The 57,671-nt window shown below is 72.9% G+C and carries 39 protein-coding genes, 1 tRNA gene, 1 pseudogene and 1 riboswitch (2 of these 42 only partly in view); of the genes and pseudogenes, 20 read left to right on the forward strand and 21 right to left on the reverse strand.

The features are described 5' to 3' along the window. Positions 1 to 472 carry the 3' end of a LacI family DNA-binding transcriptional regulator gene (locus ACIRU3_RS07240; protein ID WP_404052566.1) on the forward strand. 560 nt of this gene lie to the left of the window's left edge, so 472 of the gene's 1,032 nt are visible here — the last part of the coding sequence; its start codon lies off the left edge, out of view; it ends in the stop codon at positions 470 to 472. On the opposite strand, the gene ACIRU3_RS07245 is transcribed toward ACIRU3_RS07240, so the two are convergent. Then, positions 453 to 1,613 (reverse strand): Gfo/Idh/MocA family protein, encoded by a 1,161-nt coding sequence (locus tag ACIRU3_RS07245; protein ID WP_404052568.1) that lies wholly within the window; start codon positions 1,611 to 1,613, stop codon positions 453 to 455. The genes ACIRU3_RS07240 and ACIRU3_RS07245 overlap by 20 nt on opposite strands. 143 nt (positions 1,614 to 1,756) lie before the next feature. On the opposite strand from ACIRU3_RS07245, the gene ACIRU3_RS07250 reads away from it, so the two are divergent. Continuing rightward, the gene (locus ACIRU3_RS07250) at positions 1,757 to 2,761 is read left to right on the forward strand and encodes a LacI family DNA-binding transcriptional regulator (protein ID WP_404052571.1); all 1,005 of its coding nucleotides are present in this window, start codon (positions 1,757 to 1,759) and stop codon (positions 2,759 to 2,761) included. Here ACIRU3_RS07250 and ACIRU3_RS07255 read toward each other — a convergent pair. After that, positions 2,751 to 3,095, reverse strand: a complete 345-nt coding sequence (locus ACIRU3_RS07255; RefSeq protein WP_404052574.1) for a cupin domain-containing protein — start codon at positions 3,093 to 3,095, stop codon at positions 2,751 to 2,753. The genes ACIRU3_RS07250 and ACIRU3_RS07255 overlap by 11 nt on opposite strands. A 130-nt stretch (positions 3,096 to 3,225) precedes the next feature. Between ACIRU3_RS07255 and ACIRU3_RS07260 the strand changes: the two genes are divergently transcribed. From ACIRU3_RS07260 to ACIRU3_RS07270, 3 genes are all read left to right on the forward strand, one after another. Further along, positions 3,226 to 3,741 carry a hypothetical protein gene (locus ACIRU3_RS07260; protein ID WP_404052577.1) on the forward strand — a complete coding sequence of 172 codons (516 nt, stop codon included), beginning with the start codon at positions 3,226 to 3,228 and terminating at the stop codon, positions 3,739 to 3,741. A gap of 31 nt (positions 3,742 to 3,772) precedes the next feature. Next, the gene (locus ACIRU3_RS07265; RefSeq protein ID WP_404052580.1) at positions 3,773 to 4,654 is read left to right on the forward strand and encodes a dioxygenase; all 882 of its coding nucleotides are present in this window, start codon (positions 3,773 to 3,775) and stop codon (positions 4,652 to 4,654) included. 273 nt (positions 4,655 to 4,927) lie between these two features. Further along, the gene (locus ACIRU3_RS07270) at positions 4,928 to 6,130 is read left to right on the forward strand and encodes a serine hydrolase domain-containing protein (RefSeq protein WP_404052583.1); all 1,203 of its coding nucleotides are present in this window, start codon (positions 4,928 to 4,930) and stop codon (positions 6,128 to 6,130) included. Between the two features lie 106 nt (positions 6,131 to 6,236). Here ACIRU3_RS07270 and ACIRU3_RS07275 read toward each other — a convergent pair whose 3' ends face one another. Further along, positions 6,237 to 6,815 (reverse strand): TetR/AcrR family transcriptional regulator, encoded by a 579-nt coding sequence (locus ACIRU3_RS07275; protein ID WP_404052585.1) that lies wholly within the window; start codon positions 6,813 to 6,815, stop codon positions 6,237 to 6,239. Between the two features lie 216 nt (positions 6,816 to 7,031). On the opposite strand from ACIRU3_RS07275, the gene ACIRU3_RS07280 reads away from it, so the two are divergent. Then, entirely contained in the window at positions 7,032 to 8,459 is a 1,428-nt protein-coding gene (locus ACIRU3_RS07280; protein WP_404052588.1) for an MFS transporter, read from the forward strand. 45 nt (positions 8,460 to 8,504) lie between these two features. Continuing rightward, a tRNA-Pro gene (locus ACIRU3_RS07285) sits at positions 8,505 to 8,578 on the forward strand. Positions 8,579 to 8,659: 81 nt separating this feature from the next. Here ACIRU3_RS07285 and ACIRU3_RS07290 read toward each other — a convergent pair. The 8 genes from ACIRU3_RS07290 to ACIRU3_RS07325 form a co-directional block, all read right to left on the reverse strand. Beyond that, positions 8,660 to 11,452 (reverse strand): hypothetical protein, encoded by a 2,793-nt coding sequence (locus ACIRU3_RS07290; protein ID WP_404052591.1) that lies wholly within the window; start codon positions 11,450 to 11,452, stop codon positions 8,660 to 8,662. Further along, the gene (locus tag ACIRU3_RS07295; protein WP_404052594.1) at positions 11,449 to 19,485 is read right to left on the reverse strand and encodes a hypothetical protein; all 8,037 of its coding nucleotides are present in this window, start codon (positions 19,483 to 19,485) and stop codon (positions 11,449 to 11,451) included. Before ACIRU3_RS07295 ends, ACIRU3_RS07290 begins: the two co-directional genes overlap by 4 nt. Before the next feature lie 293 nt (positions 19,486 to 19,778). After that, on the reverse strand, positions 19,779 to 20,477 hold the full coding sequence (locus ACIRU3_RS07300; protein ID WP_404052597.1) for a GntR family transcriptional regulator: 699 nt from the start codon (positions 20,475 to 20,477) through the stop codon (positions 19,779 to 19,781). 6 nt (positions 20,478 to 20,483) lie between these two features. Beyond that, entirely contained in the window at positions 20,484 to 21,485 is a 1,002-nt protein-coding gene (locus ACIRU3_RS07305) for a proline racemase family protein (RefSeq protein WP_404052599.1), read from the reverse strand. A gap of 23 nt (positions 21,486 to 21,508) precedes the next feature. Further along, on the reverse strand, positions 21,509 to 22,405 hold the full coding sequence (locus ACIRU3_RS07310) for a dihydrodipicolinate synthase family protein (protein ID WP_404052602.1): 897 nt from the start codon (positions 22,403 to 22,405) through the stop codon (positions 21,509 to 21,511). An 85-nt stretch (positions 22,406 to 22,490) separates the two neighbouring features. Further along, a complete protein-coding gene (locus ACIRU3_RS07315; RefSeq protein ID WP_404052605.1) occupies positions 22,491 to 23,885 on the reverse strand; it encodes an FAD-dependent oxidoreductase in 1,395 nt (464 codons plus the stop codon). Then, positions 23,878 to 24,180 (reverse strand): (2Fe-2S)-binding protein, encoded by a 303-nt coding sequence (locus tag ACIRU3_RS07320; protein ID WP_404052607.1) that lies wholly within the window; start codon positions 24,178 to 24,180, stop codon positions 23,878 to 23,880. Before ACIRU3_RS07320 ends, ACIRU3_RS07315 begins: the two co-directional genes overlap by 8 nt. Then, a complete protein-coding gene (locus tag ACIRU3_RS07325) occupies positions 24,177 to 25,355 on the reverse strand; it encodes an NAD(P)/FAD-dependent oxidoreductase (protein WP_404052610.1) in 1,179 nt (392 codons plus the stop codon). The genes ACIRU3_RS07320 and ACIRU3_RS07325 overlap by 4 nt, the downstream gene beginning before the upstream one ends. A gap of 152 nt (positions 25,356 to 25,507) precedes the next feature. Between ACIRU3_RS07325 and ACIRU3_RS07330 the strand changes: the two genes are divergently transcribed. Next, on the forward strand, positions 25,508 to 25,630 hold the full coding sequence (locus ACIRU3_RS07330; RefSeq protein WP_404052613.1) for a putative leader peptide: 123 nt from the start codon (positions 25,508 to 25,510) through the stop codon (positions 25,628 to 25,630). Positions 25,631 to 25,712: 82 nt separating this feature from the next. Continuing rightward, a complete protein-coding gene (locus tag ACIRU3_RS07335) occupies positions 25,713 to 26,600 on the forward strand; it encodes a glutathione S-transferase C-terminal domain-containing protein (RefSeq protein WP_404052615.1) in 888 nt (295 codons plus the stop codon). A 79-nt stretch (positions 26,601 to 26,679) separates the two neighbouring features. Then, positions 26,680 to 26,790, forward strand: a riboswitch (SAM riboswitch). Positions 26,791 to 27,097: 307 nt separating this feature from the next. On the opposite strand, the gene ACIRU3_RS07340 is transcribed toward ACIRU3_RS07335, so the two are convergent. Beyond that, on the reverse strand, positions 27,098 to 27,706 hold the full coding sequence (locus ACIRU3_RS07340) for a hypothetical protein (protein WP_404052618.1): 609 nt from the start codon (positions 27,704 to 27,706) through the stop codon (positions 27,098 to 27,100). 257 nt (positions 27,707 to 27,963) lie between these two features. On the opposite strand from ACIRU3_RS07340, the gene ACIRU3_RS07345 reads away from it, so the two are divergent. Continuing rightward, positions 27,964 to 29,748, forward strand: coding sequence for a LuxR C-terminal-related transcriptional regulator (locus ACIRU3_RS07345; protein WP_404052621.1), 1,785 nt, complete (start codon positions 27,964 to 27,966; stop codon positions 29,746 to 29,748). A gap of 40 nt (positions 29,749 to 29,788) precedes the next feature. Here the strand turns inward: ACIRU3_RS07345 and ACIRU3_RS07350 are convergent, their stop codons facing one another. Then, the gene (locus ACIRU3_RS07350) at positions 29,789 to 32,401 is read right to left on the reverse strand and encodes a CHAT domain-containing protein (RefSeq protein WP_404052624.1); all 2,613 of its coding nucleotides are present in this window, start codon (positions 32,399 to 32,401) and stop codon (positions 29,789 to 29,791) included. A gap of 136 nt (positions 32,402 to 32,537) precedes the next feature. On the opposite strand from ACIRU3_RS07350, the gene ACIRU3_RS07355 reads away from it, so the two are divergent. Genes ACIRU3_RS07355 through ACIRU3_RS07365 form a run of 3 tightly spaced genes read left to right on the forward strand, consistent with a single transcriptional unit; the run spans position 32,538 to position 35,082 of the window. Then, positions 32,538 to 33,965: a S8/S53 family peptidase gene (locus tag ACIRU3_RS07355; RefSeq protein WP_404052627.1), complete on the forward strand. Its 1,428-nt coding sequence runs from the start codon at positions 32,538 to 32,540 to the stop codon at positions 33,963 to 33,965. Beyond that, positions 33,962 to 34,600 carry an RNA polymerase sigma factor gene (locus tag ACIRU3_RS07360; protein WP_404052630.1) on the forward strand — a complete coding sequence of 213 codons (639 nt, stop codon included), beginning with the start codon at positions 33,962 to 33,964 and terminating at the stop codon, positions 34,598 to 34,600. The genes ACIRU3_RS07355 and ACIRU3_RS07360 overlap by 4 nt, the downstream gene beginning before the upstream one ends. Before the next feature lie 5 nt (positions 34,601 to 34,605). Continuing rightward, the gene (locus ACIRU3_RS07365; protein WP_404052633.1) at positions 34,606 to 35,082 is read left to right on the forward strand and encodes a hypothetical protein; all 477 of its coding nucleotides are present in this window, start codon (positions 34,606 to 34,608) and stop codon (positions 35,080 to 35,082) included. Positions 35,083 to 35,248: 166 nt separating this feature from the next. Here ACIRU3_RS07365 and ACIRU3_RS07370 read toward each other — a convergent pair whose 3' ends face one another. Further along, positions 35,249 to 36,103 (reverse strand): N-formylglutamate amidohydrolase, encoded by an 855-nt coding sequence (locus tag ACIRU3_RS07370; protein ID WP_404052636.1) that lies wholly within the window; start codon positions 36,101 to 36,103, stop codon positions 35,249 to 35,251. Between the two features lie 270 nt (positions 36,104 to 36,373). Beyond that, on the reverse strand, positions 36,374 to 38,593 hold the full coding sequence (locus ACIRU3_RS07375) for an NADP-dependent isocitrate dehydrogenase (protein WP_404052639.1): 2,220 nt from the start codon (positions 38,591 to 38,593) through the stop codon (positions 36,374 to 36,376). A gap of 297 nt (positions 38,594 to 38,890) precedes the next feature. Here ACIRU3_RS07375 and ACIRU3_RS07380 point away from each other — a divergent pair, with 297 nt between their 5' ends. Then, positions 38,891 to 40,468 carry a M1 family metallopeptidase gene (locus ACIRU3_RS07380; RefSeq protein ID WP_404052642.1) on the forward strand — a complete coding sequence of 526 codons (1,578 nt, stop codon included), beginning with the start codon at positions 38,891 to 38,893 and terminating at the stop codon, positions 40,466 to 40,468. Positions 40,469 to 40,561: 93 nt separating this feature from the next. Here ACIRU3_RS07380 and ACIRU3_RS07385 read toward each other — a convergent pair whose 3' ends face one another. The 4 genes from ACIRU3_RS07385 to ACIRU3_RS07400 form a co-directional block, all read right to left on the reverse strand. After that, positions 40,562 to 41,653 (reverse strand): mechanosensitive ion channel family protein, encoded by a 1,092-nt coding sequence (locus ACIRU3_RS07385; protein ID WP_404052645.1) that lies wholly within the window; start codon positions 41,651 to 41,653, stop codon positions 40,562 to 40,564. A gap of 362 nt (positions 41,654 to 42,015) precedes the next feature. Next, on the reverse strand, positions 42,016 to 43,629 hold the full coding sequence (locus ACIRU3_RS07390; protein WP_404052648.1) for a phospholipase D-like domain-containing protein: 1,614 nt from the start codon (positions 43,627 to 43,629) through the stop codon (positions 42,016 to 42,018). An 86-nt stretch (positions 43,630 to 43,715) separates the two neighbouring features. Beyond that, the gene (locus tag ACIRU3_RS07395) at positions 43,716 to 45,248 is read right to left on the reverse strand and encodes an amino acid permease (RefSeq protein ID WP_404052651.1); all 1,533 of its coding nucleotides are present in this window, start codon (positions 45,246 to 45,248) and stop codon (positions 43,716 to 43,718) included. 26 nt (positions 45,249 to 45,274) lie between these two features. Continuing rightward, positions 45,275 to 46,276: a hypothetical protein gene (locus ACIRU3_RS07400; RefSeq protein WP_404052654.1), complete on the reverse strand. Its 1,002-nt coding sequence runs from the start codon at positions 46,274 to 46,276 to the stop codon at positions 45,275 to 45,277. 263 nt (positions 46,277 to 46,539) lie between these two features. Between ACIRU3_RS07400 and ACIRU3_RS07405 the strand changes: the two genes are divergently transcribed. The 3 genes and pseudogenes from ACIRU3_RS07405 to ACIRU3_RS07415 form a co-directional block, all read left to right on the forward strand. Continuing rightward, on the forward strand, positions 46,540 to 47,970 hold the full coding sequence (locus ACIRU3_RS07405) for an FGGY family carbohydrate kinase (RefSeq protein WP_404052657.1): 1,431 nt from the start codon (positions 46,540 to 46,542) through the stop codon (positions 47,968 to 47,970). Further along, a complete protein-coding gene (locus ACIRU3_RS07410; protein ID WP_404052660.1) occupies positions 47,967 to 49,370 on the forward strand; it encodes an FAD-dependent oxidoreductase in 1,404 nt (467 codons plus the stop codon). The genes ACIRU3_RS07405 and ACIRU3_RS07410 overlap by 4 nt, the downstream gene beginning before the upstream one ends. Next, positions 49,367 to 50,398: pseudogene (locus ACIRU3_RS07415) on the forward strand (NAD(P)/FAD-dependent oxidoreductase); the annotation flags it as partial. The gene ACIRU3_RS07410 and the pseudogene ACIRU3_RS07415, both read left to right, overlap by 4 nt. Positions 50,399 to 50,696: 298 nt before the next feature. Here ACIRU3_RS07415 and ACIRU3_RS07420 read toward each other — a convergent pair. Then, a complete protein-coding gene (locus ACIRU3_RS07420; RefSeq protein ID WP_404052663.1) occupies positions 50,697 to 51,461 on the reverse strand; it encodes a crotonase/enoyl-CoA hydratase family protein in 765 nt (254 codons plus the stop codon). 44 nt (positions 51,462 to 51,505) lie between these two features. After that, on the reverse strand, positions 51,506 to 52,489 hold the full coding sequence (locus ACIRU3_RS07425) for a YbhN family protein (RefSeq protein ID WP_404052666.1): 984 nt from the start codon (positions 52,487 to 52,489) through the stop codon (positions 51,506 to 51,508). 186 nt (positions 52,490 to 52,675) lie between these two features. Here ACIRU3_RS07425 and ACIRU3_RS07430 point away from each other — a divergent pair, with 186 nt between their 5' ends. The 3 genes from ACIRU3_RS07430 to ACIRU3_RS07440 form a co-directional block, all read left to right on the forward strand. Then, complete coding sequence (locus ACIRU3_RS07430) at positions 52,676 to 54,553, forward strand: ABC transporter ATP-binding protein (protein ID WP_404053201.1); 1,878 nt, start codon at positions 52,676 to 52,678, stop codon at positions 54,551 to 54,553. Between the two features lie 207 nt (positions 54,554 to 54,760). Further along, the gene (locus tag ACIRU3_RS07435) at positions 54,761 to 56,116 is read left to right on the forward strand and encodes a lectin (protein WP_404052669.1); all 1,356 of its coding nucleotides are present in this window, start codon (positions 54,761 to 54,763) and stop codon (positions 56,114 to 56,116) included. A gap of 37 nt (positions 56,117 to 56,153) precedes the next feature. Further along, a protein-coding gene (locus ACIRU3_RS07440) for an RICIN domain-containing protein (protein ID WP_404052672.1) crosses the window boundary here: on the forward strand, positions 56,154 to 57,671 show its 5' portion. 675 nt of this gene lie beyond the right edge of the window; 1,518 of the gene's 2,193 nt are visible here — the first part of the coding sequence; it begins with the start codon at positions 56,154 to 56,156; its stop codon lies off the right edge, out of view.

Raw genomic sequence — 57,671 nt, forward strand, 5'->3', positions numbered from 1 at the left:
CGTCCTCACCAGCCTCAGCAGCGGCTTCTTCCGCAACGAGGAGGAGCGCGAGATGGGCTTCCGCAGCGTGATGCGGACCCGGCACCCGCGGCGCACCCTGGTGGAGATCGCCGAGGGCCAGGGCCTGGACGCCACCCAGTACGACCTGGTCCGCGCCGCCCTGGAACGCGACCCGGAGATCCGGGCCGTGTACTCCATCGGCGGCGGCAACAACGCCACCCTGCGCGCCTTCGCCGACCTCGGCCGCGACTGCGCGGTGTTCGTCGCGCACGACCTCGACCACGACAACACCCGCCTGCTGCGCGAGCACCGGCTGTCCGCCGTCCTCCACCACGACCTGCGGCACGACCTGCGCGAGGCCTGTCACGAGGTGATGCGCCACCACGGCGCCCTGCCGCCCGCCGGACCGGTCCTGCCCTCGGCGATCCAGGTGGTGACCCCGTACAACATGCCTACGACGCCGGCAGGCTGACCCATGTCCCGTTCGCGGCCGACGCCACCATGGCGTCGAGCACGGCCGCGCTGTGCACCGCGTCGGCCGGCGTGGTGCCGCACGGCCTGCCCTCGGCGATCGAGCGCAGAAAGCGGTACGCCTCGATCACCTTCAGGTCGTCGTAGCCCATCGCGTTGGCGGCGCCCGGCTGGAACGCGCCGAACTCGCCGTCGCCCGGGCCGACATACACCGTGCTCACCGGCTGGTCCTGGTACGTCGTACCGCGGCTGACCGCCAGCTCGTTCATCCGGCGGAAGTCCCAGAACACCGCACCCCTGGTGCCGTGCACCTCGAAGCCGTAGCTGTTCTGCTCGCCGACCGAGACCCGGCACGCCTCCAGGACGCCGCGGGCGCCGGAGACGAAGCGCAGCAGGCAGCCGACGTAGTCCTCGTTCTCGACCGGACCCGGTGCGCCGCCGGAGGCGAGGGCGTGGCCCGCTGTGGCGCCCGTCGGGCGGGCCCGCTCCGGGACGAAGATCGCCGTGTCGGCGGTCAGGGAGGCGATCTCGCCGAGCAGGAATCGAGCCAGGTCGGCGCCGTGCGAGGCCAGGTCCCCGAGCACCCCGCTGCCACCGCGCTCACGCTCGTAACGCCAGGTCAGGGCGCCGTCCGGGTGGGCCGCATAGTCGCTGAACAGACGGATGCGGACATGGGTGACCGTGCCGATCTCCCCGGAGGCGATCAGGTCGCGGGCGGCCTCCACGGCGGGTGCGTTGCGGTAGTTGAAGCCGACCGTGCCCTGGACGCCGGCCCCCGCGACCGCGTCGGCCACCGCACGGGCGTCCGCCCCGGTCAGGCCCACCGGCTTCTCGATCCAGAGGTGCTTGCCCGCCTCGGCCATCGCCACGGCGATCTCCCGGTGCAGGAAGTTGGGCGCGGTGATGCTGACGGCCCGCACGCGCGGATCCGCGGCCACCTCGCGCCAGTCGCGGGTGGCGGAGGCGAACCCGAAACGTTCGGCGGCCTCCTCGGCCCGGCCCGGCACCTCCTCGGCGACCGCGACCAGCTCGGGCCGCAGGGGCAGCTGCGGATAGTGGTGCCGCACCCGGGCGTACGCCTGGGTGTGCACCCGCCCCATCCAGCCGAACCCGACGACGGCGACACCGAGCGCATCCACCATGACAGCCCCTCTTTGGACCGGTCCACATTCTGTCCGGGCCACCTTTGTACGGACATGCCGCGCCCGTCAACCCTTGGGCAAGGGACAACCGCACCGTGTCAACCCTTTGACAGCGCGATACGCCACATGGAACGGTCCATCCCATGAGACCGCCGACGATCCGCGATGTGGCCGAACGGGCCGGAGTGTCGAAGTCACTGGTCTCACTGGTGCTGCGCGGCTCGGGTCAGGTGCGCGCCGAGAAACGGGACGCGGTCCTGGAGGCCGTGCGCGAGCTGGGCTACCGGCCGAACGCCGCCGCGCGCAGCCTCAGCGAGCAGCGCACCCGCACCGTCGGCGTCCTCCTCGACGACCTGCGCAACCCCTGGTTCGTCGACCTCCTCGACGGCCTGAACTCGCTGCTGCACTCGGCCGGCCTGCACATGCTGCTCGCCGACGCCCGGCTGAACCGGCGGATGGGCCACGACCTGGCCGAACCCTTCCTGGACCTGGGCGCCGACGGCCTGGTGGTGGTCGGTACGGTCCCGGACGCGGGCGGACTCGGCGCGCTGGCCCGGCGGATGCCGGTGGTCGTGGCGGGCGCCCGCGAGCCGCAGCCGCCGGGCGTGGACGTCGTCGCCGGTGACGACGAGCACGGCGCCCGGCTGGCCACCGAACACCTGCTCGGCCTCGGCCACCGCCGGATCGCCCATCTGGCGGGCCGCGGCGCCGTCGGCGAGCTGCGGCGGCGCGGCTTCGAGGCGGCCATGCGCGCGCAGGGCGCCGAGCCGCTGGTCGAACCCGGCGACCTGACCGAGGAGGGCGGCTACCGGGGCACCGTACGCCTGCTCAGCCGCCCGGACCGGCCCACGGCGGTCTTCGCCGTCAACGACATGGCATCCGTCGGCGCACTCTCCGCGGCCGAGGAACTGGGCCTGCGCGTGCCGTACGACCTGTCGGTTGCCGGGTACGACAACACCAGCATCTCCCGGCTCCGGCATGTGTGGCTGACCACCGTCGACACCGCACCGCACGAGGTCGGCCGGCGCGCCGCCCGGTGCCTCCTGGACCGCTTCGAGCGCCCCGGAGGCGAGGAGCGCCTGCACCTGGCCGTACCTACCCTGGAGATCCGGGGCACGACGGCGCCACCGCCCGGCCTCACAGATTGATCGCGTACGCCTTGCGCAGCGTCTCGTGCACGGTCCACGTCGTACGGTCGCCCGCGCGCAGCACCGCCATGTCGCCGGGACCCACGCTGAGCGTCGGTCCGCCCTCGACCTCGATCGTCGCCGACCCGCTGATCACCACGAACAGTTCGTCCGCCTCGGTGTCGGTGACCACGCCCGGCGTGATCTGCCAGATCCCGCGGATCTGCCGGCCGTCCGTCGACTCCCAGACCACCTTCCCGGTGACCTCCGGATTCCCGGACAGGATCTGCTCCGGGTCGACGGGCTCGGGTTCGAGGTCGGCGTCGGGGATGTGAAGCGCGAAGCTGTGCGTCATGTGTCGACCCTAACCACCGTCCGCACCACGGGGCCGTCGACAGTGTGTGCGGCATCGGGCCTGGTGGGAGGACACTTCGTCGGGCCGGGCGGACTGGCGGTGGCGCGGGGCGCGGGTGATCGTGGAGAGCATGGCTGACTCCATGACGGCCGCCGCCGAGCCGCACCGGCAGCACGACCTGCGCGCGGCCGTCCTCTTCGGCGGGGTCTACGGCGCCGTCCTGGCCAGCTCCATGGTCGCCGCGCTCACCCGGTACGGCCACAGCTCCGCCGCCGACCGTCGCTACGACGCCCTATGGCTGCTGGTCACGGCATTCGCCTCCGCCCTGGCCCACGGCTACGCCCACTACATCGCCGAGCGCGGTCCGCACCGCCGCTGGGACGTCCTGCGCAGCCTCGTCGACGAATGGCCGCTGGTCACGGCCGTCCTGCCGACGGTCCTCCTGCTCATGGGTGCGGGCTGGGGCTGGTGGCCCCCGACCGGCGTCGAGTATCCGGTGTTCGCCCTGAACACCGCGATCCTCTTCGCCCTCGGCCTGGTCACCGCCCGCCGGTCGGCGCGCAGCTGGCCGGCCGCCGTCCTCATCGGCCTCGTGGACGCGGTGCTCGGCGTGATCGTGGTGGTGGCCAACGCGCTCATCAAGTAGGCGATCGGGCCCGGCTGGGCATGGAATCGGTATGACCACCGAAGACGCGGCAACCACAGCGGCCATCGACATCGTGACCCGCCAGGCCGTCGACAGCCTCCGTACCACCGCCGACCCCCGGCTGCGCGACCTGCTCACCGCCCTCGTCCGGCACCTGCACGCCTTCGCCCGCGAAACCCGGCTGACGCAAGGGGAGTGGGCGGATGCCGTCGGCTTCCTGACGGCCACGGGCGGGGCCTGCACGGACACCCGGCAGGAGTTCATCCTCCTCTCGGACGTCCTCGGCCTGTCCATGCTGGTCGAGACGGTGCACGGCCACAGCGCGCCCGGCACCACCGAGTCGACGGTGCTCGGCCCCTTCCACCTGACCGAGTCCCCGGCCCGGGAACTCGGCGACAGCATCGACCTGATGGGCGACGGTGAACCCTGCGTGGTCAGCGGCCGCGTCCGCTCCGCCGACGGCACCCCGCTGCCCGGCGCGGTCCTGGACGTCTGGCAGGCCGACGCGCACGGCTTCTACGACGTCCAGCGCCCGGACCTGCAACCACCCGGCAACGGACGCGGATCGTTCACGGCCGGCGCCGAGGGCGGCTTCTGGTTCCGCACCTGCGTGCCCAGCCCCTACCCGATCCCGACCGACGGCCCTGTTGGCACCCTCCTCAAGGCCTCCGGCCGCCACCCCTACCGCCCCGCCCACATCCACTTCATCGCGACGGCCGCCGGCCACGCCCCGGTCACCACCCACATCTTCGTGGCGGGCGACGCCCACCTCGACTCGGACGCCGTGTTCGCCGTGAAGGACAGCCTGGTCAAGGACTTCACACCGACCGACGACCCGTCCCTGGCCCGCGAGTTCGGCGTACCGAACCCCTTCCGGCACGCCCGCTTCGACGTCGTACTGGAGCGTTCGTGACGTTCGGCCTCGTCCGTCGTCCTGCCGCACGCCCATCGGCCGGCAGAGCACGACCGGGTGTCGTCCGCACATGATGACGGGCCGTCGCGTGTTCGGGTCCTGTGGCCCGAGGGACCGCCGATCGGAGGGCCCGGACCGGGTGACGAACCCGCGCCCTGGTGCGAGCGCGACGCGCAGGCGGCGAACCGGGGGCACGGACACCCGGTGGCGCGCGGCCGGCCGGGGGCTTCCCGGTCCGGTGGCGGGTATCCGGTACCCGCGCATAGTGGATACATGCGCCGCACCGGTACTGCCGCTCTGTGCATTGCCGCTCTCCTCGCCGTGGGCGGTCCCGCGGCGCCGGACGTGCCCGGCCGTGAGCAGTCGCAGTGCGCGGTCACCCGGGGTACCCCCACCGGCCAGGCACGGCAGGTCATCGACATCGTGCACCGGGCGCGCCGGGATCTAGGCCTGAAGGCCGCGCTGGTCCGGGTCACGGTGGACGGGCGGGACGTGGCCACCGTCGCGGACGGCACGTCGATGAGCGGAGTGCCGGCCACCCCGGCGATGCACTTCCGGTCGGGCTCCGTCGGCATCGCCTACCTGGGAACGGTGTTGCTGCAGCTCGTCGACGAGCACCGGGTGGCTCTGGACGACCCCGTCTCGCGGTGGCTCCCCGACCTGCCGCACGGCGACGGCATCACCCTGCGGATGCTGGGCGACTCGACCTCGGGCCTGCACGACTACGTCACGGACCCGGCCTTCGTGAAGCAGCTCTACGCGGACCCGTTCCAGCACTGGACACCGGACGAGCTGGTCGGCATCTCGCTCGGCCACCCCCTGCGGTACGAGCCCGGCACCGACTGGAGTTACTCGCACGCCAACTTCGTGCTCCTGGGCCGAGCCCTGGAGAAGATCACCGCAACCCCGCTGGACAAGCTGCTGCGGGAGCGCGTCTTGAACCCCCTGGGGCTCGGTGAGACCCGCAACGCCTTCACGCCCGAGATCCCGGCGCCCGTCCTGCACGCCTACGACGACGAACGCGGCCCCTACGAGGACGCCACCTACTGGGACCCGTCCTGGACCACCGCACCCGGCGCCGTGCTCACCACCGACATCTGCGACCTGGCCCGCTCCGCACAGGGCATCGGCTCGGGCCGACTGCTCTCCCGCGACTCCTACCGGGTACAGCTGAACCCCGGCACACCCGGCCTCGGCACCCCGACCGCGACCTGTCCCGCCACCGTGTGCCTGAAGCAGACCGAGGACTTCCACTACGGGGTGGGCGTCATCTACAAGTTCGGCTGGGTGCTGCAGAATCCGTCCTTCGCCGGCTTCGCCGCTGTACAGGCCTATCTGCCGGAGCGGCGGCTGGCCATCGCCGTGTCCACGACCGTCGGTCGGAGGGCGCCCGAGAGCAACACGGCCCAGACGGTCTCCGAGCGCATCGCCGCGGCCCTCACCCCCGACCACCCGATGACCGCCAAACCCGAGTGACCGGTACGCGCCTTCGGTGACCGGTCACCGGTGACCGGTGCACGGCTCCGGCGGCTCGCGCACGGGCTTCGGCGGCGGCACGGTCCCAGCCGCCGGTGTGCGCGTCTCAGCGGCCGGTACGCACCCCGTCCAGCGCGATCGACAGGACCCGGTCGCGCTGCACGTCGTCCTCGAACGCCGTCGCCGTGATGCCGGCGACCATGCGCAGCAGGTCACCGAAGTCCATGTCCGCCCGGGCCACGCCCGCCTTCTGGGCGCGCTCCAGCAGCGGTCCGCCGGCCGCGTACATCGACTCGCGGCAGGCCATGAAGATGTCCGACTCGTCGTTCAGGGCCTCCCGCACCGCGCGCTTGGTGACCATGTAGCCGGCGAACCGGTCCAGCCAGGTGGTCAGCGCCTCCCACGGCTCCCGGTCGGCCAGCTCCACGGCGGCCCGGCAGAGGGCGTTCACCTCGTCCGCGTAGACGGTCTCGAAGAGGTCCCGGCGGGTGGGGAAGTTGCGGTACAGGGTGCCGATGCCGACGCCCGCGCGGCGGGCGATGTCCTCCAGGGAGGCCTCCGCGCCGTGCTCGGCGAACGCCTCGCGGGCGGCCGTGAGCAGGGCGTCGTAGTTGCGGGCGGCGTCCTTTCGGTGCGGCCGGCGGGTCGCGACGATCTCGCTGACGGGGAACGACGTGGCCGTCACAGCTGCCTCCCGGGAGGGCATCGGTTGAACCGGAGGGTCACCTCCGTTACAGTGGAGGGGTACCTCCACTTTAGCAGTGCGGGGGCGGCTTCGCCGTGGACGGACGCATCCCGGCGCCGGCCTCCCGCATCCACGAGCACGGGCCCTGCGTGCGCACCGCCCGTCGCTCCCCAAGACACCCAACCCTCCGCGTTCCGATTCCGGAGAGGCTCCTTCATGCCCCGCAAGTCCAACCGCCTCACCTTCGCGGTCCTCGCGACCGGTGCCGGCGTCTTCGCCATGCTGCAGTCGCTGATCGCCCCGGCCCTGCCGACCGTCCAGCACGCGATGCACACCTCGCAGTCCACCGCAACCTGGGTGATGACGGCGTACCTGCTGTCCGCCTCGGTGTTCACCCCGATCCTCGGCCGGGTCGGCGACCTCGTCGGCAAGAAACGCACCCTCGTCGCGGTCCTGGTGGCCGTCCTCGCCGGCTGCCTCCTCGCCGCGCTGGCCCCGAGCATCGGCGTACTGATCGTCGCCCGCGTCGTACAGGGTGTCGGTGGCGCCCTCTTCCCGCTCTCCTTCGGCATCATCCGGGACGAGTTCGCCCCGTCCGAGGTGAGCGGCAGCATCAGCAACCTGTCCGCCGTGATCGCCGCGGGCGGCGGTGTCGGCATCGTGGCCGCCGGGCCCATCGTCTCCGCCCTCGACTACCGCTGGCTGTTCTGGATCCCGGTGGCCATCGTCGCCGCGACCGTGCTGATCGCCCTGCGCTACATCCCCGAGTCGCCCAACCGTGCCCAGGGGCACGTCAGTTGGCTGGGCGCCGCCCTGCTCTCCGCCTGGCTGGTGGCCCTCCTGTTGCCGCTGAGCCAGGCCGGTCGGTGGGGCTGGGGCTCGGCGAAGGTGCTCGGCCTGTTCGCCGCCGCCGTCCTGCTGCTCGCGTTGTGGCTGGCCACCGAGGCCCGCTCCCGCAGTCCCCTCATCGATTTGCGCGTGATGCGCCTCCCGGCGGTGTGGACGACCAACGCCGCGGCCCTGCTGTTCGGTGCCGGCATGTACGCGATCTGGTCCTTCCTGCCGGGCTTCGTCCAGACACCGTCCGCGGCCGGCTACGGCTTCGGCGCGAGCGTCACCGAGTCCGGCCTGCTCATGCTGCCCATGCTCGTCGCGATGTTCCTTTCCGGCGTCCTGTCCGGCCGGCTCGAACCCCGCGTCGGCGCCAAGGCGTTGCTCACCACGGGTGCCGCACTCGGCGCACTGGCCTGTGGCTTCCTGACCTTCTGGCATGACACGCAGTGGCAGATCGCCGTCGTCGCGGGCCTGTTCGGCCTCGGTATCGGACTGGCCTTCGCCTCGATGGCCAACCTGATCGTGGGCAGCGTCCCGCCCGAGCAGACGGGTGCGGCCACCGGCATGAACGCCAACATCCGCACCATCGGCGGTTCCATCGGTGCCGCGCTCACCAGTGTCCTGGTCACCGGCCACCTCCAGTCCTCCGGCCTGCCCCACGCCTCCGGCTACAGCCACGCCTGGGCCCTGCTGGCCCTCCTCTGCCTGGCCGCCACCGGTGCCGCCCTCCTCGTCCCGGTCCGCCGCACCAGCCGCACGGTGGGCTCCGTACGCACGGGGCCGACACCGGCACCCGCGCGCGTGCGGTAGGGTTGACCTGCGTGATCACGCGGAACACTTCGCGTGAGCCCGCAACGGGACGTGGCGCAGCTTGGTAGCGCACTTGACTGGGGGTCAAGGGGTCGCAGGTTCAAATCCTGTCGTCCCGACTTGCGAGACGCAGGTCACGGGTCGTGCGAGAGGTTCTCGCACGACCCTTTCCGTTGTTCGCCGATGGCGGCCGGATCACCTCAAGAGGCCGCCGCCTCGGTCACGCGGGCGGAGAACTCCGTGGCGGACCAGGCCGGCCGTTCGGCCGGGGGACGCAGGGCGGCGGAGACGAGCGAAGCGAGTCGTGGCCCGACGCCGTGTCCGGTGAGCAGCGGCGCCACCTGTTCATGGGCCCGGTGGTACGGCGGATCCTCGCCGGTGAGCAGCCAGTGGGTCACGGCCGCCAGGGAGTAGAGGTCGGACATATGGCTGCGCAGGCCGTCGCCGGCCCGGATCTCCGGCGCCACGTACGGCGAGGGGTTACGGGCGAAGAGCCGGGAGACCGAGGCGGTGGTCGTGCGGGGCACCCGCATCCATTCGAGCATCGACACCTTGTAGTAGGGCCCGTCGGCCGCGCCCGGGGGCGGTGTGCACAGGTATGCCGAGTCCGGTGAGAGATGGCGCAACACCACACCGCCGGCGTGGAGTTCGGTCACCGCGGAGGTCAGTGCGGCGACGATGCCGGCGGCCTCGGGGGCGGACAGCGGGGCGGGGACCCCTCGTACCGGACGGTCGTGCTCCCAGACGTAGGCCACCAGGAGGTGCGGTTCGACCTCATAGGTGTCCCTGGGCAGCACGACCGGCCGGAAGACGCGATCCGCCAGGACAGGGCTGGCCGCCAGCGACTTGGCCACCGCGTGAGTGCGCTCGCTCAGGACCCTGCGCAGATCCGCCGCCTCGGCCTTCGGCAGGGTGGTCATGTTCTCGCCGATGACCTTGAGGTAGTAGGGCAGTCCGTTCGCCTCGGCCCGGTACGCCTGCCAGCCGTCGCCGATGGCCCGGAGGGTTTCCAGCCGGAAGCCGGCGAGCACGGGTGGGGTGGCGATCTCGCCGACCAGACGTCGCAGACAGTCCTCGAACTCCGCCGGGCGGCCGCCGCCGGGGGCGATCGCCCGGACCTTTCCGACCAGAGTCTCGGGATCCTGGGCCACCAGGATCCCGGCGGCCTCCGACCCCGGGTCGGTGAGCGCCGGGACGCGCGGGACGACCAGCAGGCACGAGGTCCCACCGGGCCAGCCGATCTGCCGTTTCAGGGCGGGGGCGAGCTGCCGGAGCAGCGGGAGAGGGGAGTGGCTGGTGTACGCGCGGGTGACACCGGGTGCGGGCTGCCAGGTGTCGGCCGACGGATCGAGTCCGTCCGGGAGCCGCCAGTTCTTGCATTCGACGGCGATCAGCTGGTCACCGCGCAGGACGACGCAGTCGACGTCGGTGTCCCGGCCCCGCCGGTTCGCCCGGGCCGCGACGATCACGGCGTCGGACGGGTCGAGACCGGCTGCCAGGGCACGCGCGACCTTCCGCTCCTGCTCGGTCTGGTAGGGGCCGAGCTGGTACAGGCGCGCCCCGCGAGCGGAGGCGCCGGCGGGTACGGCCGCCGGGCTCGGCAGGGCAGCGCCGGAACGCGTGGCCGGACGGCCGGGATCCGGCCTTGGCGGAGCCGAGCGGGGCACCGCCGCGGCGGCCGCAAGATCGCCGTGCAGAGCCGTCAGGAGAGCGGATGCGGAGGGGCGCTGGGCCTCGTCGCCGAGCGAGCGTCGCAGAGCGCGCAGCCATGTCTCGGGGATCTCCGAGGAGAGGCGGGCGAGACCGGCCGACGGATGGTCGCCGGCGTCCGACCCCCGCAGCAGTGCGATCGTCACCGTGGCCCACGACCAGATGTCCGCCGCCCGGGGCGCCTTGCGTACCCGTCCCTGGTGGATCTCGGGTGCGACATGGACGCTCTGGACCGCCGACCGCAGGAGATCCGTGCCCCCGCGCCGGTCCCCGACCCGGGCGTAGACGGCACCGACCAGCGTGACCGTCCTGCCGTCCTCGTCGGGGAAGACCAGCTCCGGTCTGATCGACTGGTGCACGACGGCGCGGGCGTGCTGGTCGGCGAGAGTGCGCAGCAGTGCCAGCGAGTGCTGCAGTGCCTCGGCGGTCGTCAGCCCGGCGTGCAGACGGGCAGCCAGGTCGTCGCCCGGCGGAAGGGCCTGGGGGACGACGAGACGGGCGCCGTTCTCCACGGTGAACGGGGCGAGGACCGGCCCGTACGCCGACCGGTGGGCGACGTCGTGGTCGCGGCCGGCGCCGGGCACCGTGGCCGCGTCATTGGGCCTGACGACCAGCGCCACCCGCTGCTCGTGGCCCGCGGGGCCGGTGTGGACGCCCTCGTGCACGACCCAGGTGTCCTGGTAGGTGAGCACTCGGCCGCGCCGGTACCCGTTCTCGGGCCAGGGCTGGGGCAGCCGGGGGTGCAGACGGCCGCGCAAATCCTGCGGGGACGCCGTCCGACGGGCGGGGGCGAGCGCCGTCAGCCAGGTGTCGAGCGCGCTCAGCGGCACCAGGGCACATCCGCGGTCCAGTTCCACGGAGGTCACGTCCACATCGTCGTGGTGGACCACCACGCCCCGGGTCTCGGCCTGCCGTGCCAGCTTGCTGTAGAGGACGGACTGCTTGTGCCGGATCCGGGCGAAGGGGTTGGGCACCACGGTACGGACGGTGCCCAGTTCGTGGTGCCAGTGATAGGCGGCGAAGTGCCCGAGCACCTTGCCCCCGGCGGCAGGCAGCAGATGGACCACGACCGCGGTGCCGGGCAGCAGTACGACGGCGTCGTCCTCCGTCGGATACGAGTAGGCGGCCGGCTCGCCGGCCGGTGAGTGGTAGGGCAGGACGATCCGGCCGGCACGAGCGGGCAGGGCGGCGGCGAGCCGGGCAGGCCAGCCGGTAACGGCGGCCGGGGGCGGCGTCGGGCGCGGGCGGGGACCCGGTACCGGGCGGGGGGCGGGGCCGGTCATGTGCGGATCACTCTCTTGAGTTCGGCCGCCAGTTGCTCGGCATTGTCCAGGCGATGGGCGGGGACGCGACTCAGGCCCGCGCGCAGGACGCCTTCCAGGGCCAGCGACGTGTTCCGCCTGATGGCAAGGAAGTGGTTTTCCAACTCGGAGTGCTCGGTCGGGCCGAAGGGGTCCTGCTCGTCGTCCCTGCAGTGGCAGAACGGCCTCCGGTCGGGATGCACGAGTTCGAACAGGGTGGCCGCGAGGGAATAGGCGTCGTCCGAGGGGAGCACTCCTGTCGGCTCTTCCCCGAGGTCGTGGATCCCTTGCTCCGTGGGCGCGTAGCGCCGGTCGAAGGCGTGGTCCCGGAAGATCGGACTGACCTCGCCGCGGAGGTTGCCGCCGCCCCAGTCCAGCACGGTCACCCGGCCGTCGGGGGCCCGCAGGAGGTTCTCGGGTTTGAGGTCGCCATGGGTGAGGCTGCCCTCGCGGTAGGCACGGGCGACGACGCCGGCCGCGTCGGCCACCCACTCGACCGCGTCCTGCCATGCGTATCGGACCCGGTCGTGGTCCCGGATCGCCGCGTCGAGGGGCACGCCGTCCATCCACTCGAAGACGAACCAGCGGTCCTCCACCACTCCGCGTTCCCGCAGCAGCCGGGGAGCACCGCTGCTCACGCTCCGTTCGAGTGCCTCGAACCGGGCCCGCAACGCCCGGCACCGGTCCGGGTCGCCGTCCGGGTTGAGCAGCTTGGCCACGGCGGTACGGCCGTTCAGGACCACCTTGCGTGCGGCGGCGAAGTCGTCGACCGTCTGCTGCCCCAGCTGGTCCCCCAGCTCGAAGCCGACTCTGCGCAGGGCCTCGGCCGGATCCTCGGCCGCCTCGGGCTCCGGCGCGACGGCGGCCGGGACGGGCACGGCACTCGCGCGCGCCTGGGCCTTGAGCAGCCTGCGCGCGTGCCGTTCCTTCAGCCACAGGTAGATCAGTCTGTTCGACCAGCCCCAGTCGCTGTGGCCGTCCCGTCGGATGAGACCGAGTTCCTTGATCCGGTCGAGGCCGCGGTCGACCTCCGGGTCTACCGCGGGCATGTCGACCGCGTCACCGTCGATCCTGGTCAGCTCGTCGTCCTGGGTCGTCTCGTTCTCCAGCAGATAGGCGACGGCCCGTTCCACGCCGGGCTCGCTCTGCAGGTCCGCGATCGGCCGGAGGACCTCGGGGTTCTCCACGAGCGCGTGTGCGGCGACCTCGACATCCTCGGGTGTGATGATCGAGGCCTTGCGGTGCACCAGCTGCGTCGCCAACTGCTCACCCATGCAGTGCACATGGTAGGGGTAGCCGCCCGTGTATTCGACGAGGAGCTCCATCGCGGCCTTCTGCAGGTGGACGCTGTCGTCGAATCCCAGCCGGACGATCCGCACGGCCTGGTCGGGCTCCATGAATCCGACCGGGAACCGCGTGATCTCGTCGGTCAGGTTGCTCTGATGCGGTACCAGCCTCTCCTTGAGGCTCTCGAAGCTGCAGGACCCCAGCGTCAGGAGCAGGAGCGGCGTGCGGTGGTCGGTGATCATGCCCCGTAGCTCGTCGCCCAGGTCCCTGACCGACTGCCCGGAGGCGCTGACCCGGTCGAGCAGCCTCTGGAACTCGTCGATCATCAGGAGCAGACACCAGTCGTCCAAGCCCTCGATGCTGATGTCTCTCAGCCACTCGGAGAACGCATAGCCCGTGGTGGGCAGGGGCTCGGTGACATGGACCCGCGTCGCACGGACCTCCTTCAGCCGCCTGACGATCTCCTTGGCGAACCACTCCCACAGGGGCGGGGCCTGCCCCGGAATCCACTGTTCTCCGTTGAGGTCCACGGCGAGGATCCCGGGCAGCGGCCACTCGGCCGGGTTCTCGGGAAGCGGATGGGCCGCGAGGGACCGTGCCAGGGTGGTCTTGCCCACCTGGCGCGGACCGTGCAGGAACCGGACGGGGGCGACCCGGCGACCGGTGTAGTGCTGGCGCAGCATCCGGAGTTCGGCATCGCGGGGCACCCTGACCCGTCCGTCCGCCGGACTGGTGGGCGCGAAGGCATGCCGGCCCAGTTCGTCCTCGGACCTGCTCTCCACCGGATAGGCCGTCTTCAGGTTCTCCGCCTCGGCCTCCCCGGGCCGGTAGAGCAGGAAGTCCAGCTCCACGCGGTCGACCTGGCGCAGTTCGTCCACCCGGAACACGACCTGCTGGCTGCAGCCGTGGACCAGGTCCACCTTGGCGAGCGGGGAGCCGTTCCAGCCGATGTGTATGTACCCCCCGTCCTCCCGCGGTTCCACCGTCAGGCGGGCGTGCAGCGGCCCCTCGCCATGGCACCACAGCTCCGCCTCGGTGACCAGGAACGCCTCGTCGACGCGGCGCGGCAGCAGCCGTCGGGCGGACTCCTCCCAGAGCCGGTAGGTGACCCTGCTGACGCGCTGCACCATCTCCCGGAGCGAGGGATCGCCCACACGCCGGCACAGGCCGAGGGCCTGGTTGCGCAGATCCATCAGACGCGCCCGGCCCTCGTCGCTGTCGATGTCCTGGGCGAGCTGGTGGTACCAGACGTCGATGAGCTGGTCGACGGTCACTTCGTCCTGGCTGCCGAAGGCGACGGCGCGCAGTGACTCGGCCACCCGCTCCAGCCGGTGCACCGACTCCAGTTGGGCATCGACCATGTCGACCGCCTCGAGGGAGACCACCTCCGCGTTCAGGTCCAGCAGCAGGCTTTCGTGAGCGACCTCGTCACCGCGGAGGATCTCCAGTTCCCGGGTGCGCATCGGCAGGCCCAGGTCCTGCTTCGTGGACAGGGCCGCACGGTGCACGGAGGGGTCGCCGCTGCTGCGGGCCGCCTGGATCCACTCCTCCACGGCCGTGGCCAGATTCGGCCGGCCGGGCCGCACCGACAGTTCCTGGACCACCTCCTGGTAGCAGTGCGCGGCCTGGTCGCTCTCGCCGTCCTGCCAGAGCATGCGGGCGTAGAGCCACCGCGCGTCCGGCGAGATGATCCGTCGCTGCTCCAGCAGGGCGCGCATGAGCTGGAGCCGGCGGTGCGAGGGACGGTCCCGCCGCAGTTCCTCGGAGCGGGCGTTCGCCACCCTGCCGAGCAGGGCGCCCCGGATCTGTTTCGCGACCAGCGTGAGATGGTCCGGGCGGCGGGCTCCCAGCGCCGTGTGCACGATCTCGTTGACGGGCGGTGTCGGACGCATGAGGCATCGGTAGGCCTCCTCGACGAGGCCGCTGTCGCCCGCGTCCTGGCCGAGGAGCAGGGCCACCGCCGCGAACAGCCGGCCGAGGCCGGCCGGTCGGTCGGTGGCCACGGAGAGCAGGGTTCCCGCGGCGGCGCCCGGATCGTCGAGATGGTGGAGCTCCAGCCCCGCCTGGGCCAGCGGCAGTTCGGTCCGGCCGAGTCCGAGATCCTGGGCGCGCATCCGCCCGATCTCCGCGATCGCCTCGGCGGCGCCTCCGGAGGCATGGGCCACCGCCACCCGGGGCCGGATGAAGGAACTGCTGAACAGGAAGCCGTCGATGAGCTGGCGGGCCAGGTCCAGTTCGTCGGTCCGGACCAGGGCCAGCACGAGGTTGGCGGCAATCACCTCGTTGCGCGGCTGGGCCTCGAAAGCCGTACGCAGGTCCCGTGCCGCATCGTGCCGGCGATCCTCCTGCGCCGCCGCCAGACCCTCGGCGAAGGGAGCGGCCGCGGCAGCGGTCATCCGCTCCAGATCGACCTGGGTGAGGGACCGGGGAGCCGGCCGGATGTACCGCTCCGCCTCACCGGCCAGACCCTCGATCAGCCGGCCGTACCCCGCGCGCAGGTCCCGGCTCCGCTGTGCGAAGCCGGGGGAGCCCGGCTCGTGGACCGCGAGGGCGTTGTGCACGGCTTGGGCCGCGGCGCGGTCCTCCCACTCGACGGCCTTGGCTCGCGCGAGCCGCGCGACGGGCACGGGGACCTCCGCGGGCGGGGCGACGGCCGGGGAGCCGGTCCCGGCGGCCGGGCTCCCGGTGCTGGGGTGCCCTGGATCGGCACCTTCGGGTGCGGCTTCGGCAGGGGCGGATCCCGCTACGGCGGACGCGCTGCCCGAGGTGAGCAGGCCGCCGGGTGAAGGCCGTCCGACCGCGCGGAAGATCTCGTCCAGCCGCGCCCGGTCGTCGGCGGCCAGCGCCGCCCAACTGCTGATCTGTGCCTCGATCTCCAGCGTGTCCGCCGCTTCGTCCAGCAACCCGAGCCGGGCATAGGCGGCCGCGATGTTCCACGCCGACGACGAACCGGTCCACAACCGGCCGGCGTATCCCCGGTACAGCTCCAGGGCCTCCTGTGCGCGGTCCGCGGCCACCAGGGCGCCCAGGGCGTGGGGGTAGGCGATCACGTGCCCGGCCTCCAGCGCGGTGCACCAGGCGTCGGCCGCCGCTTCGGGGCCCTGGAGCTGCTCCAGCTCCTGGGCGTGGTGGAGCGGTGACGACTCGCCGTTCACGCGGGCGGGCAGCACAAGGCGGTTGAGCCGCGGCTGGAGCGACACCGACCGGTCCGGGACGGGCTGCAGAGGCTGACCGGGCAGGGGCGGCGTGGTCCGGGCGGCGAGCCGGTCGGCCTCCTCGTGCCGGCCGGTCCTGCGCAGCAGCTGGACCAACTGGTGCCAGATCCGGGGGCGCTGGGTCGGGCGGCACTGCTGGGCGAACTCGGACAGCAGCCGGGCGGCCTCCGTCCGGTCGCCCAGGTCGTCGAGGACCGAGGCGAGGCGGACCACCAGTTTGGCGTCCTTGCCGGCGAGGACCTGCTCGACGAGCCCGGCCGGGACCTGGTGGTCCGGCTGCTCGGCGGCGCGCTCGATCAGCAGGTCGAGCAGCGTCAGACAGGCCCAGGTCGCCGTGCGCTCCAGCTGACGGGCGACCGCGAGAACCGGCGACGGCCCTTGCTCGTCGAGCAGTTGACGTGCCGGTTCCAGCAGTGCGGGCTTGTTCTGCGGGCCGTTGAGGGCACGCTGGACGATGTGCTGCTCCGGGGTCGTCGCATGCTGACCGAAGGTCCCCCGGGGTATGGCGCGGCCGACCGGGGTGCCGATCCTCGACGTGCCGATCCGCCGGTCGAGCTGGACCATCCAGTCGGTGGGCCCGCCCAGGGCGGCGACCTGGTGCCGCATCTCCAGCGCGATGCTGGTGCGCCCGGCCGCGACGGCCACCAGCCCCGCCTCGTAGCAGAGCCGCCAGTCCTCCTCGCCGAGCGCGCGCCGTTGGGAGACCAGGGCGAGCGCGTCGTCCAGGCGTCGGCCCTCGCGCCAGATCTTCATCAGGAGCAGGAGGCCGGGGGCCCGTGGGGCCGCCTCCACCAGGGCGCGCAGCAGCAGTTCCGCGTCGGCCGGGCGGTTGACCGTGTAGAGCCGCTTCGCCAGCGACTCGAAGTGCTGCGCGGTCGCGCTGGTGATCCGGGCGGGCGGCCGGGGACCGGAGGCGGTGACGCCGTACGCCTGCGGCGGCACAGGGCGGCCCGCCGCGGAGAGAATCTCGGCCACCATGGGCCAGACGGCCTGCGGCGTCTGCTCCTCGCCGGTCAGGGCCTGCTCCAGCGTGCGCGCGGCGCCGTCGGTGTCACCGAGGAGGCGGAGGGCCGAGGCCCGGTTCCACAGGAGCCAGCCGGAGGCGTCGGCGGGCAGCAGGGTGTTCGCCCAGTGCGCGGCCAGGTCCGCGGCCCCGGCCCGGCACGCCCAGCCGACGGCACAGACCGCGGCGGCGGTGGCGGCGCGGCCGGGGGCGTCCGCGGACCAGTCGGCGAAGGCGTGTGCGGCCTCCAGCGGACTCTCGGTGCGGGCCAGCGCGGCCCGAAGCCCGTCCGGCAGGGTGTCCGAGTCCGGCACCAGCAGATCCTCGTGGAGGAGGACGGGAGGCAGGCCCAGGTCCTGCGGGCGGGACGGCTCCGCAGGGTGCGGCGGCGCGGACGTGGAGGTTTCGCCGACCGGCCGCACGGAGTTCGCCAGTCGGCGTTCCAGGTGCAGCAGATGCTGTTCGGGCGCGTCGGCGTCGGCCAGCCGGTCGCGGAGTTCTCCGGCCCGGCGGGTGTCGCCGCTGTCGACGGCGACCAGGGCCAGGTCGAAGTCGAGCATCCAGTCGTCGGCCAGGCGGGAACTCATCCGGGTCACGAACCGTTCGGCGTCGGCCAGCCGGTGCTCCTCCCGGTAGATCTTCATGAGCAGGGAACGGCCGGGCGCCGTCGGCGAGACCTCGGTCAGGCTCTCCAGGAGAAGCTCGGCGTCGGCGGTACGTCCGCGCAGCCGGAGTTGTTTGGCGGTGGCCTCGAACCGCTGTGCCACGAAGGCGTCTATCCGCACCTCCGGCGCGGGCCCCTGTCTGAGCGGTTCGCGGAACGGGCAGGGCCGTCCGGCCGCCCGGAAGAGGTCCAGCACCGGCTGGACGACCAGTTGCGGCGGGCTGTCTCCCAGGCGGGCGACGGCCTCGAAGGCGACGACGGCGCCGTCGAGGTCGCCGAGCGCGCTGCGGGCGCATCCCTCGTTCCACGAGCGGCCGGCCGAGCGGCTGGCCCGTTCGGCCAGCCGGGCGTGCTGCTGGAGGGCGTCCTCGGGGCGTCGGTCGAGGAGTGACCATCCGATGGCGCACACCGCGGCGGCCCGCTGCACCGGACCGGAGCCGGTGCCGGCCAGCTCCTCGAAGGCCCTGGCCGCCTTTCCCGGAGCCGTGACGCTGCGCAGTGCCTGCGGCAGCAGCGGATGCCAGGGGTCCTCCAGCAGCTCCGCCAGCAGCACGATGGGCGGGACCACCACCGGCTCGCCGCTGCGTACGGCGGGCGCGCCGTGCGGGCGGGTGCGCGATCCGCCGCCGGCGGACCGGCCCGGAACCAGTCGCTGTGCCATCTCCTCGGCCAGCGAGAGCAGTTGGGCCGCCGCGTCCTCGTCCTCGGTGCGCTCGGCGGTGTCGACGATCGCCGCGAGGCGGGCCGCCGCCGAGCCCTCCTCGCCGGTCTTCTCCTCGTCCGCGGCCTCGGCGGTCCCGGCGTCCAGTTCGGCGAGCCGGGCGCGCAGCGCGCCGGTCCGTTCCAGGCGTTTGCCGCGCAGCACCAGGGGGCGGGCCAGTTCGAGGAGGGTGTCGACCTGACCGGTCCAGCCCTGGGCCACCTCCGCGCGGACCTCGTCGAGGAGTTCCATCAGTTCGGGGCTCTCCGCGATGTGCCGGGCGACGCCGCCGAGTCGGCCGCGGATCGACGTCAGGTACGTCTGGGTCTCGGTGACCACACCACCCGTGCGGCCGGTCTCGGCGAGCGCCAGTGCGGGACGCAGGGCCTCCTCGGTGTCGAGCAGGCTCAGATGCGCCTCCAGCAGGTCCAGTACGGGGACCGTGTCGAAGGGGTCGGAGGACTCGGTGCTCTCTTCGGTGAGGTCCAGCAGGACCAGGGGCAGCAGGCCGCGTGCGGGGCCGGACACCTGTGCCGTTTCGTCGTGGCCGAGGCGGAGTGCCACGGGCGGCGGGGACTGGCGCACGATGTCGGTCAGCGTCGCCACCTCCCGCATGCGTTCGGTGATCCGGTCGGCGGTCTCCACGACCTGCTGGTACCGGACGCCTCCCAGGGGCAGCGGCTTGAGCAGGGCGTTGTTGACCGCCTTGACGGCGTCGGCGGGGGACTTGGTCAGCAGCAGGCAGGCATCGGGGTCGTCCTCCAGGAAGGCCTGGACGGGGCGCAGGAACAGCTCCCGGCCCATGACGCGGTTGGCGGCCGCCGCCTCCTCGGCCTCGGCGGTGAGCCGTCGGCGGGCCTCGCGTAACAGTCCGCTCTGCGCCGCGTACAGGGCCGGGCGGCCGCCCGCCGACACGATCGGCTGCAGCAGGAGTTTCACCGGGCGCGGCAGGGTCTCCTCGCTGAGGAACGTGCCGGTGGCGAACCGGCCGGTCCAGGTGAAGTGCCAGAAGTCGAGGAGGGCGCCCACTCCGTCGGGGTCATGGGCGATGAAGGCCTGGGCCAGAGCCTCGACGTGGCCCACGGCGAGCGACTTCTCCGGTTCGACGGCGTGGGCGTGGAAGATCGCCTGCCGGGCGACGACCACGGAGACCGGAGCTGCGGCGGTCGCGAGGCCCGGTTCCGCGGGGGCACCGGTTGTGAGCCATGTGGTCCAACATTCAACGGCCGACGCCCAATCCACGGCCTCACCCACCCGTGCCCCCTGCAGACCTAGAACGTGTGACTGAGTGTCAAACGACCGCGCCGAACCGGTCTTTGGGACGATCGGCAAGCGCTTCGGAGGCGCCTCAGATTATCAGCTCTTGGTCCGTACGGATCCGGACAATGCAGCGGAGATCCATTTCTCGTGCGCTCCGTTGCGGGGCTACCCGGCCGCGGTCAGTCCTTGGCCGCCCACAGGCCCCGTACATGCCCCAGATGCCGCGTCATGATCTCGGCCACGGCCTTCTCGTCGCGCTCCAGCAGTGCGTCGAGGAGTTCGAGGTGCTCCTCGGCCGAGGCGAGCAGGCGGCCCGCCTCGACCAGGGCGGTGAGGCCGTAGAGGCGGGAGCGGCCGCGCAGGTCGGCGATCACCTCGACCAGGTGGGCGTTGCCGGCCAGGGCGAGCAGGCCGAGGTGGAAGCGGGTGTCGGCCTCGACGTAGGCGATCAGGTCGCCCGCCGCCGCGGCGGTGACGATCTCCCGGGCCGCCGGCCGCAGCGCCTCCAGGGAGACCCGGTCGGCCGAGCGGGCCAGGTCCGCCACCGTGGGTATCTCGATGAGCGCGCGGATCTGGGTGTATTCGTCCAGCTGCCGGTCGGAGACGGCCGTGACCCGGAAGCCCTTGTTGGGGACCGTGTCGACCAGGCCCTCCTTGGCCAGGTCCAGCATCGCCTCCCGCACCGGCGTCGCCGAGACGCCGAAGCGGGCCGCGAGCGACGGCGCGGAGTAGACCTCGCCCGGCCGCAGCTCGCCCGCGATCAGCGCGGCCCGCAGCGCGTCCGCGACCCGCTCGCGGAAGCTGCTCCGCCGGCCGCCCAGCCGGGGGAGCGCGGGTGCGTCCGCATGCTGCGGGTTCTGTGCCATGTCACGCATCATCGAAGTCTAGAGGACGAACCCCTCCGGAAACGGATCGGCCGGATCGAGCAGGTACTGGGCGGTGCCGGTGATCCAGGCCCGGCCGGTGAAGCTCGGCAGCACGGCGGGCGCCCCGGCCACCTCCGTGGTGCCGAGCAGCCTTCCGGTGAACCGGGTGCCGATGAAGGACTCGTTCACGAACTCGGTGTGCAACGGGAGTTCACCCCGCGCGTGCAGTTGTGCCATGCGCGCGCTCGTCCCGGTTCCGCAGGGGGAGCGGTCGAACCAGCCCGGGTGGATGACCATCGCGTGCCGGGAGTGCCGTGCGGTGGCGCCGGGGGCGTAGAGGTGGACGTGGTGGCAGCCGTGGATCGACGGGTCCTCGGGGTGCACCGGCTCCGCCTCCTCGTTGATCGCCCGCATCAGCGTGAGGCCGGCCGCCAGGATGTCGTCCTTGCGGGCGCGGTCGAAGGGCAGCCCGAAGGCGTCGAGCGGCAGGATCGCGTAGAAGTTGCCTCCATAGGCGAGGTCGTAGGTCACCGTGCGCCCGTCCGGGAGCGTGGCCCTGCGGTCCAGGGCGGCCGAGAACGAAGGGACGTTCTTCAGCGTCACGTTGCGGACGGCACCGTTCTCCACCGCCACCTCGGCGACCACGACCCCCGCCGGAGTGTCCAGGCGGATGGTGGTCACCGGTTCCACGGCCTCCACCATGCCGGTCTCGACCAGCACGGTGGCCACGCCGATCGTGCCGTGCCCGCACATCGGCAGATAGCCGGAGACCTCGATGTAGATCACACCCCAGTCGCAGTCCGGGCGGCTCGGCGGCTGCAGGATCGCGCCGCTCATCGCGGAGTGCCCGCGCGGTTCGTTCATCAGCAACTGCTTGACGTGGTCGCGGTGGTCACGGAAGTACAGCCGCCGCTCGTTCATCGTCGATCCGGGTACGGTGCCGATCCCGCCGGTGATCACCCGGGTCGGCATGCCCTCGGTGTGCGAGTCGACGGCGTGCAGGACGAGCTTGCTGCGCATCTCGGGTTCCCTTCCGTGGTCCGTTACGCGAGCCCCGCGGCCACGGCCTTCTCCGTGGCCGCGCGGACCGCGGCCTCCTGCTCGGGCCGCAGCGGGACGCGCGGCGGACGCACCGGTCCGCCATGGCGGCCGACCACGTCCATCGACAGCTTGATGGCCTGTACGAACTCCACCCGGGAGTCCCAGCGCAGCAGCGGGTGCAGCTGCCGGTACAGGGGGAGCGCGGTGGTGAGGTCCCCGGCGACCGCGGCGCGGTAGAGCTCGGCCGAGGCCCGGGGGAGCGCGTTGGGGTAGCCGGCCACCCAGCCCTTGGCGCCGGCCACCGCCAGCTCCAGCAGGACGTCGTCGGCACCGACCAACAGATCCAGTTCCGGGGCGAGTTCGGCGATGCGGTAGGCGCGGCGGACGTCACCGGAGAACTCCTTGACGCCGTGGATGTGGCCCTCGGCGTGCAGCCGTGCGAGGAGTTCGGGTACGAGGTCGACCTTGGTGTCGATCGGGTTGTTGTAGGCCACCACCGGGACGCCCGCCCTGGCGACCTCCGCGTAGTGGGCGAGTACGGACCGCTCGTCGGCGCGGTAGGCGTTGGGCGGCAGCAGCATCACGGCCCCGCAGCCGGCCTCACCGGCCTGCTCGGCCCAGCGCCGGCCCTCGGCGGAGCCGTAGGCGGCGACGCCCGGCATCACCCGCGCGCCGCCGATCGCGGCCACGGCCGTCTCCACCACCTCGGCGCGCTCCTCGGGCGTGAGCACCTGGTACTCGCCGAGGGAGCCGTTCGGTACGACGCCGTCGCAGCCGTTCTCCACCAGCCAGGCACAGTGCTCGGCATACCGGTCGTGGTCGACCGAGAGGTCGTCGCGCAGGGGCAGCGCGGTGGCGACGAGGACACCGCGCCAGGGGCGGTTCTCCGGGAGGGTCATGAGCGTCCCCAATCCAATAGGGTGTGACATATTACTGAGGCGTCGGAGTGATTCGGAGCGATGTGGCAGGCCTGCGTCGGTCGGGTCAGTCCTCCTGCTCGGGCAGTTCCGCCAGCACGCCGAGCGGCACCGGCCGGGCGAACGGCCGTCGCCCGGGGGTGAGCGGGCATCCGGCCAGACCGGCCACCGCCGGCCCGCACATCCGACCCTGGCACCAGCCCATCCCGGCCCGGGTGAGCAGCTTCACGGTGCGCGGGTCCCCGGCTCCGAGCGTGTCGACGGCCGTACGGACCTGCCCTGCGGTGACCTCCTCGCAGCGGCACACCACTGTGTCGTCCGTGATCCGGTCGGCCCAGTCGGCAGGGGGGACGTACACCGTGTCGAGTGCCGCGAAGAACTCCCGCAGCCGGGTGCGGGCCCGGGCGGCCGCGGTCCAACGGCGCGGGTCGGGCGCGGTACCGCGCAGCCGGGCGGCGATCGAGCTGCCCGCGATGTGCCCCTCGGCGAGCGAGAGAGCCGCACCGCCGATCCCGGTGGTCTCCCCGGCCGCCCAGACGCCCGGCACATCGGTGCGCTGCTCGCCGTCGACCCGGACGTCCGTCCCGGACAGGGTGCAGCCGAGGGTCTCGGCGAGATCGGTGTGCGCCAGCATGCCGTGCCCCACCGCGAGGGTGTCGCAGGGGATGCGGCGGGTGCTGCCGGGCCTGAGCCGTCCGTTCCGGTCGAGCGCGGCGACGGTGACCGCCTCCAGCCTGTCGGTGCCGTGCGCCTGAACGACCGTGTGGCGCGACAGGACGCGGACACCGTGCCGGAGCAACTGCCCTGCATACCAGGCGCCTTCGGCGAGCTTTGCGGGCTGTGCGGCCAGTGCCGGCGCCCGTCGCAGCAGGGCCCCGGGACCGGCGGACTCCACCAGCGCCGCCACACGGGCGCCCGCCGCGGCGAGTCCCGTGGCGACGGGCAGCAGCAGGGGTCCGGTGCCGGCGACCGCGGCCCTGCGGCCCGGCAGCACCAGGCCGCCCTTGAGCATGGCCTGCGCGCCGCCGGCCGTGACGACTCCGGGCAGCGTCCAGCCCGGGAACGGCAACACGCACTCGTAGCCACCGGTGGCGAGCAGTACCGCGTCGGCGCGGACGGTGGCACCCTCGTCCTGCAGGGGGCCGCGCAGCGCATGCACCGCAAACGCCCCCGAATCCCCTTCCACACACCAGACATGGTGATCCGTCAGGTGAGTCACCCTGCCTGCGGTGACGTGCCGGTCGAGTCCGTCCCGCAGCCGTTCCCAGGTGCGCCACTGGTGGTACAGGGCCTGCGGGCGGCGCGCGCCGAGGGCGGCCGCGGGCTGCCGGTAGAACTGGCCGCCCGCCTGTTCGGCCGCGTCGAGAAGGGTCACCCGCACGCCGCGTGCGGCCGCCGCCAGCGCCCCGGCCAGGCCCGCCGGCCCTGCACCCACGACGGCGAGATGCGGTCGCTCAGTCATCGTCCCGGCCCGTCCCCTCCTGTGTGCGGATCACGTCACCCGGCCGCACCGGGACCAGACAAGCCCGTTGGTTCGCCCTCCCGTTGACGGTCACCAGGCAGTCGAAGCACACCCCGATCCCGCAGAACACCCCGCGCGGCCGGCCGGCGCCGCGCGTGCTGCGCCAGGAGGTCACCCCGGCCGCCCACAGCGCGGCCGCGACCGTCTGGCCGGGCAGTGCCTCGACGGGCCGGCCGTCGAAGGTGACGGTGCACGCGGTACCCGGCCGCGCACGGGTCAGCTCCATCGGATTCATGGGGTGTCGCCTCCGCTGGTCCCAGGGGCCGCGGTCGCCTCGAACCGCTCCGGACGGAAGGGCACGAGATCCAGGTCCGCCGACTTCCCGGTCAGTGCCTGGGCGATCAACTGCCCGGTACCGGTGGCCAGTCCGATGCCCGCCCCCTCGTGACCACAGGCGTGATACAGGCCGGGTACCCGGGGATCGGGGCCGATCGCCGGGAGGTGATCGGGCAGATAGGGCCGGAATCCGGCGTACGTCCGCAGCGCACGCACCCGCTCCAGGAAGGGGAACAGTCCGATCGCCCCGGCCGCCAGCGCCCGTACCGCCCGCAGGGACAACGAGCGGTCGAGACCGACGCGTTCCCGGGACGCCCCGATCAGGACCGGCCCGGCGGCCGTGCCCTCGACGACCGGGGAGGTCCGGAGCGCGGCCGAGTCGCTCGCCACGTCGGCCACGTAGTCCGCGGCGTACACCTTGTGCCGGACCATGCACGGCAGCGGCTCGGTGACCAGGACGAAACCGCGCCGCGGGAGGACCGGCAGGCGCACGCCCGCCAGCTCGGCGAGGTCCCCGCCCCAGGTACCGGCCGCGTTGACCACCGCCGGTGCGTGGATGTCCCCCTGGTCGGTACGGACGCCCAGCACCGCTCCGTCCCCCGCGCGCAGCACCCCGGTCACGGTCCGGCCCGTGTGCAGGTGGGCGCCGGAGACGCGGATCAGGTGGGCGGCGGCCAGTGCGGGCATGACCTGGGCGTCCTGCGGATAGTGGACGCCGCCTGCCATGCCGGGGGCCACATGCGGTTCCAGCTCCCGGAGTTCGTCCGCGTCGACGGGGCCGGCCGTGACGCCGGCGGCGCGCTGGCCCGCGGCGAAGGCCGTCAGCGCGCCGAGTGTGCCCGGAGTCGAGGCGACCACCACACCGCCCTTGGGCTCGTACTCGACCGACGCCCCCAGTTCCCCGGCCAGTTCGGTCCACAAACGGGCCGACAGCAGGGCGAGTTCCAGTTCGGGTCCGGGCTCCTTGTCGGAGACCAGCAGGTTGCCCTCGCCGGCGCCGGTGGTGCCGCCGGCCACCGGGCCCCGGTCCACCACCCTCACGTCGAGGCCGGTCCGTGCGGCGTACAGCGCACAGGCCGCGCCCACCATCCCGGCTCCGACGACCACGACATCGCAGGTCAGTCGCTTCGCCACGTCAGTACTATGTCACATGTTTCTCTCTGTGAGGAGACCCCGCACCGGCCCGGTCGCCCCGGCCCGAGTCCCAGGCGTGGACGCCCCCTTGACGTCGCAGGACGCCGGATCGACACTCCAGGGAGGGAATCCTAGTGAACAGGTAGGGAAACATGGTGCGCCTCAGGACGGTCGTCGGCCGAGCGGGCCGTACGCCGTTGCGCACGCCCCTGCTCACCTCCCGCCTGCACATCGACCTGCTGCGTGTCTGCAGCGCCATCAGCCTTCAGCGCTGAGCGGGCCCGCCCCTCCTACGGCCCACCCACCGACGACGCTTCCGCCGCGCGTACGTCCACGCGCCTGCATCAGGGGAGACGCATGTCCATCACTCCGCTCGCCGCCGTCCCGTCCGCCCACCGCACCGCCCCCGCCTTCCGGGGCCGGATCGGCGAGGACGCGCGCAGCGGCCACTACGCCGTGCCGCACCGCTACCGGCTCCATCTGTCCACGGCCTGTCCCGACGGACTGCGCCTCGCCCTGGGCCACAGCCTCCTCGGCCTCGACGGCAGCTGTCCGGTCACCTTCCTGCCCGCCGTCCCGGACCGCCCGGGCGGCGGCCACTCGGCCCTGAGCCCGCTGTACGAGGCGAGCGCGCACCACTACACCGGGCCGGCCCTCGCGCCGGTGCTCAGCGACGACTGGTCCGGGCGCATCGTCAGCACCCACACCGCGGACATCCTGCGCGACCTGGACCGCTTCCGCCGGAACGGGCGCCCCTCCCTGTACCCGTGCGGCACGGAGAGCCAGATCGAAGCCGTGGAACGGCTCTGCGCCGAGGGCATCCAGGAGGCCGCACAGCGCGCCGGACGGGCCGACGCCGACCCCGCGGCCCGGGCCGCCGCGCTCGATCTGCTGCTGGACACGCTGGGCAGGCTGGAGCGCTACCTGGAGGGGGAGGAGTACGTCGTCGGCGGCCGGCTCACCGCCGCCGACATCGAGTTGTGGGTGTCCCTGGTGCAACTGGACACCGTGCACCGGTTCCACCTCGACGCCTCCGCCGTGCACCGCATCGCCGGTCACCCGGTGCTGTGGGCCCACGCCCGGCGCCTGGCCGCCCACCCCGCCTTCGGCGCCCACCTCGACCTCGACGGCATCGCCCGCCGCCACCACGGCCACTGCCAGGGGCTGGAGGCCGCCGGAGCCGCCGTCCAGATCCTCGACTGGACGCGCCACGCCGGGGACACCCCCGGCACTTCCCGCAGGTAGGGGCGTGCCGGGCAACTTCCGTCCCCTGGACGGCCGTTGACATGCGAGCGGCCGACTGCCTCTGCTTGCCGCCCAGAACGGTCATGAGCGCCGGCGCCAAGCCCTGGTTCGCTGACCGGCAACCCTCGCGACGCGGTGGGGTGCCCCAGGTGACGACCGGACCGGACGACGTTCTCGGCAAGCGCGAAGGCCCCGCCGGGCCCGGAACAGTGACAGGTGACGCCATGTACGCAGCTCTTCGGACGGCCACGGGCCGCGCCCGGAGCTGCGTACCGCCGAACGTGCCGAGTTCGACTTCCTGTTTCTCGACTCCTCCAGGAACAGGGCGTCTTCCGCGCCGGCTACGAGGGCACCACCCTGCGCGACCACCTGGGACTCACCCACCCCGACGCCGGCTCCCCGGCCGGGCGGACCGCCTCGTGACGCTCCTCGCCCCATCCTGATCGTGCATGGCTCGGGTCCGGTCGCTGCGGCGCGGTCCGAACCCGGCGCCGGTCTCAGGAGCTGAACCCGATGACGCCGAACCCGGGCCGGTCCGCCGCATGCCGCATCCAGCCCAGGCACTGCATGACGGCCTCGACGACCTCGGGTTCGAGCGGCGGGGCATGACCCGCCGCCTTGGTGGCCTCGAACTGTTCCAGCGCCCGGGCTATCTGCTCGGGCGTCCACTCACCACAGCCCGGAACACAGGTGTACGGCAGCGGGCCGGGCAGGTCGGCGTAGCTGAAGGACTCCACGGACACGGCGGTGATGCGCAGCGCGGCGAGACCCTCGTCCACCACCGACAGCCAGTCGCCCCGGAACGGCATGAAGCAGTCGTTGGACAGGAAGGAGCCGGTCAGTTCACAGATCCGCTTGTACGCGTAGCCGTACTGGAAGGCGTGGTCCTTGTCCTCGCCGAACGGCCCGCCGTGCACCACGGCCCGCAGCGCCTCGTACGCGGTCGGGGCACCCTGCTCGATCTCGTGCCGGAAGTAGTCGTCGTCCCGGGCGAGGTCGTCTGAGAAGTTGCCGCGGACGGCCTCGAGGAGCTGTTCGTCACCCGAACCGACCAGGGCCCGCGTCGCGGCGACGTCCAGCAGATACACGCTCAGTCCTGAACTCATGCCCCGAACCTATCGGGCGCCACTGACATCACGGCCGTGGCGTATCGCGTCGGACGTCGCCCGGCCTGCGGGGCGAACGGCGCGACGGCGTGGTCGAGGGACGTCTCCCTCCCCCGAAGGCGACGTCCCTCGACCGCTCCCCCGGTGCCCGGCTGTGGCCTGGGCTGCCAGAGTGCCGTCCGCCGGGGCCGGGCGCCTGAGTCGGGGGCTACTCAAGTCGCCCTGTATCAAAGCTGAGTAGGCGTGCTCCAGTGTGTGTGACGACTTACGAACAGGATGCGAAGACTCTCGAACTGCCCTGGCCGTTCACCGGCCGGGAGGACGAACTGGAGCTGGTGCGCAGGTCGTTGGCGGCCGGACGACCCGGCATCGTGGTGACCGGACCGGCGGGCTGCGGCAAGACCCGGCTGATCACGGAGGCGGTCCCGGGCGCGGACTGCGCCCGGGTGACCGGGACGCCCGAGACCCGTGGACTGCGTTTCGCGGCCTTCGCGCACCTGCTGCCCGACACCGTCTCGCTGCACCGCGCGGTGCACCTCCTGTCCGGTGTACGACTCCTCGTCGTCGACGATGCCCAGCTGCTCGACGAGACCTCCGCCGCGCTCGTCCACCAGCTCGCCGTGCACGGACGCACCCGGCTGGCCGTCGCCGCGACGGACGGTGTGCCGGCGCCGGGCGCGGTGTCCCGGCTGTGGGCGGGCGAACTGCTGCCGCGCCTGACGCTGGAGCCGCTGCCCCGCGAGGACACCGCCGAGCTGCTCGCCCCGGCCGGTCTGGAGCCGCTCACCGTGGGCCGGCTGCACCGGATGTGCCGCGGCGATCTGCGGCTGCTGCGTGATCTGCTCGGGGCGCTGCGCCGGTCCGGCGGGCTGGTCCGCGTCCGGGAGACCGGCGAGTCGGCGTGGCGCGGACCGGTCCCGGTCACCGCGACCGTCCGCGACCGCCTCGCCCCCGTCCTGGACCGGACCGGCCCCGGCGAGCGCGAGACACTCGACCGCCTCGCCTTCGCCGAGCCCCTGCCGTTCGCCCTGGACGACCTCGACCTGGACGTCCTGGAACGCCTGGAGGCGGACGGCCTGATCCAGGTCGACGACCGTGGTTCCGTGACCCTTGCCCACCCTCTGCACGGCCCGGCCCTGCGCGCCACCGCCGGCCGGCTGCGGGCGCGGCGGCTGTCCCGCACACCGGACCGGTGCGGCCCGGCTCTGGAGGCCGAACAGAGTGCCTTGGAGCGCGGGTTGGCGCGGCAGGACGTCCGGGCCACGCCGACCCCGGTGGGGGACTGGCTGCTGTCCGAGGGGCTGCCGGTGCCCGCCGGGTACGCGGCCGTCCGCGCCCGGTACGCCCGGCTGCGCGGAGAGCTGCGGGAGGCGGCGGCGTGGGCGCGGGAAGGATTGCGGGCGGCGCCGCACGATGCCGACTGCCGTACGGAACTCGACTTAGTCGCCGGTCAGTTGGGCGAGGAGACGGGCTCGGGCATGTGGGCGGCGGCCGCCCGGGGTGACATCGACACCGCGCTGGCCGGGATCGTCGGGACCGATGTGTTCGCACGCTACGACGCCGTACGCCTCGGCGCGCCCGAGCGGGTCGCCGGGCGGCTGCCGGCCGACGGCGTGTTCGCCCGGCACGCCGAGGCGCTCGCCCGGGGTGACGGGCCCGGCCTGGACCGGGTCGCCGAGGCGCTGGAGGAGCGAGGCTTCCTGCTGTTCGCGGCCGAGGCGCACGCACAGGCCGTACCGGCGCACCGTGACCCGCGCGCCGCCCGCCTCTCCCGGACCCGCGCGGTCGCGCTGGCCCGCCGCTGCCAGGGTGCCCGCACCCCCGCACTCTCCGGGCTGGTGCTCGGCGAACTCACCGCACGGCAGCGGCAGATCGTCACCCTCGCGGCCGCGGGCCTCAGCAATCGGCAGATCGCCGAGCGGCTGACCCTGTCCGTCCGTACCGTCGGCAACCACCTGTACAGCGCCTACACCCGGCTCGGCGCGAGCGACCGCGGCGCGTTGCCGTGGCTGACGGACCAGCCGGAGGCGGAACCCGCCTGAGCAGGACCACTGGTCGACCGCGCACCGCAAGGGGCTGCGCTCACGCCGCCCCGAACGCCGCGAAGGCCCATCCGGTCGCCTGATGGACCGCGTCGCCGGGCTGCGCGGCGCGGGCGTCACGCAGGGCCTCGGCCAGGCTGAGGCCCGCGTCGAGGCCCTTGTGCAGGGCGAGCATCAGCGGGACCACGGCGGCGTCGTTGACGGGGGCGCTGCTCGCGACCACACCGGCCGTGCCCAGTGGGAGCAACGCCGTGACCAGGCCGAGGAGTTCGTCCGCGCCGACCGAGGCGAGGCGGGCGGTGTCGCAGCTGGAGAGGATGATCCGGTACGGGCTGCGGGCCAGGCGCTCGAAGTCGTGCACGATCAGCGGGCCGTCGGCCATCCCCAGCGCGGAGAACAGCGGGCTGTCCGCGCGGAACGTGCCGTGCGCGGCGAGGTGCGCCAGGGCCGCGCCGTCGAGCTCCTCCAGCACGCGCGGAACCTGTGCCGCCTCGCCCTCCAGGACCGTCGCCGTGCCGTACCGGTCGGCCAGTTCGGGCACCTCCGCGCCACCCGTGGCAAGTCCCGGACCGCGCACCAGCACATGCCGGCCGCCGGGCGGCGGCTCGGTCTCCAGGGCCCGCAGCCAGCTGCCCGCCGACGGCGACACGCTGAGCACCCGGTCCCGCAGCGCGGGCAGCAGCGCCCATGGCACCCGGTGCAGCGCGCCCGGCGGCACGATCACCACCGGCCCGGACCCGAGATGCGATACGGCGGCGCCCAGCAGCAGCTCCTGCAGGCGCCGGCCCGCCGCCTCCACCAGGGGCAGCCGCGCCTCGCCTCCCGGATGGGCGAGCCGCCGCAGCCCGGCCTGCACATGTTCGGCCTCGGCAACCGCCTCCGCGAGCGCCCCGCCCGCGAACCGCCGCACCCGGCCCTGTCCGCACAGCAGGACGTGCACCCGCCCGTCCACCACGGCGAGTTCGACCAGCCGCGCCCGACCGAGCCGGCTCAGCAGGCGGCCGGCGTCGAAGCGGTCGCCGTCGCCGGGCGCGTCACCGCGCATGTGGTGGGTGCGCGAGCGGATCTCCCGCTCCAGCCGCCGCTGTTCGCGCTCCAGGGCGGGAACCGGGCGGCCCTCCCTGCGTGCTTCCTCCGCGCGGGCCGCGATCTCCCGGTAGGCGGTCAGGCTGCCGAGCAGCGCCGGATCGGCGGGCGGCCGGGCGGGTGGCGCGGACAGGACGGTCGCCCGCCAGCGCTCGCTCCACTCCAGCAGCCGCCTGGGACCGCCGCTCTCAAGGCTCGCCTCCTGGGCGAGCGCGGCCAGTTCGGCGCCCTGCGCGGTGGCGCGGGCCCGCAGTTCTGAGGCGCCCAGCGTCATCCGGTGGTCGTCGAGGACGTCGAGGCCGCGCCGGCACGCCTCCAGCACCCCGCGCCCCGAACCGGCCGCGCGGGCCCGCAGCGCCTGCGCCGCCCAGCCCGTCATCCGGGCCCGCGGCGGCCCGCCGTGGCGGCTGCGCGCGGCCACCGCCAGATGCCGCTCCGCGTCCGCCGTCCGGCCGAGGGCGAGCGCGATCCGGCCGGCGAGCAGCGAGGCCTCGGGTGCGGCGGGCGAGCCGAAGGAGGACAGTCGCTCGGCGGCCGCCGCCGCGTCCGCGACCAGCCGTCCCGACCTGCGCCCGGCCGCCGCCCGCGCCTCGATGAGCACCAGCCGGGCATGCGTCTCCCACCAGGTCCGCCGCTGTCCGGCGAACAGCCGTACGGCGTCGGCGGCACGGGCGATGGCGGTGTCCGGGTCCCCGGCCGAGCGCGCGGCCCGCGCGGCGGCCAGCAGCAGCTCGGCCTTGCGGGTGGACTGTCCGCCCATCCGGTCCAGCAGCGCGATCGCCGTGTCCGCTTCCACGAGGGCCTCCGGGGCGAGCCCGGCCGCCATCAGCACCTCGCAGCGGCGGATGGACAGCATGAACGTGGGCGTGCCCAGCTTGGCGTACCGCTCCTCGGCCTCGTCCAGCAGCCGCAGCGCCGCCGGGATGTCCCCGGACCGGAACGCGGCGAGGCCCCGGCTCTCCACCGCGTCCGCCTTGTCGTGCTCCTGGCCGGTGGTCTCCCACAGCCGTTCCGCCGCCGTGAAGTCCGCGACCGCCCGGTCCACCGCGCCCAGCGCCAGATGCACCGTGGCCCGCAGGGTGAGCGCCCGCGCCGTCCAGATGCCGTCGCCGGCCTGCCGCAGCACCGGCAGCGCCCGCCGTACGTCCTCCAGCGCCTCCCGGTGATGCCCCAGCACCCACCAGACATAGGCCCGCCGGTACAACACCCGTGCCCGGGTGTGTCCGCTGCCCCGTGCCACACCCCGCTCGAACGACGCGAGTCCCTGTCGCGTGCGCCCCGCGTGCACCAGTGCGACCCCCAGCGTGGCGAGCACGTCCGCCTCCCGATCGGCCGACTCGGCGCGCGCGGCGAGGTCCCGGGCCCGGCGCAGATGCCGCAGGGCGATCCTCAGATCGCCGAAGTCCCGCTGCCAGATGCCGAGTACCTGATGGGCGACGCTGGCGTGCAACGGCGACGGATCGGCGTGCAGAACCTGATCCGCGCGTGCCACGGCCTCGCCCGGGTCGGCGAACACCATCGGCAGCAGTTCGAGGACCGTCTCGCTTCCCGCTGTCACCCCTCGCATGGTAGTGGCCTGGGCAAACCCGTCACACGGGTTCTCCGTGGTCTCCTCGGGCTGTACCGGACCTACATGCGGCCTGTATCAATCGGTCGTCGGGCGACTCTGACTGTCGGAGACCGTCTCAGGGGGAGGACTCACCATGGCACCTCAGCGATTCCACGAGCAGTTCGGCCACATCCAGCGCGCGATGCCCGACATCGCCCTGGCCATGGGGCCGGACGACGACGCCCACTTCCTCTACGAGAAGGGCGTCGTCCTCGCCCGCGACGGGGAGGAGGCCCGCGTGGTCGAGGACGCCGTACGCACCCACTTCACCGACACCCAGGGCCTGGTGCCCGACCATGTGCGGCGGGCGGGCCCGGAGACCAACCGCACCGGCGTCACCCGCATCCAGGTCGGCGACCCCGCCCAGGGAGACGACGTCGTCCCGCACGCCCTGCGCGCCCTGCGGGAGGCGGAGGGACGCCAGGGCCGCCGGATGGTCAGGCGCAACCACGTGATCCACATCGCCCCGGTCAACGCCTGCCCCGGCGACGAACCCGTACCCGCGCCGCGCAGCGAGCCGCCCAACCCGGCCGCGCAGGAGGGCCTCCACGACCCGGACACCGCCGTCGGCGTCCTCGTCATCGACACCGGCCTGATGCACGACTACCGCTCCTACCCGCTGCTCGCCCACACCGTCGGCGACCCCCAGGTGAGCGAGACCGACGCCGAAGGAATGCTCCACCAGTACGTGGGCCACGGCACGTTCATCGCCGGGATCGTGGCGGCCGTCGCGCCCAACACCGACGTCACCGTGCGGGGCACGCTCAGCGACGTCGGCGCCATGCTGGAGTCGGAGTTCGGCGCGAAACTCTTCGAAGCCGTGGACCGGGCCGGCTGGCCCGACATCATCAGCCTCTCCGCGGGCACCTCCACCGGCTCCGGCGAGAGCCTGATCGGACTGGAGGCGTTCATGCGTGAACTGCGCGAGCAGCGCACGCTGTTGGTGGCAGCGGCGGGCAACAACGGCAGCGACACCCCGTTCTGGCCGGCCGCCTACGCCTCCCTGCCGGAGTACGAGGACAGTGTGCTCTCGGTCGGCGCGCTGCGCGGGGACGGCGAGTCCGCCGCCTGCTTCAGCAACCACGGCCCCTGGGTACGCGTCTACGCCCCGGGCGAGCGGCTGACCAGCGCCCTCACCGGCTTCGGCACGCCCGTGCCGTACGTCTACCAGCACTCCACCTACGACGCCTGCCGGTTCGGCTCCGGCTACGCCTGCACCTGCCAGTACCCCCGCCACACGGGTGTGCTGAGCGAGGCCCGCGAGAGCACGGCGTCCAAGCCCGACCAGGTGATGTTCGACGGATTCGCGCAGTGGAGCGGTACCTCCTTCGCCACACCGGCCGTCGCCGCGCTCGTCGCCGCCCACATGACGGCGCACAAGGAGCGCGACCCGCGCGCGGCGCGCACCCAACTGCTCGCCTCCAGCACGGAATCCGCCGAGGTGCGCGGGGCGCACGTCCCGGTGCTCCGGCCGCCGTCCTGGCGCCCGGTTTCCGTCGCGATCCCGGCTCGGCCCGCATGAGGGCCGGAACCCTCCGCTCCACGGCGTACGATGACGTGCCGTACACGAGGGGTGGAGCCGTGGACCGTACAGAGGTCGGCGCGCTGGTCAGGTCCGCCGTCGACGGCGACGCCGCGGCCTGGAAGGCGCTGGTGGAAGGGATGAGTCCGCTGGTGTGGTCGGTCGTGCGCGCACACCGGCTCTCGGACGCCGACGGGCACGAGGTCTACCAGACCGTGTGGTTCCGTTTCGCCCAGCACCTGGGCCGGATCAGGGAGCCCGACAAGGCCGGTGCCTGGCTCGCCAGTACCGCCCGGCACGAGTGCCTGAAGGTGCTCAAAGGACTGACCCGGCTGACGCTGACGGACGACCCGCAGGTGCTCGACCGGGCCAGCGACGAGCGCACACCGGAGCAGTCGCTGATCGACGCCGAGGAAGAGGCGGACCAGGCCGAACGGATCCGCAGGCTGTGGCAGGAGTTCGAGGCGCTCGGGGAGCGGTGCAGGCAACTGCTCCGCGTCCTCATCGCCTCGCCTCCGCCCAGCTATCTGGAGGTGTCGGCCGCGCTCGGTATCGCGGTCGGCAGTATCGGACCCCTGCGCCAGCGCTGTCTGCGCCGGCTGCGGGCCCGGTTGGACGCACGGGGGGCGGTGTGAGCGCGATGAACGGGAACGACATGCCCGAAGTGGGCTTCGACGACGGTGAGTTCGACGGCGATCTGCTGGAGGAGGAGCTGCGCCAGGCGGCCGCCGTGCTGGACCCCGTCCCGGTCGAGCTGCGTCAACTGGCGCTCGAGGCCTATGCGTTGCACGATCTGGACGCCCGCATCGCCGAGCTGACCTTCGACTCGCTCGTGGACGCGCTGCCGGTCAGGGGAGTGCCGGACTCCCCGCGGATGCTGACCTTCCGTGCGGGTGAGCTGACCGTCGACGTCGAGGTCACCGGCGAAGGGCTGATCGGGCAGGTGCTGCCGCCGCAGTCGGCGCGAATCGAGGTGCTGGGCGGCCCGCAGACGGCCCGGCCCGTCACGGTCGACACCCTGGGCCGCTTCACGAGCGAGCAGTCACCCGCCGGTCCGTTCGCGCTGCGGCTGCGGACCGGCGGTGAGGTGATCGTCACGGAGTGGCTGCGGGCGTGAGGGCAGGGGTGCGGGGGATCCTGCCCGGTGAGGGTGCTGGTCTCCCTGATGCCGACCACCGGCGCGGACGGCGGAGCCTGTCCGCCGGGTGTGCCGGTCTCCTCGGTGATGCCGACCACCGGCACCGGCGGTTGAGCCTCTCCGGTGAGGGTGCTGGTCTCGTTCATCATGCCCACCGCCCTCGTACGCGCCCCGGCCGCTGTCCTGCCGGAGTGCTCCCGCCGGAGACCTGCACGGCGTCCACGAGCGCGGCCAGCGCGGCGGCGAGCCGGTCAAGACCCGGCCCGGCAGGCCCGCCCGGCTCGGCCATGTACGTGTCCCGCCGGATCTCCACCATCAGCGCGCTCACCCGCCGGTCCCGCCCGTAGTACTCCAGCGGCACATAGGTCCCGCTGAACGGACTGTCCAGCCCTGTCTCCCCGCAGCCCGCGAACGCCTCCCGCGCGGCCTCCCTCAGCTCCGGCGGCGTGTGGAAGGGATCCGTGCCGAGGCACACGGGCGGACGCGGGCCCGCCCCGTGCAGCTCGTACGGCAACGGCTCGCTGGGGTAGGAGTGCACGTCGATCACGACGGCCCGCCCGGTCGCGGCGAGCCGCCCCGCGACCGCCTCGGTCATCGCCCGGGCGTACGGCCGGAAGTACCGCTCGACCAGCGGCCCGGGGTCGGTGTCCGCGGCCCGCAGCGCGTCCCGGTGCGTGGTCCGCGTGTACACGGCCCCCATCCCCACCGCGAGCATCTCCTCGCGCTCGTCCGGGAACCGCTCCGGATCCACGACCAGCCGCGACAGCCGGTTGACGAACCGCCAGGGGGTGAGTCCGGCCCGCCCGGCCGCCCGCCCGGCGATCCGCTCGGTGTGGGAGTCGGTGATGTGGTCCAGCTCCCGCTCAAGCGCCGCGTCGTCCAGCAGGATCCCCTTGCGTACGTCGTCCGGTACCGCCCGCGCGGAATGGGGCACATGCAGCAGCACGGGCGACTCGGCGGCACCGGGGAGGAGTTCGAACGAGGGGGCGGGCTCGGTCACGGGCTGCTCCAGGGGCGTTGTCGGTGGCGTGCTGGAGGATCAAGGTGTCACACCGGCACCGAACGAGGGCGGGCGGGAGCATCCGAGGACGCGGACACCGAGGAGCAGGTCGAGACCCGGGCGTGGTGAGCGGTCGGCCGAGCGGCGCCCTTGTCCCGAGGGCTCTGGTGAGCGGGCCGGAAGCGCGACCTGCACACAGCTCCGCCCCGGCCGGGCAGTGCCGACCGGGGCGGAGACTTCAGGGACTCTCAGGCCATCAGGCCGTCCGCGTCAGCTCAGGGACGCGAGCGCCTCGTTCCAGGTCGCCGACGGGCGCATCACCGCGTCCGCCTTGGCCTTCTCCGGCTGGTAGTAGCCGCCGATGTCGGCCGGGGAGCCCTGGACGGCGTTCAGCTCGTCGACGATCTTCTGCTCGTTCGCCGCGAGGGTCTCGGCGAACGGGGCGAAGGCCTTCGCCAGGCCGGCGTCGTCGGTCTGCCCGGCCAGCTCCTGCGCCCAGTAGAGGGACAGGTAGAAGTGGCTGCCGCGGTTGTCGATGCCGCCGACGCGACGGGTCGGGGACTTGTCCTCGTTGAGGAAGGTCGCCGTGGCGCGGTCGAGGGTGTCGGCGAGGACCTTGGCGCGGGCGTTGCCGGTGGCCGTCGCGTACTGCTCGAAGGAGGGGACGAGCGCGAAGAACTCGCCGAGCGAGTCCCAGCGCAGGTAGTTCTCCTTGACCAGCTGCTGGACGTGCTTCGGCGCGGAGCCGCCGGCGCCCGTCTCGAACAGGCCGCCGCCCGCCATCAGCGGGACGACCGACAGCATCTTGGCGCTGGTGCCCAGCTCCAGGATCGGGAACAGGTCGGTCAGGTAGTCACGGAGGACGTTGCCCGTCACGGAGATCGTGTTCTCGCCGCGGCGGATGCGCTCCACGGAGAGCTTCGTGGCCTCGACCGGGGGAAGGACGCGGATGTCCAGGCCCTCGGTGTCGTGCTCCGCCAGGTACTGCTCGACCTTGGCGATCAGGTTGGCGTCGTGGGCGCGGCCGGCGTCCAGCCAGAACACGGCCGGGTCGCCGGTGGCGCGGGCGCGGGTGACGGCGAGCTTCACCCAGTCCTTGATCGGCGCGTCCTTGGTCTGGCAGGCGCGGAAGATGTCGCCGGCGGAGACCGTCTGCTCCAGGACGACGTTGCCGTCCTGGTCGACCAGGCGGACGGTGCCCGTGGTCGGGATCTCGAAGGTCTTGTCGTGGGAGCCGTACTCCTCGGCCTTCTGCGCCATGAGGCCGACGTTCGGGACGGATCCCATGGTCGACGGGTCGTAGGCGCCGTTGGCGCGGCAGTCCTCGATCACGGCCTGGTAGACGCCGGAGTAGGAGGAGTCCGGCAGCACCGCGAGGGTGTCGGCCTCCTGGCCGTCCGGGCCCCACATGTGACCGGAGGTACGGATCATGGCCGGCATCGAGGCGTCGACGATCACGTCGGACGGCACGTGCAGGTTGGTGATGCCCTTGTCGGAGTCGACCATCGCCAGCGCCGGGCCCTCGGCCAGCTCGGCGTCGAAGGAGGCCTTGATCTCGGCGCCCTCCGGCAGGGCCTCGATGCCCTTGAGGATGCCGCCCAGACCGTCGTTCGGGGTCAGGCCGGCGGAGGCGAACGTCTCGCCGTACTTCGCGAAGGTCTTCGGGAAGAAGGCGCGCACCACGTGACCGAAGACGATCGGGTCGGAGACCTTCATCATCGTGGCCTTGAGGTGCACGGAGAAGAGGACGCCCTCCTCCTTGGCGCGGGCGACCTGAGCGGTGAGGAACTCGCGCAGCGCCGCGACGCGCATCACGGAGGCGTCGACGACCTCCCCCTGAAGGACCGGTACCGACTCCCGCAGGACGGTGGTCGAGCCGTCGTCGCCCTTCAGCTCGATGCGCAGCGCACCGGCCTCGGAGATCACGGCGGACTTCTCGGTGGAGCGGAAGTCGTCCACGCCCATGGTCGCCACGTCGGTCTTGGAGTCGGAGCTCCAGGCGCCCATGCGGTGCGGGTGGGTCTTGGCGTAGTTCTTGACCGAGGCCGGGGCGCGGCGGTCGGAGTTGCCCTCACGCAGCACCGGGTTGACGGCGGAGCCCTTGATCTTGTCGTAGCGGGCGCGGATCTCGCGCTCCTCGTCGGTCTTCGGGTCGTCCGGGTAGTCCGGCAGCGCGTAGCCCTTGCCCTGCAGCTCGGCGACGGCGGCCTTCAGCTGCGGGATGGACGCCGAGATGTTGGGCAGCTTGATGATGTTGGCCTCGGGGGTCTTGGCCAGCTCGCCCAGCTCGGACAGCGCGTCGGGGATGCGCTGGTCCTCGTTCAGGTACTCCGGGAAGACGGCGATGATGCGCCCGGCCAGCGAGATGTCGCGGGTCGCCACGGGCACACCGGCCTGCGAGGCGTACGCCTGGATCACCGGCAGGAACGAATGCGTCGCCAGGGCCGGGGCCTCGTCTGTGTAGGTGTAAATGATGGTCGAGTCAGTCACCGGGTGCTCCGCTCCACGTCTGCAACATTGCTCGACATCAAGATATCTCGTGAGTGAGCCCGGCTCGACAGGGGTCCGGAATCGGAATGTCCCGGCGTCGGACTCCGGGCCCCCGGGACGGGGACCGGCCCGGCCCGCGCCCGGAGCGGCTCGCTCCCCTTCTCGTGCGCGCGGATTCTGTTCTCCCTGCAACCGTTGCCGGGTCCAGGTGGTCATGACAAGTGGTTGATGATCACCAGATCGCCCACTGACCGACGGCCGGACCTGACCACCCGGCCGCCCGAGCGAAAGCGGACCATGAGATATCGCAGCAGAGTGACGGCCCCGGCGGCCGCTCTGATAGGCACGGCGGCGGCACTGGCGGCGGGCTCGCCGGCCCAGGCGGCGCCCTCCGTGACGGGGAAGGGCGGCCGTGCCGCCAAGCGCACGGCCGCGGCGGGTCCCGGCCCCGAGACCCTCGGCGACCCCGTCTTCCCCTCCCTCGGCAACAAGGGCTACCGCGTCTCGTCCTACGCCCTGGACTTCACGTACGACGCCACGGCCAAGAAGGTCGACGCGATCGCCACCCTGAAGATCCGCACCGACCGGCCGCTGACCCGTTTCTCGCTGGACGCCCTCGGCCTGGACATACGTTCCGTGCGCGTCGCCGGCGTCACCGCCACCTTCGCCCAGGCGGGCGAGAAGCTGCGGATCACGCCGGCCACGGCACTCGCGGAGGACTGCGCGGCCACGGTCCGCGTCGAGTACGCCGCCGACCCGCGGCGCACCCTCGCGCACACCGCGTGGGTACCCACGCCGGACGGGTTCGCCGTCTGCCCGCAGCCGAACTCCGCGCACACCGTCTTCCCGTGCAACGACCACCCCTCCGACAAGGCGGACTTCAGCTTCCGCATCACCGTGCCCAGCGGGCTGCGCGGGGTGGCCAACGGCACGCTCACCGGTACCGAGACGCTGACCGGCGGCCGGACGGCGTACTCGTACGTCTCGGCCTCGCCGATCGCCACGGAGCTGGTCCAGATCACCGTCGGCGACTACGTGATCAAGGACCGGCAGGGCCCGCACGGACTGCCGCTGCGCGACGTCGTCCCCCAGGCACGGGCCGCCGCCCTCGAGCCCGCCCTGTCCCTCACCCCCGGCCTGGTGACCTGGGTGGAGAGCCGTCTGGGCGCGTTCCCCTTCGAGACCTACGGCCTGCTGCCGTGCAACTCGGACGACGCGAACGCCTTCGACTTCACCGGTCTGGAGACCCAGACCCTCACCCTGTACAAGCCGAACTTCCTGCTCCAGGCGGAGAAGAGCATCGGCTCGCACATGATGCACGAGCTGGTCCACTCCTACTTCGGCAACCTGGTCAGCCCCGCCACCTGGGCCGACCTGTGGCTGAACGAGGGCCACGCCGACTTCTACGGGCTGCTGTACCGCTACGAGCGCGGCTGGACCGACTCCCTCGGCCTGACCACGATGGAAGCCCGTATGAAGGACACGTACGCGCGTGGCGACCAGTGGCGCCACGACTCGGGCCCGGTCGCCGCCCCCAACGAGACCAACCTCTTCGACAGCCAGCGTTACCTGGGCGGCGTGCTGGTCCTGTACGCGCTGCGGCAGCTGGTCGGCGAGAGCACCTTCAGTGCCATCGAGCGCAAGTTCCTGGAGCGGTTCCGCAACTCCTCCGCCGCCACGGTCGACTACATCGCCGTCGCCTCGGAGGTCTCCGGCCAGGACCTGTCCGGCTTCCTGAACGACTGGCTGTACGGCACCAAGACCCCGCGGATGCCCGGCCACCCCGACTGGACGGTCACCCCGGTCGCCTCGTCCTTCGCCGCACCGCACAGCCGGCGCGGTGGCCACTGGCACGAGAACTCGGCCACGCTCTGATCGGCCGTGGCGGGCGGAGCCGGGCCCGGTTCCGCCCGCCACCTCGGGCCGGGAATCCCGCAGAGCCGACCGACGGACCGGACCGCACCGGCTCTAGTCGGTCACGGCGGAACCCGAGGGGACATCCTCCGCGCTGCGCTGCTGCGGAATCACGACCGCGCCCTGCTGCAGCGCGACCGTCCTGGTGGGTGCCGGGATGCGGATGCCCTCCTCGCGGTAGCGGCGGTGCAGGCGCTTGATGAACTCGTGCTTGATGCGGTACTGGTCGCTGAACTCGCCGACGCCGAGGATCACCGTGAAGCCGATGCGCGAGTCCCCGAAGGTGTGGAAGCGGATGGCGGGCTCGTGGTCCGGGACGGCGCCGGTGATCCCGGTCATGGTCTCGGCGATGACCTCGGACGTGACCCGCTCGACATGGTCCAGGTCGCTGTCGTAGCTCACGCCCACCTGCACCAGGATCGTCAGCTGCTGCTCGGGACGGGTGAAGTTGGTCATGTTGGTCTTCGCCAGCTCGCCGTTGGGGATGACCACCAGGTTGTTGGACAGCTGGCGGACCGTCGTCTGGCGCCAGTTGATGTCCACGACGTACCCCTCCTCGCCGCTGCTCAGCCGGATGTAGTCGCCCGGCTGGACGGTCTTGGAGGCGAGGATGTGGATGCCCGCGAAGAGGTTGGCGAGGGTGTCCTGCAGGGCCAGCGCGACCGCGAGACCACCGACGCCCAGGGCGGTGAGCAGGGGCGCTATGGAGACGCCGAGTGTCTGCAGCACCACCAGGAAACCGATGGCCAGGACCAGTACCCGGGTGATGTTCACGAAGATGGTCGCCGAGCCCGCCACGCCCGAGCGGGACTGGGTGACCGAGCGGACCAGGCCCGCGACCACCCGGGCCGCGGACAGGGTCACCACGAAGATCAGCCACACCTGGAGGATCTGGTTGACATGGTGCTGGAAGGTTCGGGTCAGCGGCAGCACCGCCGCGGCCGCGGCCGCGGCGCCCGCGATCACCGCCCACGGCACGACGGAGCGCAGCGTGTCCACGATGACGTCGTCACCGCTCCAGCGAGTCCGCTTGGCGTGCTTGGCCAGCCAGCGCAGCAGCATGCGGGACAGGAAGGCCAGCAGCAGGCCCGAGGCCAGGGCGATGCCGGCCAGGACGAGGTCGTGCAGGGTCAGCGCGCGGTTCACCGGTCACCCCCGGGGCGCAAAGCTGCTGCGGAGAGCCTGATGTGAAGTCTCGTCACGTTGTCACCTGCTCGATGTTCGGAATGTGCGATCGTGCTGCCCGCCCGGTCGCCGGCGGTCGGCACGATCGTTCATCCTGCCGTATCCGGCACACCGGTTCGCACCATGGACGACGACCGCCGGTCAGGTCCGTGGAGGCCGCCGGCCCGGCGCACCTCACCGTGGCCTCCCGATCCCGGTCACCGTCGCCCTGGCCCTGTGTCCGTCAGCCGCCCTCGGCAGGCAGGCTGGTGGTCAAGCCAGGGGGCGGCCGCTGACCGGGGGCGCACGGTCCGTTCATGGACTCCCTTGCGGACGGCGGGACTTCAGATGTGGCAGAGCCCCCGCTCGTAGTCGACCGTGGCGGTCTCCTTGGAGTACGCCCACTGCGGGCTCAGCAGCTGTGCGTCGAGCTGCCGGGCGGCGCCGGGGCTCTCCACGATGTATCCGAAGTCCTGCAGCCATGCCGGGTAGAGGTTCTTCGAGCCGAGGTAGAACGCGGAGCCGTCGACCGAGACCAGCTTGTGGTGCTGGGCGTAGGGGTGTCCGTCGGCCCATGTCGCGCTCGGGGAGCTGCGGAAGGTCGCGAGCTGCAGGTTGGAGCAGAGCGCCGCCGTGGCGCTGCGCTCGTCGCCGGTGACCCGGGCGAGCCGGCTGCGCAGTACGTCGCTGATCTCGGAGAGGGACTTGATCTGGGAGTAGCCTCCGCTGCCGACGGCGCCGCGGTTGGCGGGGTCGCTGACGACGATCCGTACCTTGACGCCGGCGGCGAGCTTCGCGGCGAGGGCGTCGTAGACGCGGGTGTCGTAGCGGGGCAGCGGCGGGCAGGTCGCGTTGAGGTCCTGCTGCGAGATCTCGATGTGGCTGCTCGCGCTGGAGATCAGTGAACGCAGGGCGCTCTCCTCGGGGTTGACCGTGTCGTAGGCACGGTCCCCGTTGGTGTTGTCGTGCAGTCCGATCACGCACCGGGTGCCGGAGGTGTCCGGCAGGGACGGACGCCACGCGGAGGCGGGATCGGCGTCCTCGATGCCCACGCCGAGCCCGCCGACGGCGATCACCGGTACGTCGCCGGTGGCCGGGACGGCGCGGGGGTTCGTGTCCTGCTCCATCGTGGCCATGCAGTCCGCTCCGCCCGAGGCGGCGTACCAGACGTCGGCAATGTTGTTCTTCTTGCGGCAGGTCCAGGTCCACAGCCGGTCCAGGTACCGGCCGGCCGTGCCGGCGGCGGGGCCGGTCAGGGCGAGGTCGACGTCGGTGACCGGGTGGGCGGTGTCGAGGTAGTCGCCCTTCCAGTCGTTGATGCCGCCGGTGACCGCGGACTCCCCGTCGACGACCAGGAGCTTGGAGTGGTTCCACGAGAAGGCGGTCTTCGAGGTGGTCATCGAGGCGACGTCGAGCGTGACGGCATCGGCCGCCGGGCCGAGCCTGCCGAGCAGGTCGTCCCGGTACTTCGAGGGCAGTACGGTCATGTGGTAGACGGGCGCGGCCCCGACGAGGACCCGGACCTTGAGCTTGTGGCCCGAGGCCACGGAGGACTTCAGGCCCGCGACGACGGCGTCCTGGAAGGCGCCGTCCGGGAAGGGCGCCAGGCTGGAGATGTCGACGGTCCGGGTCGCCCGGGAGATGTTCTCGGTCATCTTGGCCAGCAGCCGCTCGGTGCCCGCGCGGTCCTTGCAGTCGGCGTCGCCCCAGCAGCCGGGAGTCTGGAGCAGCCAGCCGGCCGGGTCGCCGGCCGAGGAGTCGAGCCGGTTGCCGCCCGTCCGTTCCCACACGTCCCCTTCGAGTCCCGGCGAGACCTCGCGCAAGGTGCGCTCCACGGCGTCGAGATGCGGGGTCGCCGAATCGGCGGCGGTGGCGGGTACGGCGGGCAGCACGGCCAGGGTCAGGGCGCATATGAGTGCGGCGCGCGCCGGACGGCCTAAGCGGAGGGGAAAGATCATCCGCAGAAGTTACCAGGCGGTAGGTGCGTCGCCCCCGGCCGGGGAGGTACGGGCCTCACGGAGCCTGCCGGGGGCGGGCGCACTGCTCAGACGATGCCCTCCGCGAGTTCGGCCTGGTCACGGTCGCTGCCGTAGGCGGCGGTGGTGGGCGTGCCGTACGAACGGCGGGCGACGTACCACCAGATGCTGGCCAGGACCAGGACGATGGCGAGGGCCACGGCCGCGTAGTTCATCGTGTCGACGGTGACCGGCGAGGACTGGGGCAGACAGAACAGGACCGTCACACAGGCCACCCAGACCACCGCGATCCAGCCGACCGGTCTGCTCCACCGGCCCAGGTTCCAGGGACCCGGCCGGAACCGGTCGCCCGCGCGCAGCCGCAGCAGGACGGGGATGGCGTAGGCCGGGGTGATGCCGATGACGTTGATGGCGGTGACCGCGCCGTACGCCGTCGCCGAGTACAGGGAGGGCAGGGCGAGGACGCCGGCCACGATCACCGACAGCCACACGGCGGCGACCGGAGTCTGGGTGCGGCTGCTGACCTTGCGCCACAGGTGTGAGCCGGGCAGGGCGCCGTCCCGGCTGAACGCGAACACCATGCGACTGGCCGCGGCCACCTCGGCGTTCCCGCAGAACAGCTGGGCGACGATCACGACGAGCAGCAGCGCGCTCGCCCCGTCGGTGCCGAGGCCGTCGAGCAGGATCTGCGCGGGCGGCACGCCGGTGTCGGTGGCGCGCGTCGCGTCGTAGTCCTGGATGGCGAAGGTCAGGCCGGCCAGGAGCACGAAGCCGGCGATCCAGGACACCCAGATGGACCGTACGATGCCGCGCGCCGCGGACACCGAGGCGTTGGAGGTCTCCTCGGAGAGGTGGGCGGAGGCGTCGTAGCCGGAGAAGGTGTACTGGGCGAGCAGCAGGCCGATCGCCGCCACGTAGAGCGGGCTCGACCAGCCGGTCTCGTTGACGAACTTCGTGAACACGAAGGACGGCGACTGGTGGTGGTCCGGGACGATCGCCAGCGCCCCCACGATCAGTGCGACACCCGCCAGGTGCCACCACACGCTGACCGAGTTGAGCAGGCTGACCAGGCGGACGCCGAACAGGTTGAGCACGGCGTGCAGCAGCAGGATGGCGCAGAAGATCAGCATGGTCCTGCCGGGGGTCGGCTCGAAGCCCCACCGGAGGTTGGCGAAGGCGCCGGTGAACAGGGCGGCGCCGTAGTCGATGCCGGCGATCGCGCCGAGCAGACCGAGCAGATTCAGCCAGCCCGTGTACCAGCCCCAGCGCCGGCCGCCGAGGCGGTCCGCCATGTAGTACAGGGCGCCGGAGGTCGGATAGGCGCTGGTGACCTCGGCCAGGGCCAGGCCGACGCACAGCACGAACAGGCCGACGCCGGCCCAGCCCCACAGCATCACGGCGGGCCCGCCGGCACCCAGGCCGAAGCCGTACAGGGTCATGCAGCCGGACAGGATCGAGATCACCGAGAAGCTGATCGCGAAGTTGCCGAAGCCGCCCATGCGGCGGGCCAGCACCGGACGGTAGCCCAGTTCGCGCAGACGCTGCTCCTCGTCGTGCTGCGGCCGGGCGGGGGCGGGCGACGGATCGGGGACGGGGGGCATGCGGAGACCTCCGGGGGGTGAGGAAATCAGGGGGCGTCGGGAGTGGTTCCGGAGTCGTCGGCGGCCGCGCGGCAGCGATCCCTGGCCTGCAGGAACACCTCCACGGCACGGCCGCGGTCCGGGGTGCGGTACATCCAGGGCGGGGGCGTGAAGTACGGGCCGATCGCGTCGAACAGCCGGGCCGCGTCCGTGAATCGGAGGGCGCCCCACAGGGCGTGGGCCAGGTGGTTGAGGTCCAGCAGCGACTGTTCCGCCCGCGGTGCGTGCCCGAACCAGGAGTGCAGTGCCCGCTGTCCCTCACGGGTCGCGTCCTCCGCCACCCAGTGCAGGTCGAGTGCCGCGTCGTGTCCGCCGGCGCGCCGGTAGCGTTCGACCCGGACGTACAGCGGCAGCACGTGCAGTGCGGAGCCGGGCGGCGCCGAGGTGGCGGCCCACTGGGCGTAGCGCGCGGCCTGGGCGAGCCGGTCCGAGGAGTCGATCGCGTACAGGAACTGCAACATCCGGTGGTGGGCCTCGCGGTTGGCCGGATCGCGTCGGCCGGCCTCGGCCAGCAGCCCCCACGGGCCCGGCGGCAGCAGGGGGTCGGGCGGCGGCGTCCGGTGCTCGTCCCAGCGCTGCTCCGGATCCAGCTGGGCCAGCGCCAGCAGACAGACCCAGGGCACGGGGTCCTGCGGGGCGGTCCGGGTGGCGGACTGCGCGGCGTCCCACGCCTCGATCCACAACTGGTGCGTACGGCGGTGCCGCTCGCGCTGCGCGCGCAGGGCCCGCTCCACACCGACCCGGGCGTGCATCACCGCGGCCGGCACGCTGTGCGGCTCCTCCGCGAGCCAGGCCCGCACGACATCGGTACCGGCCGCCGCCGCCGCGAGGATCTGGGTGCGCTGGGTCCACTGCCACCAGCTCGTGGTGTCGGCGAGCAGGGCGCGCATCGCCATCCAGCGCCCGGTGCGCAGATCCTGGAGGGCGGTGCGCAGGGCGCCGTCGTGACCGGCGGGGTCGTAGGAGGGGCGTGCTCCTTCTCTGGCCATCAGCCGCCCGCCCGGGTCCGCGAGCGGACGGGCACGATGGCGGGACGAAGTGACAACAGCCCTCCCCTGGGCGGTCGTTGAAGGGTCTTGCGTGGTCGGCGGCCACTATAGGGGCGTCGTTTCCGCCTTGCCATTGTTGTCAACTAAACCAATTACGCGGGTAGTTGATCTGATTCCGGCCGCGCTTGACGCCGGACGCGACCCGGCGGCAGGCTGTTCGCGCTGATCTTCGAAGCGGCCGGACGAGGGTGCGGGAGGGTGCGATGACGGGGGCGGTGCTCGCCGTCGACCAGGGCACGTCCGGCACCAAGGCCCTGGTGGTCTGCCCCGAACGCGGTGTCCTCGGCGCCGGGTTCGCCGCCGTGACGCCCCGCTACCTGCCCGGCGGGCTCGTCGAGGCGGATCCGGCCGAGCTGTACGCCTCGGTGCTCGACGCCGGCCGTCGCGCCCTCGCCGAGGCGGGCGAGGGCGTGGTGGCCATGGGCCTGGCCAACCAGGGAGAGACCGTTCTCGCCTGGGACCCGGAGACCGGCGCCCCGCTGACCGACGCCCTGGTCTGGCAGGACCGGCGCGCCGTGACCGTCTGTGCCGAACTCGCCGGGCGAGCCGATGAGTTGTGTCAGCTGACCGGCCTGCCCGTCGACCCGTACTTCGCGGCACCCAAGATGGCCTGGATCCGCCGCCGGCTCACCCGCGAGGGCGTCGTCACCACCTCCGACGCCTGGCTGGTCCACCGCCTCACCGGCGCCTTCGTCACGGACGCGGCCACCGCCGGCCGCACCCAGCTCCTCGACCTCGACCGCGCGGAATGGTCCTCACGGGCGCTGGAGGCCTACGGGCTTGCGGACGAACGGCTCCCGCAGATCGTCGACAACGCCCAGCCCATCGGCACCACAAGGGCGTTCGGACCCGAAATCCCGCTCACCGGCCTCGTGGTCGACCAGCAGGCCGCCCTGCTGGCCCAGCGCATCACCGGACCGGGCGGCGCCAAGTGCACCTACGGTACAGGCGCGTTCCTGCTCGCGCACACCGGTGACACCCCCCGCCGCGGCACCTCCGGCCTGGTCAGCTGCGTCGCCTGGCGGCTCGCCGGAGACACCGGCTACTGCCTCGACGGACAGGTCTACACGGCCGCCTCCGCCGTCCGCTGGCTCACCGACCTCGGCGTCATCTCCTCGGCCGCCGACCTCGATCCGGTCGGCGGCACCGTCCCCGACAGCGGCGGCGTCACCTTCGTCCCCGCCCTCGCCGGGCTCGCCGCCCCCTGGTGGCGCGGCGACCTGCGCGGCTCCCTGACCGGGCTGGGCCTCGACACCGGACCCGGGCACGTGGTGCGCGCCCTGTGCGAGGGCCTGGCGGCCCAGGTCGTCGAGCTGGCGGAGGCGGCCGCGGCCGATCTCGGCACCCCGCTCGACGTGCTGCGCGTCGACGGCGGTCTGACCCGCTCCGCCCTCCTCATGCAGACCCAGGCCGACCTCCTGCAACGCCCCGTCGAGGTCTCCGCGCTCCCCGACGCCACCGCGCTCGGCGCCGCCGCCCTCGCCCGGCTCGGCGCGGACCGTACGCTGAGCGTGGAAGACGCCCTGCCCCACTGGAAGCCCGCCGCCGTGTACGAGCCCCGCATCCCGGCCGACCGCGCAGCCGAACGCCTGGCCGCGTTCCGCACCGCGGTCGCCGCGCTGCTCGGCTCATGACGGTCACCGCCGAGGGGCCACTGCCCGAGCGGACCTACGACGTGGCGGTCGTCGGCGCCGGAGTCGTCGGCTGTGCCGTCGCCCGCGAACTGGCCCGTCACCCCCGTCTGCGCATCGCCCTGGTCGAGGGCCGGGACGACGTCGGCCAGGGCACCTCCAAGGCCAACACCGCGATCCTGCACACCGGTTTCGACGCAACCCCGGGGTCCCTGGAGGCCCGGCTGGTCCGCGAGGGCTCCCGGCGTCTTGCCGCCTACGCCGCCGAGTCCGGCATCCCCGTCGAACGGGTCGGCGCCCTGCTCGTCGCCTGGGACGAGGAAGAACTGGCCGCCCTGCCGCGCCTGGCCGAGAAGGCCGAGCGCAACGACCACCCGGACACCGGGCTTCTCGACGCCGACGAGCTGTACGCCCGTGAGCCACACCTCGGCCCCGGCGCGCTCGGCGCGCTGCACGTGCCCGGCGAGAGCATCATCTGTCCCTGGACGACGACCCTGGCGTACGCCACCCAGGCGGTCCGCGCCGGCGTCCACCTGCACCTGAACACCACCGTGGACCGGGCCCGCCGGGGCGACGACGGTCATCTCCTGACCACCTCCAGGGGACCCCTGCGCACACGCCACCTGGTCAACGCGGCCGGACTGCACGCCGACACCCTCGACCGGGCCCTCGGCCACGACGACTTCACCGTCACCCCGCGCCGCGGCCAGCTCATCGTCCACGACAAGCTCGCCCGGCCCCTGGTCCGGCACATCCTCCTCCCCGTCCCGACCGCCCTCGGCAAGGGCGTCCTGGTCGCCCCCACCGTCTACGGCAACGTCCTGCTCGGCCCCACCGCCGAGGACCTGCACGACAAGCGGGCCACCGGCTCCACCGCCGAGGGCCTCGCCCTGCTGCGGGAGAAGGGCGGCCGCATCCTGCCCGCCCTGCTCCGGGAGGAGGTCACCGCCGTCTACGCCGGACTGCGCGCGGCCACCGAGCACGAGGACTACCGCATCACCGCCCACCCCGAGCAGGCCAGCGTCACCGTCGGCGGCATCCGCTCCACCGGACTGACCGCGTCCATGGCCGTCGCCGCGCACGTCGTCGCCCTGCTGGCCGACGGCGGGCTCGACCTCGGCCCGACGCGGGAACCCGACCCCGTGCGCATGCCCACCCTCGGGGAGGCCTTCCCGCGCCCGTACCAACGGCCCGAACTCATCGCCGCCGACCCGGAGTACGGCACCCTCGTCTGCCACTGCGAACGCGTCTCCCGCGGCGAGATCCGCGACGCCCTCGGCAGTACGATCCCGCCGCGCACCCTGGACGGCCTGCGCCGCCGCACCCGGGCCCGGGCGGGCCGCTGCCAGGGCTTCTACTGCGGGGCGGCCGTGCGACAGCTGTTCGAGGAGGCGGGCACGTGACCGGGGAACGCACGGTACGCCGGGTCGACGTCCTCGTCGTCGGCGCCGGTCCCGCCGGACTCGCGGCCGCGGCGCGCCTGGCCACCGCCGGAGCCGGGCGGGTCGAGGTGCTGGAGCGGGAGGCGACGGCCGGGGGAGTGCCGCGGCACTGCGCGCACGGCGGCTTCGGCACCTGGACCCACCCGCTGACCGGCCCCGGGTACGCCCGCCTGCTCGTCGAGGGCGCCATGCGCGCGGGGGCCGTCGTGCGGACCGGTGTGACGGTCCTGGACTGGGCGGACGGGGGACCGGAGGGCGCCGGAAGCACTCTGGAACCCGTGGGTCCGGCAGCACAGCGCACCGCCGCCGGTCCGGCAGCGGCCACCTGTGTCCTCACGGCCGTCGGCCCCGGCGGGCCGGAGACGATCGCGGCGCGAGCCGTCGTCCTGGCCACCGGCTCCCGCGAACGCCCCCGCGCGGCCCGGCTGGTGCCCGGCACCAGGCCCGCGGGCGTCTACACCACCGGCGAACTCCAGCAGGCGGTACACCTGTTCGGGCAGTCGATCGGCACCCGTGCGGTGGTCGTCGGCGCCGGGGACGTCGCATACGCGGCGGCCGGCACCGTCCGTGCCGCCGGGGCCGACGTCGTCGCCCAGGTCACGGAACACCCGCGCGCCGACACGGCACGCGCCCGCGCCCAGTGGGCCCGCCTCGGGCGCGGCATCCCGCTCCTCACCCGCACCACGGTCGCCGAACTCCTCGGCCACGGCCACCTGTCCGGCGTCCGGGTCCGCCACCGCGACGGCCGTACGGCCACCCTGCCCTGCGACACGATCGTCTTCACCGGCGACTTCGTCCCCGACAACGAACTCGCCCGCCGGGCCGGCATCACGCTGGGCACGAGCCCGCACACCTCGCGTCCGGGCGTCTTCGCCGCCGGCGGTGTACTGCACCCCGGGCAGCGTGCCAGGGCGGCGACCCGGGACGGCGCAGAGGCGGGCGGTGCGGTTCTGGAGTGGCCGGCGGGAGGGCGGTGGCCGGGACCGCCCCGGCCCGGCTCCTGATCGGGCGGCCCCGGCCGTCCCGCGCTTCAGCCGCCGCGGCACCGGCCAGGAGCCGGACCTCGGAACCACCACGGACACCCCCGCCGAGCCGGACTCCTCGCCGTCCCAACCCGGCGGGATGCCGGGACGGTCAGGCGTCGAGGCCGCCATGACCCCCTGACGAGGTCTGACGAGGTACATCAGGCCGAGGTCTCGGGGCAGCGGCCGCAGAAACGGGTGACACGCCTCGGAATCTCATCCGGCCGGCCCCGGTGACCGGCTCAGGTGAGTGGCTCCGGCCGGCTCACAGGTCCGTGTAGGAGCCGTGCCGCCCGGCACCCCCGGCGAACCGGGCCGCACCCTCCAGGCCCTCCGCCAGCACGTCCATGCCGTACCGGAGTTCGCCCCGCATCGCGCTCTCCTCGTCCAGACCGTCCTGGTCCAGCACCGAGGCCCGGTCGCCGCGCAGGCAGGCCTGCGGGAAGCGGGCGATGGCCGCCGCCAGCTCCTCGGCCTCGGCGCGGGCGCGGCCGGTGGGGACGAGACGGTTGGCGAGGCCGATGTCGTAGGCCTCGCGGGCCGGGACCGGGCGGCCGGTCAGGACCATGTCCATGGCCCGGCTGGTGCCGATCAGCCGGGGCAGCCGTACCGTGCCGCCGTCGATCAGCGGTACGCCCCAGCGGCGGCAGAACACCCCGAACACGGCGTCCTCCTCGGCGACCCGGAGATCGCACCACAGGGCCAGTTCCAGGCCGCCCGCGACGGCGTGCCCCGCGACGGCCGCGACGACCGGCTTGGACAGCCGCATCCGGGTCGGCCCCATGGGCCCGTCGCCCTCCTCGGCGACCCGGTTGCCGCGCTCGCCGCCCATCGCCTTCAGGTCGGCGCCCGCGCAGAACGTGCCGCCCTCGCCCCAGAGCACCGCCACCCGCGCGTTCCCGTCGGCCTCGAACTCCCGGAAGGCCGCCACGAGTTCCAGGGCCGTCGGGCCGTCCACCGCGTTGCGGACCTCGGGGCGGGACAGGACGATCGTGGTGACGTGCTCCTTGTGCTCCACACGGACCGGCACGGCGGGTACTCCTTCTCAGGGGTGGCTCGAAGGGCCACTCTCCCTCAGATGACCTTCAGCCGCACCAGCGCCCCCAGCGTCAATGCCCCCGGCACCAGCGGCACCCAGACGGTGATGATGCGGTAGGCCAGAACCACCGCCGTGGCCACCGCCACCGGGCCGCCCGCCGCCACCAGGGCCACGATCAGCGCCGCCTCCACGGACCCGATCCCGCCCGGCGTGGGCACCAGCGCCACCGCGACCGTCGCCGCGAGGTACGCGAGCGCCATGTGCGCGGGCGGCACCGGCAGCCCCAGTGCCTGTCCCACCGCCACCAGGCCGGCGGCCTGCAGGGCGGGGAAGGCGAGCGAACCGCCCCACAGCGCGAGCGCCCGGGTCGGACGGGTGTGCACCGAGCGGGCCTCGCTGAGGGCGGTGCGTACGAAGCCGAGCACGGGCACGCGCAGGCGTCGTGCGAGCGCCAGCGCGGCCACCGCCACTGCCGGCACCGCTCCTGCGACGGCGAGCGTCGGTCCGACCGCCCCGGAGGGCAGCAGGGTGCCGAGCCGCAGCGCGTCGGGGAAGACGAGCAGCAGCGCGGCCAGCAGGCTCAGCCGGGCGACCGATTCGGCGAGCAGATACAGGGCAAGGGCAGCGGAGGACCGGGCGAGGGGCACCCCGCACACGGTCATGAAGCGCAGGTTGACCGCGCCCGCGCCCAGCCCCGTCGGCAGCAGGTGGTTGGCCGAGCCCGCCGCGAACTGGGTGGCCAGCAGCCGCCACCGGGGCAGCCGCTGCACGACGGCGCCCTGCCGGGTGACGGCGGCGGCCACCCAGGTCAGACAGGTCGCGCCGGCCGCCGCCAGCAGCCAGGGCCACGAGGCGGTCCGCAGCTGGCCGAAGCCCTCGACGAGCACCGACCGGTGCCGCACCGCGACGATCGCCACGAGCAGGAGCGGCAGCAGACACAGGATCTGCCGCACGGGGACGCGTCGGGCGAGCCGGGGGAGGCGTCCCTCGCGGAAGTCGGGGAGTCGTACCGCTGTCACATCCGGAGAGGGTTTCCGCGCCACGCCAACGGCGGGTGGCGCGAGCACGGACGGCGGCTTACGGACGGGCAGCGGATGAGCGGAAGGAGTCATGGAGGCCTTTGGATGCGAGGAAGCCGGTCGGGGTGAAAAGGCGCGGACCTTGACCTCAACGAAGCTTGAGGTCCTACGTTCTCTCCCATGAGCATGGAGACCACCGCATGGACGCAGCTGCACAGCGTGATGACCGCGCAGCAGCAGCGCCGCCCCTTCGCCCGCGCCACATTGCGCCGTATCGCCGCCTTCGCCCGCCCGCATCGCTCGGGTATCGTCCGATTCGTACTGCTCGGCGTGGTGTCCGCACTCCTCGCCGTGGCCACCCCGGTCCTCGCCGGCCGCGTCGTCGACGCGATCGTGGCGGGGCACGACTCCGGGACGGTCGTACGACTCTCTCTGCTCATCGCGCTCGTCGCCCTCGCGGAGGCGGGGCTCGGCATCCTCGGACGGCGCCTGTCGGCGACGCTCGGGGAGGGACTCATCCTCGACCTGCGCACGGCCGTGTTCGATCATGTGCAGCGCATGCCCGTCGCGTTCTTCACACGTACCCGTACGGGCGCGCTGGTCAGCCGACTCAACAACGACGTGATCGGCGCCCAGCGGGCGTTCGCCAACACCCTGTCGGGCGTGGTCACCAACCTGGTGACCCTGGTGCTCACCCTCGCCGTCATGCTCACCCTGTCCTGGCAGATCACCCTCCTCGCACTGGTGCTGCTGCCGGTGTTCGTGCTGCCCGCCCGCCGCATGGGCAGCCGGATGGCCCGGATGCAACGCGAGGCGGCCGAGCTCAACGCGGCCATGGGCAACCGGATGACCGAGCGCTTCTCCGCGCCGGGCGCCACCCTGGTCAAGCTCTTCGGCCGGCCGGAGGAGGAGTCGGCGGAGTTCGCGGCCCGCGCCCACCGCGTCCGCGACATCGGGGTGCGCACCGCGACGGCCCAGTCGGTGTTCATCACCTCCCTCACCCTGGTCTCGGCCCTCGCCCTGGCCCTCGTCTACGGTCTCGGCGGCTGGTTCGCCCTGAGCGGCACCCTGGAGGCGGGCGCGGTCGTCGCCCTCGCCCTCCTGCTGACCCGGCTCTACGCCCCGCTCACCGCGCTCGCCGGTGCCCGTGTGGAGGTGATGAGCGCGCTGGTCAGCTTCGAGCGGGTCTTCGAAGTGCTCGACCTGAAGCCGCTCATCGAGGAGAGGCCGGACGCCGTGGAGGTGCCCGAGGGGCCGGTCGCGATCGAGTTCGAGGACGTCACCTTCGCCTACCCGTCCGCCGACCAGGTCTCGCTCGCCTCCCTGGAGGAGGTCGCCGCCCTCGACACCCGTGGCGGTGCCGAGGTCCTGCACGGCATCTCGTTCCGTGCCGAACCCGGCCGGACCGTCGCGCTGGTCGGCTCCTCCGGCGCCGGCAAGTCCACCATCGCCCAGCTCCTGCCGCGCCTGTACGACGTCGACGGCGGTGCCGTCCGCATCGGCGGGGTCGACGTCCGCGACCTGACCGCCGGCTCCCTGCGCGCCACGCTCGGCATGGTCACCCAGGACGGCCACCTCTTCCACGACACCGTCCGCGCCAACCTGCTGCTGGCCCTCCCGGCCGCCACGGACGACGAGCTGTGGGACGCCCTCGGCCGTGCCCGCCTCGCCGAGGTCGTACGGAGCCTGCCCGACGGGCTGGACACGGTCGTCGGCGAACGCGGCTACCGGCTCTCCGGCGGCGAACGCCAGCGCATGACCATCGCCCGGCTGCTGCTCGCCCGCCAGCGCGTGGTGATCCTCGACGAGGCCACGGCCCATCTGGACAACACCTCGGAGGCCGCGGTCCAGGAGGCGCTCACCGAGGCCCTGGAGGGCCGTACCGCCGTGGTGATCGCCCATCGGCTGTCCACCGTCCGGGCCGCCGACGAGATCCTGGTCGTGGAGGCCGGCCGGATCGTGGAGCGGGGCACGCACGAGGAACTGCTCGCGGCGGGCGGACGGTACGCGGAGCTGTACCGGACGCAGTTCGCCCGGCGGGACGACGAGGTGACCGCGGTCTGACGGACACCTCCCGAGCGGCCGGCACCGCGTCGGCCGCCGGGAGGCGGCGGTCCATGTCCATGACCCACGTCCAACCTCTTGACTCCCGTGGTCCGGACCTTTAACTTCACGCCTTAAACAAAGACTCCGGATGCACTCAACACCCAGTCGCCGCTTCCGTGTTGGGCCCGCGTTCCGGCACCCCCACGCGAAAGGCCGCCCCCACCCATGGCCAGACCACTCCCCGCAGCCGTCTCGCTCGCCGCCCTGTCCCTCGCCACCGGCCTGCTCACCGCCGCCCCGGCCCAGGCCGCCACCGGCACCATCACCGGCCTGGCCGGCAAGTGCCTCGACGTCGCCGGGGCAAGCTCGGCCGACGGCACGGCCGTCCAGCTCTACGACTGCAACGGCACCGCCGCCCAGCAGTGGACGGCCGGCAGCGACGGCACCCTTCGCGCCCTCGGCAAGTGCCTCGACGTCACCGGCAGTTCCACCGCCGACGGTGCCAAGGCGCAGCTGTGGTCCTGTACCGGCGGCGCGAACCAGAAGTGGACCGTCACCGCCGCCCACGACATCGTCAACCCCCAGGCGAACAAGTGCCTGGACGTCACCGGCAACACCTCCGCCAACGGCACCCGGGCACAGATATGGAGCTGCAGCGGCGCCGCCAACCAGAAGTGGAACGCCCCCGCGGCGGACGGCGGCTCCGGCTCCGCGCCCATGGCCGTGGCGCCCTACCTCTACAACGGCTGGGGCAGCCCGCCGAACCCGAGCACGATCACCCAGGCCACCGGCGTGAAGTGGTTCACCCTCGCCTTCGTGCTCAGCAACGGCTACTGCAACCCCCAGTGGGACGGCAGCCGCCCGCTGGCCGGCGGGGTCGACCAGCAGACCGTCAACACGGTCCGGGCGAACGGCGGCGACATCATCCCGTCCTTCGGCGGCTACAGCGGCAACAAGCTGGAGAGCTCCTGCTCCAGCGCGGGCGAACTCGCCGCCGCCTACCAGAAGGTGATCAACGCCTACGGTCTGGAGGCGATCGACATCGACATCGAGGCCGACGCCTACAGCAACCCCACCGTGCAGCAGCGCACCGTGGACGCCCTCAAGACCGTGCAGGGCAACAACCCCGGCCTGAAGGTGTACATCACCATCGGCACCGGACAGAGCGGCCCGGACACGAGCCTCATCAACCGGGCCGCCTCCTCCGGGCTGACCGTCGACGCCTGGGCGATCATGCCGTTCGACTTCGGCGGCGCCGGACAGAACATGGGCAACCTCACCGTGCAGGCGGCCGAAGGCCTGAAGAACGCCCTGAAGAACGCCTACCACTACAGCGACGACCAGGCCTACCGGGACATGGGCATCTCGTCCATGAACGGCATCACCGACAACAACGAGACCGTCACGGTCAACGACTTCCGGACCATCCTCGCCTACGCCCAGCAGCACCACCTGGCCCGGCTCACCTTCTGGTCGGCCAACCGCGACCGCCCGTGCACCGGCGGCCCCGCCGACAGCTGCTCAGGTGTCTCCCAGTCCGCCTGGGACTACACCCGCGTCTTCGCCGGCTACACAGGCTGACCCCCTCCCTCCCGGTCCCCACCCGCAAGGAGAACCCGTGCCTCCCCTCTCCCGCCGCGGCAGATCCGCCGCGGCCGCGCTGGCCGCCGTCGCGGCCGCGTCCCTGCTCACCGCGGCACCCGTGCGAGCCGCGGCCTCCGCGGCCGCAGCCCTGCCCACCGGCTCCGCCACCGTCATGAACGCCGCCAGCGGCAAGTGCCTGGACGCCAAGGCCGCCGGCACCGCCAACGGCACCGTCGTACAGCAGTACACGTGCAACGGCACCACGGCACAGCAATGGAGTTTCACCGCGACCGGCGACGGCCACGTCCGCATCGGCAACGGCAACAGCACAGGCCAGGTCGTGGACGTCGCCGACGTCTCCACCGCCGACAACGCACCGGTGCACCTGTGGGGCTACGGCGGCGGCGCCAACCAGCAGTGGCTGCCGGTGGACGACGGCGGCGGCGCCTTCCACTTCGTCAACCGGAACAGCGGCAAGTGCCTGGACGATCCGGGCGCCTCGCTCGCGGACAGCCTGCAGTTCGTGCAGTACACCTGCAACGGCACGGCCGCCCAGCGCTTCCAGGTGGTCCCGGTGACTCAGTCCACGACCGATCCCGACCTCGGCCCGAACGTCGCCGTCTTCGACCCGTCGATGTCGTCCTCGGCCATCCAGAGCAAGCTGGACACGATCTTCAAGCAGCAGGAGACCAATCAGTTCGGCTCCCAGCGCCACGCCGTGCTGTTCAAGCCCGGCGCCTACAGCGCGGACGTCAACGTCGGCTTCTACACCCAGGTGCTGGGCCTCGGCCTGACCCCCGACGCCGTCTCCGTCAACGGGGCGGTGCACGCGGAGGCGGACTGGTTCCAGGGCAACGCCACACAGAACTTCTGGCGCGGTGCCGAGAACCTGTCGGTCAACCCCACGGGCGGCAGCGACCGCTGGGCGGTCTCGCAGGCGGCGCCGTACCGGCGGATGCATCTGCGGGGCAACCTCGCCCTGGACGACAGCGGCTGGTCCAGCGGCGGTTATCTCGCCGACAGCAAGGTCGACGGACAGGTCGACTCCGGCAGCCAGCAGCAGTGGCTGACCCGCAACTCCCAGCTGGGCAGCTGGACCGGCTCCAACTGGAACATGGTCTTCGTCGGCAGCCAGGGAGTCCCGGCCACCAGTTTCCCCAAGCCGCCGCACACGACGGTCGCGCAGACCCCGGTCAGCCGGGAGAAGCCGTTCCTGTACGTCGACGGCTTCGGCAGCTACCAGGTCTTCGTGCCGTCGCCACGGACCGGCTCCACCGCGACGAGCTGGGCCGGCGGCAGCCCGTCGGGCAGCTCGCTGTCCCTGGACACCTTCTACGTCGTCAAGCCGGGCGCGACCGCGTCCCAGATCAACTCCGCGCTCACCGCGGGCAAGAACCTCCTGGTCACCCCGGGCGTCTACCATCTGGACGAGACCCTGAAGGTGACCCGCCCCGACACCGTGGTCCTCGGCCTGGGGCTCGCCACCTTCGTCCCGGACAACGGCATCACCGCGATGACCGTCGCCGACGTCGACGGTGTGAAGATCGCCGGC

It is taken from the genome of Streptomyces sp. NPDC101151, from assembly GCF_044768335.1.
Taxonomy (GTDB): Bacteria; Actinomycetota; Actinomycetes; order Streptomycetales; family Streptomycetaceae; genus Streptomyces.

Coding starts and splice junctions, on each gene's coding strand:
- ACIRU3_RS07335 (WP_404052615.1), top strand. CDS start 25,713: ATGTCCATCACTCCGCTCGCCGCCGTCCCGTCCGCCCACCGCACCGCC.
- ACIRU3_RS07320 (WP_404052607.1), bottom strand. CDS start 24,180: ATGAATCCGATGGAGCTGACCCGTGCGCGGCCGGGTACCGCGTGCACC.
- ACIRU3_RS07330 (WP_404052613.1), top strand. CDS start 25,508: ATGGTGCGCCTCAGGACGGTCGTCGGCCGAGCGGGCCGTACGCCGTTG.
- ACIRU3_RS07340 (WP_404052618.1), bottom strand. CDS start 27,706: ATGAGTTCAGGACTGAGCGTGTATCTGCTGGACGTCGCCGCGACGCGG.
- ACIRU3_RS07280 (WP_404052588.1), top strand. CDS start 7,032: ATGCCCCGCAAGTCCAACCGCCTCACCTTCGCGGTCCTCGCGACCGGT.
- ACIRU3_RS07355 (WP_404052627.1), top strand. CDS start 32,538: ATGGCACCTCAGCGATTCCACGAGCAGTTCGGCCACATCCAGCGCGCG.
- ACIRU3_RS07265 (WP_404052580.1), top strand. CDS start 3,773: ATGACCACCGAAGACGCGGCAACCACAGCGGCCATCGACATCGTGACC.
- ACIRU3_RS07260 (WP_404052577.1), top strand. CDS start 3,226: ATGGCTGACTCCATGACGGCCGCCGCCGAGCCGCACCGGCAGCACGAC.
- ACIRU3_RS07305 (WP_404052599.1), bottom strand. CDS start 21,485: ATGCGCAGCAAGCTCGTCCTGCACGCCGTCGACTCGCACACCGAGGGC.
- ACIRU3_RS07390 (WP_404052648.1), bottom strand. CDS start 43,629: ATGATCTTTCCCCTCCGCTTAGGCCGTCCGGCGCGCGCCGCACTCATA.
- ACIRU3_RS07380 (WP_404052642.1), top strand. CDS start 38,891: ATGAGATATCGCAGCAGAGTGACGGCCCCGGCGGCCGCTCTGATAGGC.
- ACIRU3_RS07250 (WP_404052571.1), top strand. CDS start 1,757: ATGAGACCGCCGACGATCCGCGATGTGGCCGAACGGGCCGGAGTGTCG.
- ACIRU3_RS07360 (WP_404052630.1), top strand. CDS start 33,962: ATGAGGGCCGGAACCCTCCGCTCCACGGCGTACGATGACGTGCCGTAC.
- ACIRU3_RS07270 (WP_404052583.1), top strand. CDS start 4,928: ATGCGCCGCACCGGTACTGCCGCTCTGTGCATTGCCGCTCTCCTCGCC.
- ACIRU3_RS07315 (WP_404052605.1), bottom strand. CDS start 23,885: ATGACTGAGCGACCGCATCTCGCCGTCGTGGGTGCAGGGCCGGCGGGC.
- ACIRU3_RS07395 (WP_404052651.1), bottom strand. CDS start 45,248: ATGCCCCCCGTCCCCGATCCGTCGCCCGCCCCCGCCCGGCCGCAGCAC.
- ACIRU3_RS07350 (WP_404052624.1), bottom strand. CDS start 32,401: ATGCGAGGGGTGACAGCGGGAAGCGAGACGGTCCTCGAACTGCTGCCG.
- ACIRU3_RS07290 (WP_404052591.1), bottom strand. CDS start 11,452: ATGACCGGCCCCGCCCCCCGCCCGGTACCGGGTCCCCGCCCGCGCCCG.
- ACIRU3_RS07430 (WP_404053201.1), top strand. CDS start 52,676: ATGGAGACCACCGCATGGACGCAGCTGCACAGCGTGATGACCGCGCAG.
- ACIRU3_RS07400 (WP_404052654.1), bottom strand. CDS start 46,276: ATGGCCAGAGAAGGAGCACGCCCCTCCTACGACCCCGCCGGTCACGAC.
- ACIRU3_RS07310 (WP_404052602.1), bottom strand. CDS start 22,405: ATGACCCTCCCGGAGAACCGCCCCTGGCGCGGTGTCCTCGTCGCCACC.
- ACIRU3_RS07405 (WP_404052657.1), top strand. CDS start 46,540: ATGACGGGGGCGGTGCTCGCCGTCGACCAGGGCACGTCCGGCACCAAG.
- ACIRU3_RS07410 (WP_404052660.1), top strand. CDS start 47,967: ATGACGGTCACCGCCGAGGGGCCACTGCCCGAGCGGACCTACGACGTG.
- ACIRU3_RS07300 (WP_404052597.1), bottom strand. CDS start 20,477: ATGATGCGTGACATGGCACAGAACCCGCAGCATGCGGACGCACCCGCG.
- ACIRU3_RS07365 (WP_404052633.1), top strand. CDS start 34,606: ATGAACGGGAACGACATGCCCGAAGTGGGCTTCGACGACGGTGAGTTC.
- ACIRU3_RS07245 (WP_404052568.1), bottom strand. CDS start 1,613: ATGGTGGATGCGCTCGGTGTCGCCGTCGTCGGGTTCGGCTGGATGGGG.
- ACIRU3_RS07255 (WP_404052574.1), bottom strand. CDS start 3,095: ATGACGCACAGCTTCGCGCTTCACATCCCCGACGCCGACCTCGAACCC.
- ACIRU3_RS07435 (WP_404052669.1), top strand. CDS start 54,761: ATGGCCAGACCACTCCCCGCAGCCGTCTCGCTCGCCGCCCTGTCCCTC.